The organism is Pseudomonas sp. LB3P58 (genome assembly GCF_054897895.1).
The window spans coordinates 57,672-113,889 of sequence record NZ_JBUBVE010000001.1; the positions used below are offsets into that span (position 1 = coordinate 57,672).

The window sequence follows — 56,218 nt, forward strand, 5'->3', positions numbered from 1 at the left end:
CTCACGCTTTTTGCGCACTGGTTCGATCGAGGGCAGATCGTCGTCGATATCATCGGTCGCCGACAGGCGTTCGTGATGCATCGGTGCGTCCAGCGGGTCGTGCAGGCGCAGCTGTGGCGGCAGAGACTCGTCGTCCAGCTCCACCGGTTCCAGGGACAGCGAAGGTTCGGTGCGCGAGTATTTGCTCGGATCGAGTTCCAGCTCTGGCAAGTCGGCTTCAGTGGTCTGCGCACGATCGGCGGCCGATTCGCTGAACAGGCTGTCGGGCCATGGCGCTTCTTCGTGCTCGACGGTATCCCGGCTGGCGCTCAGGCTGTCTTCGCGGGGCCGGCCGAATTCCGTGGTCGGCTGGATTTCCCGTTGTTCGAGGCGGGCGAGTTCTTCGTCCAGGTCCAGACTGTCCAGATCCAGCTCGGCGGCAGTCCATTGCTTTTGGCTGATGGCTCGCGGCTCCGGCGGTTCGACGATGACCGGGGCAGCCGGCGTGATCGCGTCCTTGCCGGACCGTTGCTCAAGTAGCTGCTTGGCGGCGTTGAACACCTGCAAGCACGAGCCGCAACGAACCACTCCGCGGGCCACGCTCAATTGAGCATGGCTGACGCGGAAGCTGGTTTGGCAATGCGGGCACTGAGTGACGAAGCTGTCGGTCATGCGGTAATCCGGATTATGCAGGCGTTCATTCTAGCGCCGACGGCCAGTAATGCGCACCCAGCCATCGCGATTGGCGATCGGGTCCAGATCGAAGTCCTGAGCGTAGGCTTTGGCGACGTCTTCACCTTGCTCGGCGAGGATGCCCGACAGCGCCAGACGGCCACCGGATTTGACCAGGCTGGACAATTGCGGCGCCAGGGAAACCAGCGGGCCGGCCAGGATGTTGGCGACCAGCACGTCGGCCTGAACTTGCGGCAGATCTTGCGGCAGATACAGCGGGAAGAGTTCTTCGGCAATGTTGTTGCGCCCGGCGTTATCGCGGGAGGCCTCCAGGGCTTGCACGTCAATGTCGGTGCCGACGGCTTCTTTCGCGCCGAGCAGCAGGGCGGCGATCGCCAGAATCCCCGAGCCGCAGCCGAAGTCCAGCACGTTGCAGTCTTTCAGGTCCTGACCGTCGAGCCATTCCAGGCACAGTGCGGTGGTCGGGTGGGTGCCGGTGCCGAACGCCAGGCCTGGATCCAGCAGCAGGTTTACCGCGTCGGGTTCAGGCGCAGCGTGCCAGCTCGGAACGATCCACAGGCGCTGGCCGAAACGCATCGGCTGGAAACCGTCCATCCAGCTGCGTTCCCAGTCCTGGTCTTCGATGACTTCGCTGTGATGTTCAGGCAACGGGCTGCCAGTCAGCAACTCAAGGTGGGCCAGCACGGTGGCGGCTTCGGTGCCACCTTCGAACAGGGCCAGCAGGTGCGTGTGCGACCACAGCGGCGTGGTGTTGAGTTCCGGCTCGAAGATCGGCTGATCTTCGGCGTCCATGAAAGTCACCGATACGGCGCCCACTTCAAGGAAAGCGTCTTCGTAGGTTTCGGCTTGTTCTGGGCTGATGGCGAGACGGACTTGCAGCCAAGGCATGGCGGGCACCTTTGAAAAATATTGATTGCAGCCTAGCGGGCTGCGAGAAGCGCGCAAGTTTACGCGAGCGCGGGGCTTTTGTGGGAGCGGCCTTGCTCGCGTTCACATTATGAAATCTCCAGAAACAACAAAGCCGCTCGAAAGCGGCTTTGTTGGTCTGGATCACAGCTTAATGCTTTTCGGCAGCCAGCTTGTGTTCCAGGTAGTGGATGTTGATTCCACCTTTGCAGAAGCCTTCATCGCGGACCAGGTCGCGGTGCAGCGGGATGTTGGTCTTGATCCCGTCGACAACGATTTCGTCCAGCGCATTGCGCATGCGCGCCAACGCTTCGTCGCGGGTTGCGCCGTAGGTGATCAGCTTGCCGATCAACGAATCGTAGTTCGGCGGAACGGCATAGCCACTGTACAGGTGCGAATCGACGCGAACGCCGTTGCCACCTGGTGCGTGGAAATGCTTGACCGTGCCTGGGCTCGGCATGAAGGTTTTCGGGTCTTCGGCGTTGATTCGGCATTCCAGTGCATGACCGCGGATGACCACGTCTTCCTGGGTGTACGACAGCTTGTTGCCAGCGGCGATGCTGAGCATCTCCTTGACGATGTCGATGCCGGTGACCATTTCCGAAACCGGGTGCTCAACCTGAACGCGGGTGTTCATTTCGATGAAATAGAACGCGCCGTTTTCGTACAGGAACTCGAAAGTGCCCGCGCCACGGTAGTTGATGTCGATGCAAGCCTTGACGCAGCGTGCGAGGACTTCAGCCCGGGCCTTCTCGTCGATGCCCGGTGCCGGCGCTTCTTCGAGAACCTTCTGGTGACGACGTTGCAGCGAGCAATCGCGGTCGCCCAGATGGATGGCGTGGCCCTGGCCGTCGGAAAGTACCTGAACTTCCACGTGGCGTGGGTTGGTCAGGAATTTTTCCAGATAGACCATCGGGTTGCCGAACGCCGCGCCTGCTTCGGTGCGGGTCAGTTTGGCGAAGGAGATCAGGTCTTCTTCTTTATGCACAACGCGCATGCCGCGACCACCACCGCCGCCAGCGGCTTTGATGATCACCGGGTAACCGACTTCGCGACCGATGCGCAGAGCGGTTTCTTCGTCTTCAGGCAGCGGGCCGTCGGAACCCGGAACGGTTGGAACGCCCGCAGCGATCATGGCGTGCTTGGCCGATACCTTGTCGCCCATCAGGCGAATGGTGTCGGCTTTCGGGCCAATGAACGCGAAGCCGGAGTTCTCGACTTGTTCAGCGAAATCAGCGTTTTCCGCAAGGAAACCGTAGCCTGGGTGAATGGCGGTAGCGCCGGTCACTTCAGCCGCAGCGATGATTGCCGGGATGTGCAGATAAGAATGCGCGGCCGAGGCCGGGCCGATGCAGACGGATTCGTCTGCCAGACCCAGGTGCATCAGCTCTTTGTCGGCCTTGGAGTAAACGGCGACAGTCTTGATGCCCATCTCTTTGCAGGCACGCAGGATCCGCAGGGCGATCTCACCGCGGTTGGCGATCAGAACTTTTTCCAACTTCGCAGTCATCAAAGTCTCTCCGCGGTTCAAACGATGGTGAACAGCGGTTGGTCGTACTCAACCGGCTGGCCGTCTTCGACGAGGATAGATTCGATCACACCGCTGGATTCAGCTTCGATGTGGTTCATCATCTTCATGGCTTCGACGATGCACAGGGTGTCGCCTTTCTTCACGGTCTGGCCGACTTCAACGAAGGACGGCGAGGCTGGCGAAGATTTGCGATAGAAGGTACCGACCATAGGCGAACGGGCAACGTTACCGTTCAGAACTGGCGCGGCCGGAGCAGCAGGTGCGGCGGCAGCAACCGGGGCAGGAGCCACAGGCGCAGGCGCCGGAGCATGCATTGGAGCCGGTGCGTAATACTGCTGAGCCGGGGTCTTGCTGTGACGGCTGATGCGTACGGACTCTTCGCCTTCCTTGATCTCGAGCTCGTCGATGCCGGACTCTTCCAGCAGTTCGATCAGTTTCTTAACTTTACGGATATCCATGAATCATCAACTCCCAAGGGTCGGTCAGGGGCGTTACGCTTGTCGTTCAAGCTGTTGCCGGTCTTTCAAGCTGCTCTAGGGCAGCCTCCAGGGCCAGTCGATAACCGCTGGCGCCAAGGCCGCAGATCACTCCCACCGCTACGTCGGAGAAGTAAGAGTGATGGCGGAAAGGTTCGCGTTTGTGCACGTTAGACAAATGCACTTCGATGAATGGGATGCTCACCGCCAGCAGCGCGTCACGTAATGCGACACTTGTGTGTGTAAAAGCTGCTGGGTTGATCAGAATGAAGTCCACACCTTCGCTGCGGGCAGCGTGGATGCGGTCGATCAATTCGTACTCGGCGTTGCTTTGCAGGTGCAGCAAATGGTGGCCGGCTTCACGGGCACGGCGTTCCAGGTCCTGGTTGATCTGCGCCAGTGTCGTAGCGCCGTAGGTGCCCGGTTCACGGGTGCCGAGCATGTTCAGGTTGGGTCCGTGCAGAACCAGTAGCGTCGCCATCTGCTGTTCCTTGTTATCTGTGTGCAATTGTCAGAACCCGGCGACTATGCCGCAAAGCCTTTGTGACTGTCCAGTTCTATGCAATAGCCAGCACGATGGCCGATGTTTGCGCGAAATATGTGACCGGGTTATTAAATCCGGTCATTTGCTTTCGCAACACGTTCGGCGAAGTCAGTGGCGTTGATCTCGCCGATCACTCGCACATCGGCGTGTTCGACGCCGTCCTTGCCAAAAAACATCAGCGCTGGCGGGCCGAACAGTTTGTAGCGGTCGAGCAGGGCGCGTTGCTCGGCGTTGCTGGCGGTGATGTCGAAGCGGATCAGTCGATAGCCTTTGAGGCGTTCGACGACCGTGGCGTCGTTGAGCACTTTATGTTCGATGACTTTGCAACTGATGCACCAGTCGGCGTACCAGTCGAGTAGCAGCGGGGTGCCCGATGATTTGGCTTCGGCGAGGACGCGGTCCAGGTCTGCCGGGGTGCTGACGGTTTGCCAGGCGCTGGTGTTTTGCGGTTGCTCATTGTCGGCAACCGTGCGCGGCTGGCCAATCGGATTGAGCGGGTCGGTCTGGCCGCTGAACGCGCCATACCAACACGCCAGCGCATAAAACAGCAGGAACATTCCCAGCAACTGGCCCAGGCGTTTTCTCGGCGGTTTGTAGACGAACTCCAGCGCACCCATGAATAACCCGACGCCACCGGCCAGCAAGCCGATCAGCAGCAGTGTGATCTGGCCCGGCAGTACTCGACTGAGCAAACCGATCGCCAGCCCCAGCAACAAAACGCCAATCGCGTTTTTCACATAGATCAACCAGGGTCCGCTTTTCGGCAGCCAGGCGGCGCCACCGGTGGCGACCAGCAACAGCGGGGCGCCCATGCCAAGGCCGAGCATGAACAATTTCAGACCGCCGCCCAATGCATCGCCGCTGGCGCTGATGTACAGCAGCGCGCCGGCCAGCGGTGCCGAGACGCAGGGCGACACCAGCAGGCTGGAAACCACGCCCAGCACCGCGGCACCCCACAACGAACCACCCTCGGTGCGACCGGCGATCCGATCCAGCCGACTGCTGATGGCGTGAGGCAGCTTGAGTTCGAAGACGCCAAACATCGCCAGGGCAAACAGCGCAAAAAACGTCGCGAACGGCACCAGCACCCACGCCGATTGCAGCCGCGCCTGAAGATTGAGCTGGGCGCCGAACATCCCCATCAACGCCCCGAGCAGGGCGAAGCAGACGGCCATTGGCAGCACATAAGCGAGGGACAGATTGAAACCACGCAAGCCACCCACCTGACCACGCAACACCACGCCGGACAGGATCGGCAGCATCGGCAGCACACACGGTGTGAACGTCAGGCCCAAGCCTGCGAGGAAGAACAGCGCCAGTTCGCGCCAGCTCCAGGTCGGAGTTGCGCCTGCGCTGCCATCAATACTCAGGCGCTCGGTCTCGGGTGGATAGCACAAGCCTTTGTCGGCGCAACCCTGATACGTAACCACCAGGGTGAAGGCGCGTTGATCGGTGCGCGGCAGTTCGACTTCGAGAATGCCGTGATAGACCTCGACATCGCCAAAATACTCATCGTGCTTCTGTTCGCCCTTGGGCAGTTGCGCGGCGCCCAGACCAACATCGGCGGGTTCGGCGCGAAACTGGAAGCGGTGTCGGTAGAGGTAGTAGCCCTCAGTGGCGACGAAGCGCAGTTTGATCGATTGCGGTGTGCTGTCTACCAGGCTCAGTTGAAAGGCTTCACGCACCGGCAGAAAGTCGGCGCTGTTGTTGATCGAGCCCAACGTCGAACTGGGCCGACTGTCCAGCAAACCGGCGGCGGTGGCCGGCAGGGCGAGCACTAAAAACAGCAGGCAGAGCAAACGGCGCATGACAATCTCGCGTATCGAAAGTGAAGGCATGATAGCGGACAGTCGCGGGGTGTGCAGGGCCGGAGTTTTGTGGTGGTTGTTCTTGCGTCATCGCGAGCAGGCTCGCTCCCACATTGGATCTGTGAGCGACACAAAACCCGGTGGGAGCGAGCCTGCTCGCGATGGCAATCTATCAGACGCGGAAGGCCTGAACGGCTGTATGCAATCGCCCACCCAACACCAGCAAGTTCTCCCCTTGCACGCGTCCCTCGCCGATGCGCAACAAGTTATCCCCACCCAATTGGTGAATCCGCTCACTGTGATCGCGGATCTCGCTGACGGCACCGCTCTGCTGGGCGGTGACATCGGCGATGCGCACGGCGGTGTCGGAAATGGTCTGGATCGCGCCGACGATTTTATCCAGCGCACCGTCGGCGGCCTGGGCCTGATTGGCAGTGGCTTCGGCGTGTTCGACCTGGGCGCGCATGCCTTCCACCGATTGTCGCGCCGCGGTTTGCAAACCGGCGATCAGTGTCTGGATCTCTGCTGTGGCGCCAGCGGTGCGTTGTGCCAGTGAACGAACTTCTTCGGCCACCACCGCAAACCCTCGACCCATTTCCCCGGCACGGGCCGCTTCGATGGCGGCGTTCAGGGCCAGCAGGTTGGTCTGGTCGGCAATCGAGCGGATGACTGTCAGCACGCCGCCAATGGTTGCCGACTCTTCGGCCAGGTGTTCGATCATCTGCGCGTTGCCTTGCACTTCACCGACCAGCGCGTGCAGCCCGGTGAGACTCAAACCGATGACCTTCTGGCCGTGCTCCACCGCCAGCCCGGCATGGCGGCTGGCGTCGGCCGCCTGGCTGGCATCGCCGGCAACCTGTTGAATGGTCGCTTCCAGCTCGCCGAGAGAATCACGGATCAGCGCTGTGTCGCCGGCCTGATGTTCGGCGCCGCTGTGCAGGTCATTGCTCAACTCGGCCAGCGTTCGGCTGCTGCCGGCGACCTGTTCGGCGTTGAGGCGAATGGTCCCGACCAGGTCGACCAGATAGGCGCGCAACCGATTGAGCGAAGCTTGAATGTCGTGCAGTTCACGATTGGTCGCGCCCAGTTCAATGTCCCGGCTGAAGTCGCCCTCGGCCCAGGTCGAAAGGGCCGGGGCGAGGTTGGTCAGCGTCCGGGCCAGTTTCCGTTGCAAGGTGTCGATCAGCAAAGCAATCAGCAGAATCAGGCCAATCATCACCCCTTGCATCAGCCGCACTTCGCCCTGGATCTGGCCGTGCTGGGCGCGAACCACCGGCTCCAGTCCGGCAATGGCCTGCTGCACGGCGGCGATTTTCAGGTGAGTGGCGGCGCTGAGGTCGGTGCGTTTCTGGATCTGGTCACGAGTACGGGAGAGTTCGGCGGGGTAGCGGGTCAGCAGGCCGTTGAGTTCGCGCTTGAGGCCGACGCCCGCATCTTCGGCAACAGCTTTTTCGGTGTTCTCCAAGCCCATCATCGCGGCGAAATCATCGGTGCCGGATTCGCTGCTGCTGGCTACACCGAGCAGCGGCAAGGCGCCCAGCAACTCAGCCTGAGTGCGGATGTTGGTGACTTCACGCTCGACATCGGCGGCCAATTCGCTGCGGCCGCTGCTGACCAGTTTGTCTCGCGCCAAGGATAATTTTCCCAGGTGTTGAGAGGCAGCGAGCAACGGCGTCAGATACGCCGCGTTAGCGCTGGCGTATTGGCTGAGCTGGTCGAGGCTGGCGCCGAGTTCGCGTTCGGCCTGAAGCAGCAGCGCTTGCGGATCGCCCGCGAGTTTGCCGGCCGCCAGCAGATCGGTTTTGCTGAATTCTTCGAGGTTCGACAGGCTCGGGCGCAAGGTGTCGGCCAACGCCGGCGGCAACTCACCGAGCTCCTTTTGCAGGCCGTCGATAGCCTGACTGGCACTGCTCAGGCGCAGGGCATCGCCGCTGGCGAGGTAGTCGTCGATGTTACGCGCGACTTCATTTTGAAATTGCTGGGACAAGCCCAAGTAACGCTCCATCAATAGATAGGGACGCTCCAGGGCCTTTTGCGACCACCACAGTGTGGCGCCAAGGGCCACGCACACGGCGACTAAAAGGAGGGTATTGAGATTGGTCAGCAGCTTCAGGCGCATCGCGGGTCTACCAGCGGCAGAATGGTAAGCGCCTGAATTTATTGCGTTTGTGTTACAGGGTTATGACCGAATGGGTCGATTCCGATGAAAAAGTGGCACTTTGCTTTGACGTCCGCGCGGCCTGCACGCGGTTGCGTCCGGCGTCCTTTGCGCGGTACAGCGCTTCGTCTGCCTGGCTGGCCATCATCAGGCTGTCGGAGTGCTCGCACAGTTCCACCACCCCGGCGCTGAACGTGCACCAGAGGTCCTGCGGTTGAGCCGGGTAGTGAATCTCGGCAAAGCGTCGACGGATTTCGTCGAGCACTTTATGGGCCGATTCGAGATCGGTGTCCGGCATGACGATGGCGAATTCTTCACCGCCGTAACGGCCGATGAAGTCGGTCTTGCGCAAGCGTTGCTTGAGAAACAGCGCCAGGCTCTTGATCACTCGATCGCCCATGGGGTGGCCGTGGCTGTCGTTGACCCGTTTGAAGTGGTCGATGTCGAGCATCGCAAAGCTCAGCGGCTTGCTCTCGCGGCGGGCGCGGAAGCTGCAGTCTTCGAGCAATTGCAGAATGTGCGTGTGGTTGTACAGCCCGGTGAGGCTGTCGCGGACCATCCGCGCTTTCAGATTGCGTGCCCGCGCCGCGCGGTTACGCACGGTGGTGATCAGGTGCCGGGGCTTGATCGGTTTGGTCAGGAAGTCGTCGCCGCCCTCGCTCATGGCGTCGAGCTGCTTGTCCAGATCGTCTTCGGCCGACAAGTAAATGATCGGCACGCTGACATAGCGATCGTTATGACGGATCACCTTGGCCAATTCAGTACCGGTGCAGGCCGGCATGTACATGTCGAGGATGATCAGGTCTGGCTGGAAGTCCGCGAGCTCGGCCATGGCCTGGATCGGCTCGATCAAGGTCCGCGTGACGATCCCGGCGCTATTGAGCAGGCGCTCGGTGTGCAAGGCCTGGGCGCGGGAATCGTCGATGATCAGCACTTTATAAGGTTCGTACTGGGCGACGCAGGTCAGGACTTCGATTTTCTCCAGCAGGCTCGAGGCTTCGAGGGTGCCGGTCAGGAATTCCTGGCCACCGGCACGCACGGCGGCGAGACGGGTCGGGGTGTCGGTTTCGTGCAGGCTGAAGAACAACAGCGGCAATTGATGATCGAGGCCTTCCTGGGCTTCGGCAGCCAGTTTCAGGCCGATGCCGGCGCCACTGAAATCCACGTCCATGACGATTGCCGCAGGCAAGCGCTCGACCATCGAAGAGCGGAACGCCGCAACGCTGTCGAGGGCTTGAGCGCTGAGCCCAAAAAATTCCAGCTGCTTGGCCAGACGCTCGGCGCGGTCGTAGTCCTGCAGCATCACGTAAATCGGCTTGCGCAGCGGCGGCAGAAAGGTCTGGTCCAACTGATCGCCATGGCGCAAACCGGTGCGTGACAGGCGCTGCATCAAACGATTGAGGTCAGTGATCAGTCCGCTGCTCAGGCGTCCGCGATTGGCGTCGACAGCCTCCAGCGACTGACCGATGTGGCGCGCCAGTTGGGTGTGTTCAGGTTGTTCGAAGCGCTCGGCGAAACGCAGCAGGCGCAGGTTGGCCTCGCTCAGTTCCGATAAGTCGGTGGTGGACCACTCGCTGCGTTGCAGGCGCTGCCATATCTCAAGAATTTGACGTGCCTGATGAATTACCCGCTGGGCAAAGTGGTGCTTGAGGCGCTCACGGCTGGGGTCTTCTGGCTCGGTCATATCCTGACTACTAGTTAGGGTGCATGCTGAGATCGACTGGTGGCTCTATGCTAGCACCTCTTTTCCATCGCATGAGTGTCGTACGTCAATTAACTGCAAAGCGACCTGATTCAGTTTCTGACCGACTGGTCGCATAGGATCCAAGCTGTGCTTCATTTATAGTGGCCGTCGATCATGGTCATTGTGCGGGTAGTGTTTGCGCAGGATTTAATGCGCGGCAAACGAGGCACGATGAGATAGGGTTGTGGTCGAACCGATGAACTCAAGTGATTGAAAGGATATCGCCATGCTGGACTGGAAGAACCGCGCGGGCAGCGCGCCTGAACGTGCCGCTGAACCGAAATCGGCCACCCGTAGTTACTTGGGTGGCCTGTTGTTCAGCCGGGCGTTGGCCACTCTGATTGCCATTTACTTGCTGGTGGCTATTGCGCTGGGCTGGTACTGGAGCCAGGAACCTGCGCTGTTCCCGGTTCAGCAGAACGCCCAGATGGCCGCCGAGAAAGAAGGCAAGCAAATGGTCATCGGCTACACCACGGTCGAAACCCTCAAGACCGTCGCCGGTACTTTGCTGACCAAACCGGGTGGCTATATTTCCAACGACCGTTTCCCGCCGGGCCTGTGGATGGATAACACGCCGAGCTGGGAATATGGCGTGCTGGTCCAGGTCCGTGACCTGAGTCGTGCACTGCGTAAAGACTTCGCTCGTTCCCAGTCGCAGTCCACCGAAGACGCGGACCTGGCCAAGGCCGAGCCGCGCTTCAACTTCGACAACAAGAGCTGGGTGCTGCCCTCCAGTGAGTCCGAATACCAGGAAGGCATCAACTCCCTGAGCCGTTATCAGGCACGCCTGTCCGACCCGAGTCAGAAAAGCGCGCTGTTCTATGCCCGCGCCGACAACCTGAACAACTGGCTGGGCGATGTCGGTACCCGTTTGGGTTCGCTGTCACAACGGCTGTCGGCGAGCGTTGGCCGGGTCAAACTCAACACGGCGCTGAAAACCGAAGTCATCGCACCGGGTCAGGTGCCACAGGTTGACGAAGAAATCGTCGAGACCCCGTGGATGCAGATCGACAACGTGTTCTACGAAGCTCGCGGTCAGGCCTGGGCCCTGTCCCATCTGCTGCGCGCCATCGAAGTCGACTTCGCCGATGTGCTGGCCAAGAAGAACGCCACGGTTAGCGTGCGTCAGATCATTCGTGAACTGGAAGCCTCGCAGGAACCGGTCTGGAGTCCTATGATCCTTAATGGCAGCGGCTTCGGGGTGCTGGCTAACCACTCGCTGGTCATGGCCAACTACATCTCCCGGGCCAACGCCGCAGTGATCGATTTGCGTCAATTGCTCAATCAGGGCTAAGTCATGGTCGATAGCGCCAGAGAGGTCGCGCACCGCGCGGCCTCGGATGCCGAACAGATCGCCTGGGTTGACGAGCAGGACAACCTGCTCGGCGCCCTGGTCCGCTCCGACCTGCGTGAACGCGGGCTGATCGGGCGCGGCACTTACATCATGCTGTTCAATTCCGCCGGTGAACTCTGCGTGCATCGACGCACGCTGAGCAAAGCCATTTATCCAGGTTTCTGGGACGTGGCGGCGGGGGGCATGGTGCTAGCGACCGAAACCTACGCCGAATCGGCGGCCCGCGAGCTGGAAGAAGAGCTGGGTGTGAGCGGCGTGGAACTGACCGCCCATGATCATTTTTTCTTCGAAGACACCGGCAATCGGCTCTGGTGTTCGGCGTTTTCGGCGGTGTGGGACGGTCCGTTGATCCTGCAACCCGAAGAAGTCCTTGAAGCGCGCTTTATTCCCGTTGATCAAGTCCTGCTGGAAATCCAGCAAAAGCCTTATTGCCCGGACTCTCTGGCCGCATTGAAGCGCTATCTTCGCGCCCGTGGGTCTGACGTCGCAAAAGAGGCATAAATTGGCGCCGATTGGCTCTTAGCAAGTCGGCTTTTTGCCGTTACACTGCGCGACCTTTTCAAGCTGAACCGGCATTGCCTGTTGTAGGAGCTGCCGCAGGCTGCGATCTTTTGACTTTGCTTTTGAGTCAAAATCAAAAGATCGCAGCCTCGTTGCACTCGTCAGCTCCTACACAGGTTGTACCGTTTCAGTAGCGCTGCCCCTGCCTGAGTGGGGCTTCGCGGTCGATAGCCTTGCCCAAGTGCTGCGACCAGTCTTTGTCCTCCCAAGAGGATTGCCGGTGGCCAAAAAAGCCGCATCCTTCGCCGCCCTTGGTGGCCTGGTATTTTCCACCGACGCAGGTCGTCATTGCCCGGATTGCAGTCAACCGGTGGATGCCTGCATCTGCAAACAGACCGTTATCCCGGCCGGCGACGGCATCGCTCGCGTGCGTCGCGAAAGCAAGGGGCGTGGCGGCAAGACGGTGACCACCATCACCGGCGTGCCGTTGGCCGAAGACGCGCTCAAGGACCTGGCGACCACGTTGAAGAAACGTTGCGGGACCGGTGGTGCGTTGAAAGACGGAATCATTGAAATCCAGGGCGATCATGTCGAGCTACTCTTGGCCGAACTGATCAAGCACGGTTTCAAAGCGAAGAAGTCCGGCGGCTAGCAGCCTCTGTGAAAACCACCCTCGGCTTGATCCAGCCCTGATCCGATTCAGGTCTGGCGTCGTCTACATGGTTTTCACAGAGCCTGTTCTGACCGGTTTCTAAACTCACTGCGGTCAGCGAGGTCTATCCCTTCGTTGACGAACCGTCATTTTCATTCTTTAGACTGCGCCGGCCTGAACCCAGGCGACGCTCTATGACTTCTTTATAGGGGACTTCAATGTCCGTACGACGCACACGCAAAGACGATGGCAGCCAATGGACAGTTGCGGACAGCCGCAGTGTTTACGGGATTCGCCATTGGGGGGCCGGGTACTTCGCGATCAATGACGCCGGTCGCGTCGAAGTTCGTCCGAACGGTCCGACCAGTTCGCCTATCGACCTCTTCGAGCAAGTTGACCAGCTGCGCCAAAGCGGCCTGTCCTTGCCACTGCTGGTGCGTTTCCCTGACATTCTGCAAGACCGCGTGCGTCAGCTGACCGGCGCGTTCGACGCCAACATCGAGCGTCTGGAATACCAGAGTAAGTACACCGCGCTGTACCCGATCAAGGTTAACCAGCAAGAAGCGGTGATCGAGAACATCATTGCCACCCAAGACGTGTCCATTGGTCTTGAAGCCGGCTCCAAGCCTGAGCTGCTGGCCGTGCTGGCCCTGGCGCCGAAGGGCGGCACCATCGTCTGCAACGGCTACAAGGATCGCGAGTTCATTCGTCTGGCGCTGATGGGCCAGAAGCTCGGCCACAACGTGTTCATCGTGATCGAGAAAGAATCCGAAGTCGGGTTGGTGATCGAAGAAGCCGCCTCGCTCAAGGTCAAACCTCAGGTTGGCCTGCGCGTGCGTCTGTCGTCCCTGGCGTCGAGCAAATGGGCCGACACCGGTGGCGAGAAATCCAAGTTCGGTCTGTCGGCGGCGCAACTGCTGTCGGTGGTCGAGCGTTTCCGCGCGGCGGGCCTGGACCAGGGTATTCGCCTGCTGCACTTCCACATGGGCTCGCAGATCGCCAACCTGGCGGACTACCAGCACGGCTTCAAGGAAGCGATTCGTTACTACGGCGAACTGCGCAACCTCGGCCTGCCGGTGGATCACATCGACGTCGGTGGCGGTTTGGGCGTGGACTACGACGGTACGCACTCGCGTAACGCCAGCTCGATCAACTACGACATGGACGATTACGCCGGTGTTGTGGTCGGGATGCTCAAGGAATTCTGCGACGCGCAGAACCTGCCGCACCCGAACATCTTCTCCGAAAGCGGCCGTTCCCTGACCGCTCACCACGCGATGCTGGTGGTGCAAGTGACCGACGTCGAGAAGCACAACGACGACGTGCCGCAGATCGACAACAAGGAAGAACTGCCGGAAACCGTGCAGTGGCTGGTTGACCTGCTGGGCCCGACCGACATCGAGATGGTCACTGAGACTTACTGGCGCGCCACGCACTACATGAGCGACATCGCGACCCAGTACGCCGACGGCAAGCTGACCCTGGCCGAGAAAGCCCTGGCCGAGCAATGCTACTTCGCCGTGTGCCGTCGCCTGCACAACTCGTTGAAGGCTCGTCAGCGTTCGCACCGTCAGGTGCTCGACGAACTCAACGACAAGCTGGCCGACAAGTACATCTGCAACTTCTCGGTATTCCAGAGCCTGCCGGACACTTGGGCCATCGGCCAGGTGTTGCCGATCCTGCCGCTGCACCGTCTCGACGAAGAGCCGCTGCGCCGTGCCGTGCTGCAAGATCTGACCTGCGATTCCGACGGTAAAATCAAGCAATACGTCGACGAGCAGAGCATCGAAACCAGCCTGCCGGTTCACGGTTTGAACGACGGTGAAGACTACCTGCTGGGTATCTTCCTGGTTGGCGCCTACCAGGAAATTCTCGGCGACATGCACAACCTGTTCGGTGACACCGACTCGGTGAACATCTATCAGAACGCTGATGGCAGCGTGTACCACGCGGGTATCGAAACCCACGACACTATCGAAGACATGCTGCGTTACGTGCACTTGTCGCCGGAAGAGTTGATGACCCACTACCGCGACAAATGCGCCAGTGCCCGCATCACCGCCGCCGAGCGTACCCAGTTCCTCGACGCGCTGCGTCTGGGTCTGACCCGTTCCTCTTACCTGTCTTCTTGAGGTAAGGCACCGCTCTCATCAGGTTGTCTGAAAATGTTCCGCACGCTGCGGAAATTTCAGATGGCTTGGTGGGATGCCTCTCTGATTTCAAGCGAAATGACTTACATTCTTGGTCATCCAAGTGATGTGGTCTTCTTTTCGCGTAGGTCATTTCCTAAGTTGTACTTCGGCACTCTACTCGGCCAACTCTCTCGGAGAGAATCCCCGACCGCCCCTCCTGTAGAGAATCGCCGATGTTCGATCCAGTCAACGAGCCGTCATTTCGTCTGGATGTAGAGGGTCTGCCCGACCCCTTTGAGGTCTTGGCGTTTACCGGTAGAGAAGCCATCAGCGAGCCTTTTGTGTTCGAGGTGGATCTGCTGATCGATGACCCGACACTCGACCTTGCAAGCCTGCTGTACCGTTCGGCCTTTTTGCATGTCGGGCCCGCGGGAAACGGCTTTCACGGACAATTGCATGAACTCGTCCAGCATGATCATGACTTGGCCGTCAGGCTCTGCCGCGTACGTCTGGGGCCGAAGCTGGCGTGCCTTTCCCTGCGCTTTAGTCAGCGAATTTTCAGCGCGCGCTCGGTGCCGCAAATCCTCGGTCAGGTGTTAAAGGAACACGGTATTGTCGGCAAGAATCGGCGCTTTGAGTTGGGTCGCGAATACCCGCACCGTGATTTCTGTACGCAGTACCAGGAATCGGATCTGCAATTTATCCAGCGTCTATGTGCTCAGGAACGGCTTCACTACCATTTCGAACACTGCGCGCTCGGGCATTGCGTGGTTTTCGGTGATGGTCAGGGGCACTTTCGTTTCGGTGAGAGCGCGGCCTTCCAGGTCGAGAGCGAGCAATCGGCGGTGCGTCAGTTCAAGGTTCAGGGTTGCGCTGATGCAGCCCGAGAGGGGCAACGAACCGCGCAGATTGCCGAAGGTCGGACGGACCTGACGGCGCTGCGCAGCGGTCAGTTGATGCCGCTGTCCGGTCATCCGATCGCTGACTGGAATCATCTCTGGCTGCTGACCCATATCGAGCATCAGGGCAGCCAGGATTTAACGGCGTCCTACAGCAACCAGATCCGCGCGATTCACTGGCAGGTGCCTTTTGTAGCGCCTCATTGCGCAGTGAAACCCAGGATGCACAGCCTGCAACGGGCCTGGGTGGTCAACATTGATGAGTCATGCCCCGATCCGTCCAGACCGGTTGCCGTGCAATTTGACTGGCTCTATCAGGGCGAGGGCGCGGTGCCCAGCCACAGTTGGTTGCCGGTGGCCGCTGAACTGGGCGACGCGGCAGTCACGCAGTTGAGTGAGGGGGCCGAGGTGGTGGTGAGCTTTATCGAGGGGGATCCGGATCAGCCGCTGATTACCGGGTTTCTTCACGTCCCTTCGTCCGTTGAAGAGACTGAGGAGGTCGGCCCGCCGCGCACGACAGATGATGTCGAGGGCTTGCTGGAGCTTCTGCGATCGAGCGAGCCATTGATGTTGCTATGTCTGCTGCCCGGTGGCGGCAGTTTCAACCATTGCACGCAGGCCCTCTGCACCTGCCGGGCGGCGAAGCGGTTTGGCCAGAGCGGTTCGGCATGATCGTCGCGACCCCGCAATGGCTATTGCTGGATGTGCCGGGTGCGCCACAGGCGGGGGCGATGCTGCAACAGCAATTTGCGCATGCCCGGTGGTTCTGGTTGTTCGAAGGCACTGAGTGGCATGCGTTGCGTGAACACGGCCCGGCCCTGATCGACCTTCGGACATGCCCGGCGCTGGCCGGGTTGTGCCACAGCGAAGTGCCCCTCTGGCGTGGCTTGCTGATGGCCAGCGAGGTGTCGTCGTCGCAGTTGCTGGAGCATTTGCGCCGCATGCTCACGGTCACGTTCGGTGTGCATCACCGAGCCTTGTTGAGTTACTACAACCCGCAAACGGCCAGTTACTTGTTCGATGCCTGCGATGCGCAGGAGCTGAGTCGCTGGCTGGGTCCTATCAGCCATTTGCGCTGGTTCGGCGGGACGTGGGCCGACCATGCGATCGGCAGTCAGGGCTGGCAGCAGTTGGTCAATCCGGGGCTTGCCGTCAGCCCTTTGGCGGTTGAAGAAAACCTCAGTCCTCGTCAGCAGGAAAAACTGCAAACCTGCCTGCTGGAGCAACATGCCTGGCACTGGAGTCGGTCCACCGGGACTGACTACAACACGCTGTGGTCCCACGTGCAGGAAGGGCTGGCGCTGGATTTTACCGAGCGTCCGGTACTCGATGACTGGTTATGGCTACGCTTGCAGTACCCCGGCGCTTTGCCTGGGCAAGCGTTGCCGGGACTCACCCAGCAGGAGCGTCTCGATAGCCTGCGCAACCGGTGGCAGAACGATCAGCCCTGAACACGAGGTTCAACATCGATGGCGAGCACCACACGGCGGTTGTTCAGCCTGATAATCGGCGGCGTAATGCTGGCTGTGATGACGGCGTGCTCGCCGCTGAAGTTGCTCAATGCGCTGACCCCCGACGCAACCTGCGACAAGACCGAGGGCATTGCCTATGGCGCTGATCCGCGGCAAAAACTCGATGTGTATGTGCCGCGTCCTCCCATGAAAAACGCCCCGGTGGTGGTGTTTTTCTACGGCGGTAGCTGGAACAGCGGTTCACGCAGCGATTACGCTTTTGTCGGCGAGGCCTTGGCGTCCCGGGGAATTATTGCGGTGCTGGCGGACTATCGGTTGTATCCGCAGGTGCGTTATCCGCTGTTCCTTGAAGATGGCGCCCGGGCCGTGGCCTGGACCTATGAACACATTCGTCAATATTCCGGGAATCCGCAGCGGTTGTACCTGATGGGCCACAGTTCCGGGGCCTACAACGTCGCGATGCTGGCGCTGGACCCCGGGTTACTGGGGGCGGTGGGTCTGTCGCCGCACAACCTCAGCGGCTGGATCGGCCTGGCCGGGCCTTATGATTTTCTGCCGATCAAGAATCCGCAGGTGCGGCCGGTGTTTTTCTGGCCGGATTCACCACCCCGGTCGCAGCCGATCAATCATGTCAGTCGCGGCGCGCCACCGGCCTTGTTGATCGCGGCGAGCGACGATGAGCTGGTCAACCCGGCCCGCAACACCGGTGGTCTGGCGCGCAAACTGCGCGAGGCGGGCGTGCCGGTGCAGGACCTGTATTTCTCGCGCACCGGCCACGCCACGCTGGTGGCGACGCTGTCCCGGCCCCTGCGCGGTTTGGCTCCGGTGCTGGATGTGGTCACGGCCTTCGTCAAAGCCACGCCGACTCAGTGAGCTTTGCCTGCGAACCAGCCGTCGCTTTTGTGCAGGTACCAGGCAAACGCGCCGAGGGTCAGGCTGCGCAGCAACATGAACAATAGAAAGGTTATCCACAGTCCATGGTTGCCAAAACCTTGCAGCGCCCAGGCGAACGGCAGCAACAAAACCACCGTCAGCAGCATGCCGTTGCGCATTTCCCGGGCACGGGTGGCGCCGATAAACAACCCGTCGAGCAGGTAGCTCCAGACCGCGATCAGCGGCAGCGCGGCGAGGTAGGGCAGGTAGATGAACGCCGTGTCGCGCACGCTCTGAATGTTGGTCTGCATCTCGATAAACAGATGCCCGGCGAACAGGAATAGCACGGCAAAGCCCAGACTCGCCAGCAACGACCAACCGCAGGCCACCACCAATGAGCGGCGCAGGGCCTCTCGATCGCGAGCGCCGATGGCATGCCCGCAAAGGGCTTCCACGGCGTGGGCCAGGCCGTCCAGCGCATGGGCGGTCAGCAGCAAACCATTGAGCAGCAGCGCGTTGGCGGCGACGGTGGCATCACCCAGTCGCGCGCCTTGCACGGTGATCAGGAAAAACACCGATTGCAGCGCCAGGCTGCGGATGAAAATGTCGCGGTTGACCGCCAATAGCGGTCGCCAGCTCTGCCACAGCGCCAACGCGGCCCAGGCGATGTGGCCGGGATAGGCGCGCAGGGCGTTGCGGGTCATCAGCAGGCCGATCAGCGCGCCGGTCCATTCGGCGATCACCGATGCTCGGGCGGCGCCGACCACACCCCATTCCAACCCGAGGACGAACCACAGGTTCAGCGCGATATTCACCAGGTTGGTGCTCAGCAGAATGGCCAGCGGCGCCCGGGCGTTCTGAGTGCCGAGGAACCAGCCGACCAGCGCATAACTGGCCAGTGCTGCCGGCAGACCGAACAGGCGCGTGTGGAAAAACTCGCGGGTCAGCTGATCCAGCTCCGCCGACGGCTGCATGAAATGCAGCGCGACCCCGCTCAACGGCACACCCAGTGCTCCCAGGACAATGGCCAGTCCCATGGCCAGCAACAGACCCTGCAGCAAGATCTGCCGCAATGCCGCGCCGTCCCCACGCCCGGCGGCCTGTGCGGCGAACCCGGTGGTGCCCATGCGCAGAAAACCCATGGCCCAGGCGAGAAAGGTATACAGGCTGGCCCCGACCGCGACGGCGCCCAACTGATGGGCGTGGGGCAAGTGGCCGATGACGGTACTGTCGACCAGCGCCACCAGAGGGACGGAAATGTTCGAGAGAATCATCGGCGCGGCGAGCGCCCAGACTCGACGATGGGTAGGGCGGTCGCGCCAGTCGGCGATCAGGTTGGACATGCAGGCTCCTTGGGGGAGCGGGCATTGTAGCGGTTGATTCGGGATTTGCCGTGAATCAGAAATCGACCCCTCACCCCAGCCCTCTCCCCACGAGGGAGAGGGGGAAAGGGAGCCGATCTTCATGCTTTTCAAAACCTGAGTTCGACGCGGAGTTTCAGGTCGATGTAGCACGAGAGAACAACTCAGTCAGTCCCCTCTCCCTCCGGGAGAGGGTTAGGGTGAGGGCTGGATCTCAAGCCGATCAATGGATTATCCAGCTCAACAACCACAACCCCAGCAGCAACCAGATAATCCCCATGATGATCGACGCATTCATGAACGCCCGAATCGCCGACCACAACAGCATCAACCCCAAAATCAGCGCAACGATGCTGATGATCGACGCGTCCATGCCCAGCGCACGGGACAGCCCTTCGACAAAGTTGCTGCCGGCGTGGCTCAGCAGATTGAACAAGCCGCTGAGGCCGTCAACGATGAAACGGATAACCGAACCGAGTGCCTGGCCGAGCCATTCGAAAAAACTTTCTACCTGCATGTCGTGAGCGTCCTTGATGAAAGTGGTGGCGTGGTTGCCGGACTTGAGCCTTGGGCTATCGAGCAGGGTGCCGAGTTCCCTCCAAGCATAGTGGTTTTGCAGCGCTTGCCGCTTGCCTTCATTCCTTATCCCCCCGAAGCTATACGCCTTCAGGAGAGCCCGATGAACCTTGTTGAACTGACCGAACGCCTGCACGCCATCCGTGACCGCAATGACTGGCGGCAATTTCACAGCCCGAAAAACCTGGCCATGGCCGCGAGCGTGGAAATGTCCGAGCTGGTGGAGATTTTCCAGTGGCTGACCGAAGACCAGTCGCGCCAGTTGCCGGCGGACAAGCTCGCCCATGCCGGGCAGGAAATCGGTGACATCGTGCTCTATCTACTGCTGCTGTGCAGCGAGTTGGGGTTGGACATGAATGAAGTGGTGCGCAGCAAACTCGCGGACAGCGAACGGAGGTTCAGCTGATGAGCGACCGTCATTTCGATCAACTGGCGACCCGCTTCGCCGAAAAAATCTACGGCGGTGCCAAAGGCGCGATCCGTCTGGCGGTGCTTCAGGCCGACCTGGCCGAAACCCTGCCGGACCGACCGTTGCGCGTACTGGATATCGGTGCGGGTCTGGGCCACATGTCGTTGTGGCTGGCCCAGCGTGGCCATGACGTCACGCTGGCCGAGCCCGCCGAGCCGATGCTCGAAGGCGCCCGCCAACGCTTTGCCGACGCCGGGCAAACAGCGACGTTCATTCAGGCGCCGTGGCAGGATCTGCTCGGCCAACTCACCGAGCCCTACGACCTGGTGCTGTGCCACGCCGTGCTGGAATGGCTGGCCGAACCTCACGCGATCCTGCCGGTGCTGCATCAATTGACCAAACCAGATGGCTGGTTGTCCCTGGCCTTCTACAACCGCGATGCGTTGATCTATCGCAACCTGCTCAAAGGCCATTTCCGCAAGATGCGCAAGAACGACATGGCCGGCGAGAAACAGAGCCTGACCCCGCAGCAGCCGCTTGATCCACGGGAACTGGCGGCGCAACTTGAGGGAATGTGGCAGGTCGAAACCCAGAGCGGGGTGCGGGTTTTTCACGACTACATGCCGGTGGAATTCCAGACCCGCGTCGAACTGGTGGATTTGCTGGAAATGGAGCTGGCCCACCGTCGTCACCCAAGCTTTGCCGGGCTTGGGCGCTACTTGCACTGGATCTGTCGGCCGGTCTGATCGGAGCGCGAAATGAACAGTCGTTCGGGGTTATTGGTGATCTGTCTCGGGTTGGCGGCCTGTCAGGGCAGCAACCCTTATGTGGCGTCATCCAACCCCTTGCCACCCGCGCCGCCTCAGGCGGCCAACACCTTTGACCGCAGCGCCTACCCAGCCGCGCCGCGCGACTACGGGCGCTACCGCAGCTGGGCCTGGCTCAACGGGCAGCTGCCGCCGGGCAGCGCCTGGGCGGATTCGGCGCAGGTCGCCGAAGCCGTCAGCAATGCCCTTGATCAACGTGGCTTGCGCCCGCTGCACGATAATCGCCCGGCCGACCTGTTTGTCAGCGCCGACCTGCACCTGGAAACCCGCCTGCGTCAGGTTCGGGACGACTATGGTTACTACGGCGGCGGTTATGGCGGTTACAACCGCTACGGCAGCGGTTATGGCATGTACAACACCGTGCCGATCGTTCGGACTTATCAGGAACAGGTCGTGGTGGTGCGGGTTGATTTGTTTGACGCCCAGAGCGGTCAACCGGTGTGGAGTGCCAGCGCCGAAACCAGCAATCGCGGCAGCCAGAGCGAGCGTGCCGATGCCATACGGGAGGCTGTAGAAAAGGCGATGTCGGCGTATCCTCCTAGTTAGCTTCTGTCGTTAAGAAGCATCGCGCAGGTTCATGTCTTCAACCGGAGAAATATCATGTTCCGCCGTCTCGCTTTACTGGCTGTGGCCGTGCTGCTCACTGCCTGCGCCGGCAGCCAGGTCAATCATGACTTCGATGCCAGCCGCGACTTCGCCGCCTATCGCAGCTGGAGCTGGAAAGAACCCGCCCTGCAATATCGCCCCGATGATCCACGGATCAAGAGTGACCTGACTGAGCAACGCATCCGCCAATCGGTGACCGATCAGCTGGATCAGCGAGGCCTGCGTCCGGCTGCGGGTGGCCAAAAGGGCGATTTGAGCGTGCAGACCTATCTGATCGTCGAGCAGCGCCAGCAACAAGTAACCACCAACTACGGCGGCGCTTGGGGTAATCCATGGAATGGCTACTGGGGTGGGCCGATGTACAACGAAACCCGTAACGTCAGCTACAAAGTGGCAATCATCCAGATCGACCTGCTCGACGGCAAGGACGGAAAACTGGTGTGGCGCGGCAGTGACGAGCAGATCCTCAGCCGCACACCGAACCCGTCGGATCGCAGCACGGCGATACGCGAAACGGTGGGGCGAATTCTCGCCAACTACCCACCCAAATAAACACCACAAAACCCTGTAGGAGCACGGCTTGCCGGCGATGGCGATTTCAAGGACGCCATCGCCGGCAAGCCGTGCTCCTACAGGGTTTTTTGTTGTCGGCGCTGGCATGTTGCCAGCAGTCCCGCCAAGTCTTGTCTACACTGCTGTTCACCCATGGAGGTAGCCCTCAGCTGTGCACCGGCAAAGGAGTGCGCGATGTCTCCCCGTTTGCAGTTTCGCAGCCCGTCCCGGCAACGGGGGGCGATCGGTTTGATGGCGGCGCTGACATTGGGCATGGCCCTGATGTTCTTGCTGGTCGTGGTCGACAGCGGTCGTTTGTACCTGAAAAAACGTGACCTGCAGCGCGTAGCGGACATGGCCGCACTTGAAGCTTCCACCCGAGGGGGTGATTGCTCCGCTGGCAACACCGCCACCGTCTATGCCACCGCCAGCGCAAACCGTAACGGCTTCACCCTTCCTGACCCCAATCACAATCTGCTGGTCGCTTGCGGCGCCTTGACCCTGGATGCCAATAACCTTCGAGTATTTGGCGCCGACCCGAGCAAGAGCGAAGCCATTCGGGTGATCGCCAGCCATTCGGTCCAGCAGAGCCTCGCCGGCGGTATCGGCGCCTTGTTCGGTGGCGCTCCACGCGCGGCAACCATCAACCTGACGGCCAGCGCTGTCGCCGCATTACCGCCACCGCAGGCTTCGCTGACCCTGCGCAGCACGACGTTGAGCGTCGACACCAGCAAATCGGCCACGCTCAACGCGCTGTTCGGTGGTTTGCTCGGGGGCAACCTGAACATCAACGCGGCGGGCTGGAACGGATTGGTGAACACCAACATCAGCCTGCTCGGCTACCTCGATCGATTGAAGGTCGACCTTAACCTCAGCGCTGCCGGGTATAACCAGGTATTGGGCAATACGATTGCCGTCAGCCAGCTGATTCAGACCGCCGTCAATGTACTGGACCCCGGCGGCACACTTGGCGCGACCGCAACCATTGCGAGTCTTCAAGCGCTGAAGGTTGCGGCAGGCGCAACCACCGTCGTACTCGGCAACGTGCTGCACGTCGAGGCTGGCAGCACCGTGACGGCGCTGGGGACCAACCTGAAAGTGTTCGACCTGATTGAAGCGGTCGTGCAACTGGCCAACAAGAAAAACGGCCTGGTGGCAACCTTGCCGATCAACCTCGCGGGGCTGGCGCAAATCACCGCTCGGGTACAGATACTGGAGCCGCCACAGCTCTCGGCCATCGGCAATCCGAAAAGCGCCGCGCTCGCGCCGTTGGGGCCCAACCGGATCTATGTGAAAACCGCTCAGGTGCGTACATTGCTGTCGATCGACTTGCCGGTGCTCGATTCCATCGTGGCGCTAATCAATGCGGCGGCTGATCTGGCAGGCCCGCTGACCAACACACTCAACGCCTTGCTCAATCTCAACCTGGTGGGAGTGCTCAACTCACTGACCTGTGCCTTGCTCGTGCCCTGTCAGACTCCCGACATCATCGTGCTGCCGCCACCGATACGTATCGACGTGGCGCTCGACGTTGCCAGCGCCAACAGCTATGTCACTGCCTACAGTTGCGTCAGTACCACCAACAAAACCCTGACCACCAACACCAGCACTTCGCTGGTAAATCTGAAGATCGGCAAGATCGATCCAGCCACCGCTTTCGGTAGCAACACCACGCCACCGGCGGTAGTGGTGCAGCCGTTGAAGGTGATCGATATCGGGGTGAAAACCTGTCTGAGGATTCTGTTCCTGCCCATCTCCTGCGACCCGCGAATTCCAGGCGTCGGCGGTGGCATCGATATCATGGCCGACACCACCGTGGCGCAGAGCGCCAACATGCCGCACGTTTATTCCGCACCGCCGGCCACCAGCCTGCCGGAGATCAACCAGGCACCGTTCTACTATTCCTATTCCACCAGCAACATCGTCAGCAGCCTTACCGACACGCTGACCAATATCAAGGTCAACATGTACGGACCGACGGGCAGTCTGGTCGGTGGTCTGGGAGCGATCCTCAGCACTGTCACGACATTGCTGGTCAACGCGATCAACAGCGTGCTCAGCCCGTTACTCGACACCTTGATCAACACACTGCTGCTCAGCCTGGGGATCGATCTGAACAAGGTCGATGTCGGTGCCAACCTCAGTTGTCACTCAGGACGAGCGACACTGGTGATCTGATCGTCGGCGGCAATCGGCAGTTCGATACAAAACCGTGCGCCCTCGACCGAGTTTCTGACGCTCAGTTTTCCGCCCATGTTCTCGACGATGCCGTAACTCACCGACAACCCGAGCCCGGTGCCGACACCCACGGGTTTGGTGGTGAAGAACGGCTCGAAAATCCGCTCCAGCAACCGCGGATCGATACCGCCCCCGTTGTCCTCGACCCACAGTCGCACCGAATACTCATCACGTTCGGCGTACACCGAGATCCACGGTTTGAACTCGCGATCGGCCTCGCGTTTGCCGAGCAACGCATCCCGAGCGTTGACCATCAAATTGATCAACACCTGTTCGAGCTGATCGACGTAACCGCGCACTTGCACTTCAAACCCGGTCTCGTTGACCCGCAGGTCGACCCCTTTGCCGCGCATCCCTTCGGCCAGCAGCGACAGCGTGCCTTCGATGGCTTGCGCCGGATTAAACGGATGCTGCTCGATCTCCGAGCGGCGGCCAAACACCCGCATGTGATCCACCACCCGCGCGGCGCGCTGGACCTGTGCATCGATGCGGTTGAGCTTGTCGGTCAGGTAGTCGATCTGCGCATCGCCGTTGCTCAGACGCTTGAGCACGTTGACGATGGCCATGCGCATCACATTCAACGGCTGATTGATTTCATGGGCCAACCCTGTGGCCATTTCACCGAGGGTGGCCATTTTTGCACTTTGGGTGAGCTGCTGCTGGGCGCGGCGGACCTCGGTATTGTCGCGACCCACGGCCTGAATCTCCAGCAAATGGCCGTGTTCATCGAACACCCCGCGATCCGACCACACCCACCAGGCATGTTCCCGTCCCGGCAGTTGCAGGTTGATTTCCGCGGTGCTGACCGGGAATTCCGGGCTGAGTCGGCTGAGCCGCTGGAGAAACGCTTCGCGCTGTTCCTGCGACATCCAGCCGCCCAGATTCACCCCGGGCAGTTGCTCGGGCTGGCATTCCAGGTAAGTCGCCAGCGGGCGGTTGCCGAAGGTCAGGGTCAGGTCCGGGCGGTAGCGGCAGATCATCGCCGGAGAGTCCTCCACCAGGATCCGGTAGCGTTCTTCACTCTGCTTCACCTGTTCGGCGGCCAGGGTAGCTTCGGTGACGTCCAGCCACAGGCCGACGGCTTCCACCGGCAAGCCAAGGTCGTCGCGCAGTAGCTTGGCTTCATCGAGTAGCCAGTGGTATTCGCCGCGACTGTCGCGCAGCCGATAGCGGGCGCGCACCGAACCTTCACGCAGCAAATGTCGGGTACGTTCGAAGTACCGATCGCGGTCATCCGGGTGCACCCTTTCAACCAAGGTCCCCGTCGCGCAATCAGCCAGTGTCCAGCCGAGCAGCGGCAGTAGGCTGTCACTGAAAAACGTCGGTTGCAGCGCACCTTCGACATAGCGCTGCACGTAGATCACCGCTGGCGAGCTGGCGATCAGATTGTCCAGTCGGGCATGGGCCGCCGCGGCGTTTTGCTCCTGGTTTTTGATGTCGCTGATGTCGAGCATGAAGCCCACCAACCGCCGGCTTTTACCGATGCCCAGGACCTGGCCCTGCAGGCGATACCAGTTCGGCGTTTGCGCCAAACGCACGCACAGCAGCAGTGGAACACCGTCGTCTTGCAAGGTTTGCAGACGACTGCTCAGCTCCTCCCGGTCGGCGGGGTGCACCCGATCAAGCCAGTCGTGCAGCGGCAAACGATCGATCGCAAGGTTAAGGTTATTGGCCAGCGATGGCGCCAATTGCACCTCGCGACTGTCGCTGAACACCTCCCACCATCCGGTGCCGAGCAAGGCTTGCAGCGACTCCAGCCGTTCCAGTTGCAGATGGTGCCGGTGCTCGCGCAAGCGCTCAAGCAACGGGCCTGCCAGCGCGGCGGTCAGTTGTAACCAGTCGCGATCATTCAGGTCGGGTGCCTGTTGCTGCACCGGATAAAGGCCACACAGCAACCAGGCGACCACACCCTGAGCATCGTGATAGGGCACCGCGAACCCTTCGGCATTACCGAAGATGCCTTGCAAACGGGGGTGTTCAGCGGGCGTCAGGCATTGCGGCGCAGAGCCGTTCAGGCTGTCGAGCCCGGTGCCCAGGCGCTGAGCGTTTTGCCACAGCTGGGGCGCATCGAAGGCCGCGTATTGCTGGTGTATCTGCCAGCCTTCTTCCTGTTCATCGAGTAACGCCACAGCAATGCATGGCATGTGGAAACGCTGGGCCAGGCCTTGCAGTTGTTCCGCCAACACCTCGGGCAGGCGCGTCAGGTTGCACCGGCGCAACTGTTCGCCGATCTGCGCTGCGAGTAATTGGCATTGCTCGCGGCTACGTGATTGCCGGCGATCGAGCAACAAGTCGCCGATGTCCAGCAACTGCAACAGCCAGGCATCGGCCATTGGCTGGACCCAGCCACGCAGGTGCAGGGGTTGTCCGTTGAGGCTGTAAAAGTCCAGGTCCAGACTCTGTCCCTGCCAGTCGACGGGCGAGCCTTCAACGGCGAGGCCGCTGTGGGGCATGAGGAAATCGAGCAGGTGCGGTGCTTGCGCCGCGGGCGTCTGCTGGGCCAGCGCATGCCGCAGCGGGCCTGTCAGGTGAATCACTCGACCTTCGGCATCCAGGTGCATCTGCAAACCGACACTTTGCACGCTCAGGGTGTCTGGCGTGTCCACTGGCTGAGGCGGATGGCGGTTGAGCAGGCGCCCGAAGAGTTTGTCTGCGGAACTCAAAATTGCAGGCTCGAACTGGCGGTGAGGTTTGCCGGCAGATTCGGCACTTGGCCAATTCCCGGCAAGGTCAGAAACGGGATGACCTGCTGCAGTTTGCTGGTGGGGTAGCTGATGCTGACCTTCAACACCCCGCCCACGTAGGTGGCGCTGGCGTCAGTGGCGACATTGAAATTCAGTGCGGCAGGAATCCAGGCCAGCTGTCGGCTCAGTTCTGTCGTGGCAATGGTTTTTACCGCGGTGTCGTACCCGGGGGTGCTCGGATCCAGCGCCACGCTTCGGCGCACCGCTTCGGCGGTCGACTGGGTGAACGATTGCATCAGCAACAGCGGCAAGCTGTAAGTGACGATTCCATAAAACACGGCGAAAAAGATGAGAAACACTAAAGCGAATTCAATCGCTACAGCGCCTTTTTGCTTACGGGGGAGGCCTATTTTCATGACTGCGTCTACCCTGATATTCACAACGTGATATCAGCATAGAATCATTCAGCCAAAACGGACGTTTTTTACCGGATGCAGAGCTTTGTATTACTGATCTGGCTGACGCTATGCGCAGCACAGGATGCTCGAGAACGGCACATCGCCAATGGCCTGACCCTTGGCGCAGTGGTGTTGGCGCTGGCGTATCTCCTGTGGACGGGCACTACCTGGCTGGGGGCCGAGGCGGTGCAGGGCGGCTGGGCTTTTTTGCTGGCGCTGGCCTTTACCTTGCCCGGTTATGCGCTGAGACGCTTGGGCGCAGGCGATGTGAAACTAATGACCGGCCTGGGCCTGGCGACGGACGGCATGCACCTGCTCGGCGTGTTCATCGGTGCCGGATTGGCCAGTGTGCTGTGGCTGCTGCTGGCGCCAAGAGTCTGGCTTCATATGGGCCAAGGGCTTAGAAATCGTCTTCAATATCTGGGGCCTGGAATGTCAAAGAAACAGCCCTTTGCACCCTTCGTATTGGTGGGCCTGTTGCTCACACTCGCCTGGTTTCACTAGTCGCCTGCTCTATGTACAGAGTCGGAAAGTACGTCTACTTTCAACTCAGAAGTTGTACAGCCTGTGGCTGTCAGTAGAGGAACGGTCAACGTTGACCTTGCAGGGAGTCGCACGTGAACAAGCTTTCTTCGGCAGTAAAAATCCTTGTGGTCGACGACCAGCCGTTGATTGCCGCGCAGCTTTGTGAGTTTCTTGACGGCCGCGGTTACCGTTGCGTTCCTTGCGAGACTGGCGAACAGGCCGTCGAGCGTTTCAATGAAGACGAAGCGATCGGCCTGGTGCTTTGCGATTTGCACATGCCCGGTCTGGACGGGATTCAACTGGTTCAGGAGCTGCAACGGTTATCCGGCAAGCACCGTGTGTTTGAAGCAATCATGCTCACTGGGCGTGCGGACAAGCAGGATGTGATCAAGGCCTTGCGGGCCGGGTTTGCCGATTACTACCAGAAGCCGATTAATCTGGGTGAGTTGCTCGAAGGGATTGCGCGTCAGGCAGTGGTTTTGCAAGAACGGCAGAAGAGTCTGCAGCTAGGGCATCTGGATCAGAAGCTGCAGTATCTTGCCGAGTCGATCGATGATCTGTATCAGGATCTGGATAAGGTTCGGCGTGGGCCGCGGTTATCGGTTTCCACTGATGACGATGTCAGTGCTGTGGATCGGGTTGAGATTCCGGCAATTTTCAGTCAGCTGTCGCCAAGGCAGTTGGAGGTGGCGCGGTTGGTGGGAAAGGGGCAGACGAATTATCAGATTGCCTGTGAGTTGGGAATTACCGAGAACACGGTGAAGCTTTATGTGTCGCAGGTTTTGCGGTTGACGCATATGCATAATCGGACGCAGTTGGCGCTGGCTTTGTTACCCAGTCATTCTGGATTGCGTCAGGGGCTGACTGCGCATTAGGTTTTGTTGGTGTGCAGTCAGCCCTGAAACGCTAGCCCCAAGCGTCCAATTCCCGGATCAAGACTACCCCCCCGTCCCACTGTCCACCTGCCCGCTCTCATACTGATCAAAGTACTCCGGGATCTCATGCTGATAGCTTTTCAACCAACGCTGCATGCTCAGCTCGCGCTCGGTCGCGGTTGAGGTTTGCGGCTTCTGGGACGCCGCTTTGTTGCTTCTTTGCAGTTGCAGCCAGCCTTCGGTTTCCTGTTGTTGGGCCGAGACGGGACCGGGGTCGATGGCGTAAGTGGTGAGGGGCAGGGCCAGCAGGCCGATGCAGCAGAGGATGGTCGGTTTCATCAAAAGCCTCTCCCTATTGAAGCGTCGGTGTGACGACGGCGACCTGGTTTACGGCGGTCGGGCCGGACTTGCTCGGTGTCTTGAGTCTTTGCGCGCGGGCCTGGGCTTCGGTGACTTGGGCGGGACTCAGGCCGAGACGGCTGACGAGTTCGGCCGCGCGGCTCCAGTCGTCCTGGTAGATCAGCAGCGTTACCAGATTCAACGCTGCCAGTTGATCGCTTTGCTTGAGTTCCATGGCCGTCAGGAATTCAAAGCTCGCATCCTCGACGCGTAATTGGTTGAGGTACACCACACCGAGGTCGTTGCGGATTTTCTCGTCGGTCGGCGCCAGCCGTGCGGCCCGTTGCAAGTGGGCTTGTGCCAGGCCGTTGTCGCCCTTGGCGGCGGCAAGTTGGCCGAGGCCGTGTTCGGCTTCGGCGGCCAGGCAACTGCCGAGCAGGCTGCGGTACAACGGCTCGGCTTCGCTGCGGCCCAGCAGTCGATAGACCTTGGCCTTGCGCAGGCGCACGTCGGCCAGGTTGTCGGGCAGGCTTTGCAGGTTGGCGAGGCTGGCGTGCAGTTTGCCGTCATTGGCCATGTCATCGGCTAGGTTCAGCGACAGCTGTTCCTCGGAGGTCAGCTTGGCGCAACTGGCCGTATTGGTCAGGGCGCTCCAGGGCGTCGCACCGTTGCTCGCACAACCGCCTAATAGCAGCAGAGTCAAACCGGCAATTATTGCTTTCATAACGATCCCTCTAAGAACCAAAGGCATGGGACAGGGCGGTGAAGCCCGGGCCGGCCAGTACGATCAATAACGCCGGGAAGAGAAACAGCATCATCACGACGGACATTTTGGCGGACATCTTGGAGATGTATTCCTGCAGGCGCGTCAGGCGCCGGTCATCGAGCAATTGCTTGAGGGACAACAGGGATTTCATCGCACCGCCCCCCTGATGGATCAACTGCTCAAGGATGACGCAGGTGTCGGTGAACTCGTCGACGGCCAGCAATCGGGTGGCTTTGTTCAGTTCTTCGCCCAGTTCCAGGCCGGAATCGACCCGGGCCAATACCAGACGCAATTCATGGGTCAGGGCCGGCAATAATTGTTTGCCTTCATTGCTCAACACGCGCAGCGACTGCTCCACCGCCATGCCCGATTCGAACAGGATGCGCAGTAGCGGGATGAAGGTGGAAATCTCGGTCGCCAGTTGTTTTTGCCGACGCAGCGCGGCAGCGGCCAGCAACCGTTTGGGCAACAGATAGCCGATGCCGGTGGCGAACATCGGGGCCATCCAGTGGTTGTCTGTGTGTGGGAAGAACACGCCCTGGATCAACAAGGTCAGGGCCAGCGCCAGCACCGGGGCGCCTACCTGGAACGCCGCGAACAGTGAACGTCGCCGGGCGCTGCGCCAGCCGAGGCGGTTAAGCAATGCCTGGGTTTCGTTATCCAGGTTGACCGAGCGCTGACCGATCCGGCTGCTGCCCAGCAGCTGTAGCCACTGGTTTACCCGGTTGTCGCTCGCCAGTTTGCCGTCGAGTCGTTGCGCCACCTGGCGAACCCGCCGACGGTGTTCCAGCAAACCGCTGAGCAGCAACAACGTTGCCCCCAGAAACAGCAATGCGCAGATCAGCAAAGGCACTTTCATACGCTGCGCAACATGTGCCAGAGCGCCAGGCTGCCGACCACCTGCAAGCCGAACGCGGACGCGAGCATGATTTGCCCCGAATGGTCGTGCCACATGGCGAGCAAGTAATGAGGGTTGGTCGCGAGGAAATAGCCGGCCAGACAAATCGGCAAACAGCCCAGGACCCACGCGGTCACCCGGGTTTCACCGGTCATGGCCCTGAGCTGGCGCGAAGCCTGCTCGCGCTCCCGGATCATCTTGATCAGGTTTTCCAGCAATTCGCTGGCATTGCCGCCATAGCGGTGATTGACCTTCAAGCCGAGCGCAAACAGGCGAAGTTCGTCTTTCTCATACAGCTCGGCGAGGTCAGCCGCGGCATCCGGCAGGCTGACCCCCAGCTGCACGTTGCGCTGAATCCGCCCCATGGCGTTTTTCAGCGGGTCTTCAGCGGCGTCGATGGCGCCCAGCACCGCATCGGCCAGGGTGCGCCCGGACTTCAGACTGCGCACGGTGTGATCGAGCATGGGTGGCAGTTGTTCGATCATGCGCTGGAGTCGGCGCTGATAACGCCAATTGACATACAGACGCAGCATCAGCGGCGGTAGCAGTAACAGAACCAGCAAGCCGCCCCAGCCACCGGTAGCAAATCCGAGCAAGATGCCAAAGGCCCAGAGCAGCAGCCATACCCCCAGGCGCTTGGAGGGACGCCCAAGGCCGGCCCGCAGAAAAGCCCGATCCAGACCCGCCCAGGAGGTTTTCGTCAGTACCGGCTGCGGTTGCCCCTGGGTCAGGCGTCCCAGTACCCGCTCGGTGCCGGTCTGGCGCAATCCGCGATAAAACAGGCGGATCGACAGTCCGAGCAAGACCAGGCAAGCGAGGATGAGCAGCACCGGTTTGAGCATGCCGTGGCCTTCAGTACGCAGAGGGAGAGAGCGCCAACTCACGGCGCAGTTTGTCGCCGGCGGGGTTGACCGCCTCGCGCATGAATCCGAAACCGCTGCGCCGGTCGAGCCGGAACAACGTGTTGGTGACATACACGTCATCACGCAAGCCGATCACCTCCACCACTTCGCTGACGCAGCGGCGGCCGTCGGGCATGCGCGTCAGCTGGATCACTACATCCAGTGCGGCGCAGATCATTTGCCGCAAGGTACGTTCGGCGATGGTGCGGCCCGTCAGGCCCACCAATGTCTCCAGGCGCAACAGCGCATCCTGGGCGTTGTTGGCGTGCACGGTGCTCATCGAACCGTCGTGGCCGGTGTTCATTGCGGTGAGAACGTCTACCACTTCGACACCACGAATCTCGCCGAGGATGATTCGGTCCGGGCGCATCCGCAGGGCGTTGCGAATCAGGTCACTGGACTTCACTTCGCCGTGGCCTTCGGCATTCGGCGGTCGGGTTTCCAGGCGCACCACGTGAGGGTGCCCCAGGTGCAGTTCGGCGACGTCTTCGATGGTGACGAGTCGCTCGTGAGGGTTGATCAACTGGCTGAGAATGTTCAACAGCGTGGTCTTGCCGGTGCCGGTGCCGCCGCTGATCAGGATGTTGCAGCGCTTGCCCACGGCCTCCTGAAGAAAGTCGAAGATCGCCTGATCGATGGTTTGCATCGCCATCAGGTCCGAGCTTTTGAGCATGTCCTTGCGAAATTTACGTATCGACAGGCAGGGACCATCGAGCGCAATCGGCGGAATGATCGCGTTGACCCGGCTACCGTCGGGCAGTCGTGCGTCGACCATTGGCGACGACTCATCGAGCCGTCGACCGAGGGGCGCGAGGATCCGTTGCATGACCCGTTCGACGTGATGCGCATCGATGAAACGCAGGTCGCTTTGATGCAGTACGCCGTCGCGTTCAATGAACACCCGGTGCGGGCCGTTGACCAGAATCTCCGTCACCGCCGGGTCCCGCAGCAGCACTTCCAAGGGGCCGAAACCAGTGAGTTCGTCGACGATTTCTTCGGCCAGACGCTCCATTTCATAGCGGGAAATCGCCAGGTGCAGCCGGGCGATGTACTCGGCAACCTTGTCGATGACGAACTGCGAGAGCACCTGCCGCGAACCCTCCAGCAGGTTTTTGCCGGACTCCTCGATGGCGTCGATGATGTAGCGGTGCAGCACCAGTTTCAGACCTTCGTGGTCAGTGTTGCCTGTGGTGGTGCGCACAGGGGCACCGAAGAGTTTTTCACCGCTCATTGCGCACCCCTCAACCGGTTGAACCAGCCAGACTTGGGTTTGGCCACGCCCTCGGAGCGCTTGGCCAACAGATCGCCGAGGGCGCGCAGGCTTTGAGTCAAGCCTTCGCGGGGGGCCAGTTCAAACAGCGTCACACCTTGGTTCTTGGCGTTAAGCCGAACTTCCGGGCTGTAGACGAGGGTCGCGATGATCTCCATGCCGAAGCTTTTGCTCAGGGTGTCGGAGTCCGGTGCGACGTTGCGCAGGTAGCGATCCACCAGCAGTCTGGCGTGATCGAGCTTCATGCCTTTTTCACGCCACAGGTTGAGTACCGCCAGGTTGCGACGGCAGTCGAGTACGTTCTGATCGGTGTACCACAGCAACTTGTCGCAATGGGTGACGAAGGTGCGTAGCGCTTCGCTGTCCGGCTGGCCCGTCAGGTTCACCACGATGTGTTGGAAGTGTTGGCGCAGGGCGCTGAGCAGCATGTACAACTCGGCGGTGCTGGTGTGTTCCAGCGGCTCATCGTGGTGGGCGTAGGCGAGGATCCGCAACCCGGCGACGCAGTTGGTGAACGCGCTGTCGATCAGCGTCGCATCGAGGCGCCGCAAGTGCCGGAGTGCATCGCCGAAGTGGAACGAACTCTCCAGCCCGAGCAAGGCCAGGCTGTCACCACGCGGCAGGCCCAGGTCCAGCAACAGCGTTTGCTGGCCGCTCTTCTGCACCACTTGCGCCATGTGCGTGGCGAGCAGCGCGCCGTCGGCGTTGATCTGCACACCGTAAAGCACCGTCAGGCTACCCAGTTGGGTGTTCGAGGCTACGGGCGGCAGACGTTTGCTCAGCCGTCGCACCAACCCCGCGACTTCACTGGAGCGCGAACCATAGGCCACGAAATCCCGTGCGCCGGCGCGCATGGCATTGAGCACGAGTTGGTTGTCCATGCCATCGCCCAGCGCGACGATCGCCAGCATCGGTTTGGCTTCCAGGGCGCCTTCGATCAGTGCGCTTTGGGCCACCACGTGTTCGCGGTCCAGGCCGATGAACACCAGGCTGGCGAAGGTCACGTCCACCAGCGCCAGCAATTCGTCGAGGCTGCCAGCGCCGGCGCTGACCACTTGGCCCAACGGGGCGAGTGCGCCTTGCAGCCACTCAAGGTCGGTGCTGTTGCGCGTGATCGCGAGGAAGGTCTGGCTCAGGTTCTGGCTCTGGCTCATTGCGATAATCCGCTGCGTTTATCGAAGTTGCCGTTTTCGAGGAAGTACAGGCGATACCAGTTCGGGTCATAGTTGCGCAGCTTTTCACCCGGCAACGACGGCAGCTGTGCGTTGGCAGCCAACGGTTGGACCAGGTGCGGCGTGACGATCATCAGCAGCTCACGCTCTTCGCGGTTGACCGATGAGTTGCGAAAAAACGCACCGAGAATCGGGATATCGCCCAGGCCTGGAAACTTGCTGACTTGCGAAATGTTATGCGTACTGATCAAACCGCTGATGACGAAACTCTCGCCATCGGCCAGCGAGATGCTGGTATCGGTGCGGCGAATGGTGAACGCCGGGACGGTGGTGCCGCCGATGGTCACGCCATTGCTGAAGTCGAGCTCGCTGACTTCCGGCGCCACTTTGAGGGTGATGCGGTCGTGGCTGACCACGGTCGGTGTGAGCGTCAGGCGGATACCGAATTCCTTGTATTCGATGGAGTAGCTGTTGCTGTTGGCGCTGGGCACCGGGATCGGAATTTCCCCCCCGGCCAGGAAGCTCGCGCTCTGCCCGCTGAGGGCCACCAGGCTTGGCCGTGCCAGTGTGTAGGCGAAGCCGCTGCCTTCCAGGGCGTTGACGATACCGAGGACTTTGCTGCTGCCACCGCCCCAGACAATGTTGAAACTGTCGTTGAGCAGCGGAATGCTGGGCACCGCGATCCGCGGATCAATGTTGTGCAGCGGCACCACGCCCGGCGTCACGGCCGTATTGGGCACCGTACCGGGTGCGCCGAAGAGGAAGTTGTTCGAGCCCTTGCCGAAAATCGACGTGCCGGCCTCTTTCAGTTTGGTCCGGCTGACTTCGACGAAACGAATGTCGGTCTGTACTTGCGACGGTAGCAGTGGGTCATCAGAGGGTAACCGTGTCGCGGTGGTCATCGCCGCGGTGGCCTTGCCCTGAACGAACACCATGCTCTGGCGCGGAGCACTGGCGCAGGCGGTCCAGACCATCAGGCTGGTAGCGCCAGGGGCTATCCCGGTTAGCAAAAACGCTTGATTACCGTTAACTCGCACGTCGGCGATTTTCGGGTCACCCACCGCCACCCGAGTGATTGCTACCGGCGATTGCACCTCCTGTTGCAGCCCTTCACTGACTTCCAGCACCGCAGGCAACGGACCCAGCGCGGCGCAATTGCCGGCGGCTGCGACCGTTACGCTGAGCGGCACACCGCTCAGTAAAGAGACCCAGAGCAGGCCTTGAAACAGGGGCATGGAACGACTGCGCATTTAGATGCGTCCTTGCTCGATTCAGGGGGTTTGTTGGGTAATTTCGTTGCCACGGATGACTTCCACGCTCGACTTGCGCGGTGCTGTGCCGCCGTGGGTGACGACAGGTTTGGGTGGGGGCGTCATGGCCAGTTGGCTGAACTGGATCAACTCGCGGTTGGCACTGGCAAGGTTGGCCGATGAATCGCTTTCGCCGGCCCAGTAACGAGCCAGACGTTTTTCATCGGCGCTGCGTACGGCCAGGCGCAACACGCCGGCCTGGGCCGCCAACATCAGGCGACTCAATAGTTGTTCGGGGACGGCAAGCAAGACGCTGCGGGCGCTGGTGCGCAATTGTTCCTGCCTGAGTTTTTCTTCGATGCTGCGGACCGGGCTTGCGGGTTGACCGTCGTTGGTCATCCCCATCTGTTCACCCACCCCGAGCACCCGCAGGGCTGGCACCACCAGTTGCGCCGACGGCTGAAGGTTGTTGTTGTCCATGCGCAGGAACAGCAGTACATCGACATAGTCCCCCGGTGTCAGTTGCCCACCGGCATTGATCACTTCATCCACCGCGACGGCAAGGGCGCGTTCATCGGGACGAATCATCCGCGCCAGTCTGCCGCCGGCTTCAAAACTTTCATCATTGAGCCAGGTGCCGGCGCTGAGGGCGCGCCAGGGCGTTCGGCCAATCGCTTGATCGAGGCTGCTCAGGCTGCCGGCCGGGACGGTACGGAGTTTTTCCAGGGTCACGTCGGTTGCACTGATCGGCACGAACGGTGGCACATCATGCAGCAACACCACGACCGGTTGGCGGGTGGTGTCGTCCACGGGGGCAGGCGTCTGGGCGATGGGTGCAGGCGTGACGATCCCGGGTTGCACGACAGGCTCGGGAGCGGGTTGGCGGCTCAGTGTGAGGCCCCAGTAACCGGCAATAATGGCGCCCACCAGAAACAAACCGGCCAGGCCCAGAGTGATACGACTGTTCATGACGGCTCTCCCTTTCCTGCTGCTTGAGACCTCGTCGCATCCAACGAGACAACTTCGCAATCAGGCAGCTATGAACATGGAACTATTTCGCTATTTGACGGTAGCTCAGCTAGAGCAAAAAGCCATTACGGGACTGAAAATAACGAACGAAAGTAAGTAGCTAGGGCGAAAAAGTGACTTTTTTGGCGTCAACGAAGCGACTAATACTTTAGTGATAATTCGTTCTTACAGTTGTGGGTACGGGGAATGCCGACAATGCTGATGCTGGCAAAGGGGAATCATGTTGCGACTGTGCAACACCCGCCGTCTTTCAGGAGAGCTGCCATGTCCTTTACAAAGATTGCTCAGAAGATCAAATCCGAAATCGCTTTTTACAAGGGACTGGCCAAAGATACCGAGGGTGCCTCAGGTATTGAGTACGCGATTGTTGCGGCCATGGTTGCGGTGGTGATTGCCGGACTCAGTGCTGGAATGGGCACTACGATCACGAATATCTTTGGAAAAATCACTACTGCATTGGGCGGTACACCGTAACTTGCTAATGTCCCAAAGGGCTTCTAACGTCAGCGCTTAGTCCATTGCAGGTGTTGCCCATGAACGCTCCCTCACTTCCACGCCAACAGCTTCTTCTGGTCGATGATGAGGAGGATGCGTTGCTGGAGTTGGCGGAGTTGCTGGAGGGCGAGGGCTTCAATTGCTTTACCGCCACCTCGGTCAAGCTCGCGCTGAATCATCTGACGCGCCACCCTGATATTGCGTTGGTGATCACTGATCTGCGGATGCCGGAGGAGAGTGGCATGTCGTTGATCAAACGGTTGCGCGAGCATACGTCCCGCCAGCATTTGCCGGTGATTGTGACGTCGGGGCATGCGGACATGGAGGATGTCAGTGACATGTTGCGGTTGCAGGTGCTCGACCTGTTTCGCAAGCCGATTTATCACGTGCGGTTGTTGGAAACGTTGAATAATTTGTTTCCGCAGCCTCGCATGGATTTAGTGAGTCCGTGAGGACGGCGCTAGCTGATTGATCGTTCCCACGCTCTGCGTCCCAAGAGCCGAACGCAGAGTTCGGAAACGATCGGGTCAGGCAACCGGCCGCCAATGCCCAGCCATATGCTCCAAATCCCCCGCACCCACCAACAGCAAATCCCCGCTCGACCCTGCCGCACTGGCCAGCAACGTCACCTCACTGGGCAACCGCACCGGTTTGCGAAATTGCACCGCAATCTCGACATTCGCCGCCGGCAGATGATCACTTAACGCCGCCAGCGTACGCGCCTTGTTCCACAACCCATGGGCGATGGCGGTAGGAAAACCGAAGAGTTTGGCGCTGATGGCACTCAGGTGAATCGGGTTGTAGTCGCCGGACACTTTGGCGTACTGCCGCCCAATGTCCGACGGCGCTTTCCAGCGGGCGACTTCCGACATCTCCAGCGTCGATGCCAACACGTCCTCGACGGGCTCGCCTGCGAGTTTGACCCCGCGGCACAACATCTGGCTTTCAGCTTCCCACAACGCCCCCAACTGATCGTCGAGCGTGGTCACCAGATCGAACGTCGCGCCCTTTTCATGGGGTTGAAGGTTTTGCACCTGAACGCTGACCCGCACGCGATTCACGCCGCCCATTGGGCGAAAGATGCGAATGCGGTTACTCAGGTGAATCAACCCCAGCAGCGGAAATGGAAACTCCTTGGCCGTCAGCAATTGCATCTGCAAGGCGAACGCGAGGATGTGTGGATAGGTTGGCGGCAACAAACCGTTTTCGGCAAAACCGCAGACTTTGCGATAGTCCGCCAGGCGCTTCGGATCGACATTGATCCAGCAGCGCAGACCCGAATCGGGCAGGGTGGTGCCGGTGATTTTGCGTCGCGTCGCGGCCCGCACGTACAGTCCCGACAAGCTGGGTTCGCGGTTGAGTATGTGCCAATCGATGATCATGCCTAAGCCCCCAAAACACTTTGTCCGCACACTCGCAGCGCTTGCCCGGTGAACGCGCCGGTGCCCGGTTGAGCCAGCCACGCCACCGCTTCGGCAACGTCTTGCGGCAGGCCGCCCTGGCCCAGCGAACTCATGCGCCGCCCGGCCTCACGCACGCCGAACGGCAGGTGCGCGGTCATCTGGGTTTCGATGAAGCCGGGTGCTACCGCATTGATGCTGATGCCGCGCTCATTCAGCAGCGGCGCCCAGGCTTGGGCCAGGCCAATCAGACCGGCCTTGCTCGCTGCGTAATTGGTTTGCCCGCGATTGCCGGCGATGCCGCTGATGGACGCCAGCAGGATCACCCGGCCGTTGTCGTGCAGGGTGCCGCTGTCGAGCAGTGCCTTGGTCAGCACTTGCGGGGCATTGAGGTTGACCGCCAACACCGCGTCCCAGAATTCCGGGGTCATATTGGCCAGGGTTTTATCCCGGGTGATGCCAGCGTTGTGGACCACGATGTCGATGCCGTCGGGCAGTTGCTCGATCAACTGCGCAGCGGCATCTTCGGCGCAAATATCCAGGGTGATGCTGCGCCCGCCGAGGCGTGCGGCGAGGGCTTCGAGATCAGTCTTGGCCGGTGCTACGTCGAGCAGGATCACCTCGGCCCCGTCACGGGCCAGGGTTTCGGCGATGGAGGCACCGATGCCGCGTGCAGCACCCGTGACCAGTGCCGTGCGGCCGGACAACGGGCGAGTCCAGTCCGTCACTTGTGTGTTGCAGGCATTCAAGCGAATCACTTGCCCGGAAACGAATGCACTTTTGGGCGAGAGGAAAAACCTCAGCGGGCCTTCCAGTTGATCCTCCGCCCCTTCGCCGACATAAATCAGCTGCAAGGTGCCACCGCTGCGCAGCTCCTTGGCCAACGAGCGGCTGAAGCCTTCCAGCGCTCGCTGGGCACTGGCGGCGAACGGATCGCTCAAGGTCTCCGGCGCGCGACCCAGAATCACCAGGTGCGCGCTGTGGTCGAGGTTTTTAATCAACGGCTGGAAGAACTCGCGCAGCTGTTTGAGTTGATCGGCCTGCACCAGGTCACTGGCGTCGAACACCACGGCTTTGAGTTTGGGGCCGTGGCCGGGAATCCACGCAGTGGCCAGCGAAGGCTCGGTGCCGTAGCTGTAAATCGCATCGGTCAGGCGGTTGGCGAAGGTGCTGATTTTCTCCGTCAACGGGCCACCGCCTAACAACAGCGCCCCCTCGACAGGCCGCAGCCGGCCTGCTTGCCAGCGCTCCAGCCGAACCGGTGACGGCAGACCCAGGGCCCCGACCAAACGATGGCCGATGGACGAATTGGCGAAGTCGATATAGCGGTCAGACATGGAACGCGCTCCAGCAGCTGGGGTTCAAAGTGTGGACCATGAATGGCAATCAGTCGTTCGATCCACGAGATAAGGCCTACGCTAGAACATTGTAGGAGGGCGGTTCTCAATTTGAATATTTCATCAGGAGCTTTTCATGACTCAACTGCGCCGCGTTGCGATTATTGGTGGTAACCGTATTCCCTTCGCCCGCTCCAACGGGCCGTACACCACCGCCAGTAATCAGGCGATGCTCACCGCCGCGCTCGAAGGCCTGATCGAACGCTACAACCTGCACGGTTTGCGCCTGGGCGAAGTGGCGGCGGGGGCGGTGGCCAAGCACTCCCGGGATATGAGCCTGATCCGCGAATGTGTGCTCGGCTCACGGCTGTCGCCAACCACCCCGGCCTACGACATTCAGCAGGCGTGCGGCACCGGTCTGGAAGCGACGTTGCTGGTGGCGAATAAAATCGCGCGGGGCCAGATCGAATGCGGCATCGCTGGCGGCGTCGACACCACCTCCGACGTGCCGATGGGCGTCAACGAAGGCCTGCGCAAAATCCTCCTGCAAGCCAACCGCGCCAAAACCACCGCCGATAAACTGAAAACCTTCCTGCAACTGCGCCCCCGTCACCTGATCCCGGATCTGCCAACCATCAACGAGCCACGCACTGGCCTGTCGATGGGTGAGCACTGCGAGTTGATGGCCCAGGCCTGGAACATTCCGCGCGACGAACAGGACCAACTGGCCTTGGAAAGTCACCAGAAAATGGCCGCGTCCTACACTGAAGGCTGGCACAACGATTTGATGACGCCGTTCCTCGGCCTGACCCGCGACAACAACCTGCGCCCGGACCTGACCCTGGAAAAACTCGCCTCACTCAAACCGGTGTTCGAGAAAAGCGCCAAGGGCACCCTGACGGCGGGCAACTCGACGCCGCTCACCGATGGCGCATCGCTGGTGCTGCTGGGCAGTGAAGAATGGGCCAAGGAGCGCGGCTTGCCGGTCCTTGCCTATTTGCGCGATGGCGAGGTGGCGGCGGTGGATTTCGTCAACGGTGCGGAAGGATTGTTGATGGCGCCGGTGTATGCAGTGCCGCGTTTGCTGGCGCGCAACGGCCTGACCTTGCAGGACTTCGATTACTACGAAATCCACGAAGCCTTCGCCGCGCAGGTGCTCTGCACGCTGAAGGCCTGGGAGGATCCGGAATATTGCAAAACCCGCCTCGGTCTTGATGCGCCACTGGGCTCCATCGACCGCAGCCGCCTCAACGTCAAAGGCAGTTCACTGGCGGCGGGGCATCCGTTTGCAGCGACTGGCGCACGCATCGTCGCGAGCCTGGCGAAGTTGCTGGATGCGGCGGGGCAGGGTCGAGGGTTGATCTCGATCTGCGCCGCCGGTGGCCAGGGTGTGACAGTGATTATTGAGCGCTGAGGACTGCGGCGCTTTGCTGTTGGGCCAGCTGCCGGTTGCGGTTGGCGTAACTCTCGGCCATGACCGAGCAGACGATCAGCTGCAACGGGTGGTAGATCATGATCGGCAACAGGATCAGCCCAAGCCCCGGGTTGGCGCCGAAGATCAGTGTCGCCATTGGCGCACCGGCGGCCAGTGATTTTTTGCTGGCGCAGAATACCGCGGCGATTTCATCGGCCGGGCTGAATTTCAATGCGCGAGCGGTGCGGGTGGTCATCCACAGGATGATCGCCAGCAGGATCGCACTGCCGATCAGTGCCGTGAGGATTACGCTGTTGCCCTGCTTTTGCCACATTCCCGAGACCATCGAATTGCAGAACGCCGCGTAGACCAGCAACAGAATCACCAGCTTGTCGGCGATGTTGGTGTAGCGCTTGTGGCGGGCGAAGAACTTGCCGAGGAACGGCCGAACCAATTGGCCGAGCACCAGCGGCAACAGCAACATGGCGCAGAGGTCGAGCAGGGTTGCGCCCAGATCGATGCCGCCGGCGCCGCTGCCGACCACGAAACTCACCAGCAACGGCGTCAAGAAAATCCCTAGCACGCTGGACAGGCTCGCGTTGAGAATCGCCGCCGGTACGTTGCCGCCCGCGCTGCCGGTCAGGGCCACGGACGAGGAAATGGTCGAGGGCAGGGCGCAGAGGTACAGGAAGCCCAGCATCAGCAGCGACGGAATGTGCGAACCCAACAGCGTGTCGCTCAGCAGCCAGATCAGCGGAAACACCGCGAAGGTGAACCCCTGGACCATCACGTGCAGCTTCCAGTTTTTCAGACCGTGAGTGATCTGCTCGCTGGACAGGTTGACCCCGTGCAGGAAGAACACCAGGAACACGCCGATGTTGATCACGTATTCAGCGTGCATTCCGCCGCCGGTGGCACCAAAGGTCGGGAAGAAATACGCCAGCAGCGTGGCGATCAACATGCCGCACAAGAACCAGTCGGTGACCACGCGTTTGAGGTGTTTGAAGGCATGCATAACAGGCACCGAATACATTTGTAAGAATTGGTGACTTAGCCTAACGTCGGCTCCATCAGCCGTCTTGCGACATAAGGCCAATCAATGCCGACTAACGGACAACTTTCCCTCGAGCGGACGATTCCGACGCTGACGGCGCTGCCGCGTCCGCTGTATGCCCGTGCGGAAAGTCTCAACGCCGGTTCATGGACGCCGCCGCATCGACACGATTGGGTGCAGTTCTCTTACGCGATCAGCGGCGTTCTCGGCGTGCACACCGCCGAAGGCAGTTTCTTTGCGCCGCCGCAGTGGGGCATCTGGATTCCGGCCGATCTCGAGCACCAGGTGGTGACTTCGATGCGCGCCGAGATGCGCAGTCTCTATGTGCGCCGCGAGGATTGTGAATGGGCGGACGGGCGTTGCCGGGTGCTGGAAGTGACGCCGTTGGCCCGGGAGTTGATCAAGAGTTTTTGTTTGCTGCCGGTTGAATATCCACAGGGCGACAGCCAGGAAGCGCGGCTGGTGAGTGTGCTGCTGGATCAGTTGGCGCATCTGCCGGAGGTTGGCTTTTCGCTGCCGTTGCCGCGCCATGAACGGTTGCTGGGGTTGTGCAACGAACTGATTGAAAGCCCTGAGCGCAATGTGACCTTGCAGGCGTGGGCCGAGCGGTTGGGCACCTCGGAGAAAACCTTGATGCGGCTCTTTCAGCGTGAAACCGGGTTGAGCTTTCGAGGGTGGCGACAGCGGATGCGGTTGCTGTCGTCGTTGAGTTTGCTGGAGGAGGGGGACAGCGTGACCAATGCCGCGCTGTCTTGCGGGTATGACTCGACTTCGGCGTTTATTGCGGCGTTCAAAAGCCTGTTCGGGTTTACCCCAGGAGAATTGTTCAAGCAGTGACGGCCCAATCGCGAGCAGGCTCGCTCCCACAGGGTTTTGCAGTGTCCTTGTGGGAGCGAGCCGGCTCCGGGCGGCGTTCCGACGATTGGCCGCGTAGCGGCCACCGGGGTTTTGGATCAGGTTCTGAAGCGGCGCACCAACCCATCCAGCTCATTCGACAACCCTGCCAGACTCTGCGAATCCAGCCGCGCCGAGTTCGCCAGTTCCGCCACCAACTGCGCATCACCATGAATCTGGCTGATGTGCCGATTGATGTCTTCAGCCACCTGATGCTGTTCTTCTGCCGCGGTAGCGATCTGGGTGTTCATGTCACGGATCACGTCCACCGACTCCCGAATCAGCCCGAAGCTGCTGCGTGCTTCACCGATCCGCGTTACCGATTGCTGAGACACTTCCAGGCTGGCGTGCATTTGCTGAGTCACTTGACTGGTGCGCTTGGCGAGGTTGCCCAGCAAACCGTCGATTTCCGCCGTGGAATCCGCCGTGCGCTTGGCCAGCGCCCGAACTTCATCGGCCACCACCGCAAACCCACGACCCTGTTCACCAGCCCGTGCCGCTTCGATAGCGGCGTTCAGCGCCAGAAGGTTGGTCTGTTCGGCAATCGAGCGAATGGTCCCGAGGATTGACTGAATGTCGTTGCTGTCGCGCTCAAGCTGCTGCATCGACTGGGCCGACTGTTCGATTTCCTGGCTTAAGCGATCAACGCTGGTCACGGCTGCATCAATCTGTTGCTGACCTTCACGCGCCTGACGCTGGCCGCTGTCGGCCGATTCCGCCGCCTGGCTGCAAGAACGCGCGACTTCGTTGGCGGTGGCGACCATTTCGTGGAACGCCGTGGAGACCATGTCGACCGCTTCACGCTGACGCCCGGCGGCTTCGGCCATGTCGCTGGAGACCTGGGTCGAACTCTTGGAGGTGGCGAGGATCTTGGTCGCGGCGCCGCCAATGCTCTGGATCAGGTTGCGGATCGCCGCCAAGAACTGGTTGAACCAGTTGGCCAGTTGCGCGGTTTCGTCGCTGCCACGGATTTGCAGGTTCTTGGTCAGGTCGCCTTCACCTTGGGCGATGCCTTCCAGACCGCTGGCCACGCTGCGGATCGGTCGCACGATGAGGCTGGCGAAACTGGCGCCGACGATGGCGAAGAACACGGCCAGCACGGCGGCGATGATCGCGATCAGCCAGGTCAGCTGGGTGGCCGAACTCATCACATCGGTCTGCTTGATCAGGCCGATAAAGGTCCAGCCCAGCTGCTCAGACGGCCAGACGTTGGCCATGTAGCGTTCGCCGTTCAGCTCGACTTCCACCAGCCCTTTGCCGGCCTTGGCCAGTTGCGCGTAGCCCTCGCCGAGGCTGCTCAAGGCTTTGAAGTTGTGTTCCGGTTGCTTCGGATCGACCAGCACGGTGCCGGTGTTTTCCAGCAGCATCAGGTAGCCGGTTTCACCGAGCTTGATCTGCTTGACGATTTCAGTGAGCTGCTTGAGCGTCACGTCGATGCTGACCACACCGCCATTGGTGCCCAACTTGTTGTCGATGGTGCGCACGGTACTGACGTACGTCGCGTCGTCCTGGGCCCAGTAATAGGCCTCGGTGCGGAACGGCTTGCCCGGTTTGGCCTGGGCAGCCTTGTACCAGGGGCGCTGGCGCGGGTCGTAGTTGCTCAGCTTGGCATCGTCCGGCCAGGACACATAACCGCCCGCCGCGGTGCCGAGGATGGCATAGGCGTAGGACGGGTGACTGTTACCCAGGTCCTGAAGGAGGCCGAAGACCTTCTTGTCCATCTCGCCTTGAGGAATGCTTTCGGCGTTGGCGCTCATGTACGTCTTGAGGCTGTCGTCGGAATTCTTGATCAGCGGTTGGGTCGCCAGGTAATCCACGTTCTGGCTGATGCCGTCAAAGAACAGTTGCATGGCGTTGCTGACCTGACGAATCTCGCGACCACTGCCGTCAACGAAACTGTCCTTGGCATCACTGCGCAAGTTCAGCACAACCAGGGTAGCGACCAGCACCACCGGCAAGCAGGCGATGATTGCAAACGCCCAGGTCAACTTCTGTTTGATGTTCATCCGCGCTCCAGATTTTTCTTGTAGGCCCACGCAGTGCAGATGACTCGCGGATTATTGGCAGAACGATTGTCGGACAAATCACTTTGTCATTGATAACTTCGGCTGATGGCTGGGGAAATTTAGGCCTATTAAGAAAAATCCTACGAAGGGTATGAATCGAGATGTCAGCTTCTGTCGCAAATACCCGCTTAGCCCTTCAGCAACAAGTGACGCAGGGTCAGCTATGATCTGTGGCGGCCGATGACGACCGGCGGTTGCTGACTGATTAAACCGGCACATTGTGTGCTTCTTGACGGTCACAGGAACGTTCATAGGTCGGCAACCCCTCCCCCGAATGAGTGGATTGCCGTATAACGAATGACTTTCGCGTGTTTGGTAATAAAGGACCCCCAATAAAAGCTGATGAAGACTCCAAAACGCATTGAACCCCTGATCGAGGACGGTCTGGTCGACGAGGTGCTGCGCCCACTCATGAGTGGTAAAGAAGCAGCTGTTTATGTGGTGCGCTGCGGCAACGAGTTACGTTGCGCGAAGGTCTACAAGGAGGCGAATAAACGCAGTTTCCGTCAGGCGGCCGAGTATCAGGAAGGCCGCAAGGTGCGCAACAGCCGTCAGGCTCGTGCGATGGCCAAGGGCTCCAAGTTCGGCAAGAAAGAAACCGAAGACGCCTGGCAGAACGCCGAAGTGGCGGCATTGTTCCGTCTGGCCGGTGCTGGCGTGCGGGTTCCTCAGCCTTACGACTTCCTTGAAGGCGTGCTGTTGATGGAGCTGGTGGCCGATGAGTACGGTGATGCCGCGCCGCGTCTGAACGACGTGGTGCTGGAGCCGGATCAGGCGCGCGAGTATCACGCGTTCCTGATTTCGCAGATCGTGCTGATGTTGTGTACCGGTTTGGTGCACGGTGACCTGTCGGAGTTCAACGTACTGCTGACCCCGACCGGCCCGGTGATCATCGACCTGCCGCAAGCGGTCGACGCGGCGGGCAACAACCACGCGTTCAGCATGCTGGAGCGGGATGTTGGCAACATGGCGTCCTACTTCGGGCGGTTTGCGCCGGAGTTGAAAAAGACCAAGTACGCCAAGGAAATGTGGGCCCTGTTCGAAGCCGGCACCTTGCACCCGGCCAGCGTCTTGACCGGCGAGTTCGATGAGCCGGAAGAGTTGGCTGACGTTGGCGGGATCATGCGTGAAATCGAGGCGGCACGCCTTGATGAAGAGCGCAAGCAAGCGATCCGCGCTGCTGACGACGCGCCACCGAGCAAAGCCGAAGAACCGCCTCCGCCCTGGATGCAGTGATCGGTTAACGAAAAACCCGGCTGTTGGCCGGGTTTTTTTATGGGCAATAGGGGTTGTCGTGTGGTGTCAGGTAGATCTACCCCCTCACCCCAGCCCTCTCCCCCACGGGGGAGAGGGGAAAGGGAGCAGATATCCATTGCTTTCAAATCCTGAGTTCGACACGAGCTCTCAGGTCGCAGATTTTCTTGAGATATCCCCAATCAGTCCCCTCGCCCCTTTGGGGAGAGGGTTAGGGTGAGGGGTGGCTTTCAGATCTACACAAAATCGCGTCTACTGCCATCGGCCCAAAACCACACTCAAGGATTGAATGTGAACACCCTATCCACCCGCAATGCCCAACTGATCATCACCGCCCGTCTGGTCTCGGACTTCGGCGCCTTCCTCAACATGGTCGCCCTGGCCACCTACGTCTACCTGCTCAGCAACAGCGCCATGAGCGTCGGCATCTTCCTCGCCAGCCGCGTGGCCGGTGGAATATTCGCCAGCCTAATCGGTACGACGTTTTATCGCCGTTGGGCCGGGCGCCTGCCGCTGGTTGCCTTCGACCTGTTGCGCGCCGGGCTGCTGGGGCTGCTGCTGGTGCTGCCGGTCACCCAGCAGATGCTGCTGTTACCGGTGATCGCTTTCGGTCTGGGATTCGGCAACTCGATGTTCGCCATCGGCCTCAACAGCCAGTTACCGCACTTGATCGAGGCTGAGCAGTTGCTCAAGACCAACGCCTGGATCACCTCGGCGTCGTCGGCCGCCATGGTCGGCGGAAGTCTGGTGTCAGGGCTATTGGTGGCAGCATTCGGCTTTGAAACGGTGTTTGCATTGAACGTGGTCACTTATCTGCTGGCCGCGTTGTTCATCTTGCCGCTGCGTTTTTCAAAACCTGTGCCCAGTGACGAACCCAGCCACGAGCGTGGTGAATGGGTGGCCCTGCTCCAGGGACTGCGCAGCACACCGGTGGTGGCGGCGATGCTCGCGGTGGCCATGGCTGACACCCTTGGCAGTGCCGCGCACAACGTGGGTTTTCCGATTATTTCCAGACTGCTGACGCCCGAGTCGGCCAGCACCACGCTGGGCCTGATGTTGGCGGTCTGGGCCTGCGGAAAACTCATCGGTGCGCGCATCGCCAGCCGGCTGAAAGGCTCGGACAACGTGAACCTGGAACGACGATTTTTCTTTGGTGTGTTGCTGATGTCCTGCGGCTTCATCCTGATGTTTCAGCAACAGACCCTTTACGGGCTGCTGTTGTTTTCGCTGCCGGCGGGCCTCGGCGACGGCTTCTCGGAAGTCGGCTTGATGTCACGGCTGCAACGTGAACCGGACAGCCTGCGCCTGCCGATTTTCAGCTTCCTGACGCTGTTGCAAATGACCGGGTTCGGCGTCGGCATGCTGATCGCCGCGCCGTTCTATTCATGGTGGACGCCGGGTGCCGTGGTGCTGTTGTTCCACGGGATTCCCCTCACCACCTTGTTGGTGGTGAAGGGGCTGGCAATCAGGGGCGAGCGGGTTGGGCGCAACAGCCCGACTCCAGGTTCTTGAGGATCGGGCAGTCGGGACGGTGATCGCCGTGGCAGTGTTCGACCAGGTCCTGCAGGGTGTCGCGCAGTTGGCCGAGTTCGCGGATTTTCTGGTTCAGCTCGTCGATGTGCTGACGGGCCAGGGCCTTCACATCGGCGCTGGCCCTTTGGCGGTCCTGCCAGAGGGTCAGCAGTTTGCCGACCTCTTCCAGTGAGAACCCCAGGTCCCGGGAACGCTTGATGAACGCCAGGGTGTGCAGGTCGTCGTCGCCGTAAACCCGGTAACCGCTGTCGGTACGATGGGCGGCCTTGAGCAAGCCGATGGATTCGTAATAACGGATCATCTTCGCGCTCAGGCCGCTTTGGCGGGCCGCTTGGCCGATGTTCATCGGTTGTCCTCCAGATCCTTGGGTTTCCAGGTTTTCAACAGTAGCGCATTGCTCACCACGCTGACGCTCGACAACGCCATGGCCGCACCGGCCAGCACCGGGTTGAGGAAGCCGAACGCTGCCAGCGGAATGCCGATCAGGTTGTAGACGAAGGCCCAGAACAGGTTCTGACGAATCTTCGCGTAGGTCTTGCGGCTGATCTCCAGCGCCGCCGGTACCAGTCGTGGGTCGCCGCGCATCAGGGTGATCCCGGCCGCGTGCATCGCAACGTCGGTGCCACCGCCCATGGCGATGCCGATGTCGGCGGCGGCCAAGGCGGGTGCGTCGTTGATGCCGTCGCCGACCATGGCCACGACGCCGGTTTTTTTCAGTTCGGCGACGGTGGCGGCTTTGTCCGCCGGCAGTACTTCGGCGTGAACATCCTTGATGCCCAGCGCCTCGGCAACCACTTTGGCACTGCCGCGATTATCGCCGGTCAGCAGATGGCTGCTGATGTTGCGTGCGTTGAGTTGTTGCACAGCTTGCAGCGCGCCGGGTTTGAGGGTGTCGCCGAAAGCGAAGAGGCCCAGCACACGAAGTTCGGGACTTTGCTCGATCAGCCAGGACAGGGTCCGGCCTTCGGTTTCCCACGCGGTGGCGGAGTCCGCCCATTCACCAGCGCTCAAGCCGCTCTCTTCCAGGAGACGACGATTGCCCAACGCCAATCGACAACCGTCGAGAGTGCCCGCGATGCCACGGCCGGTCAGCGATTGACTGTCGCTGACATCGGCCACGGTCAAGCCGCGTTCGGCGCAAGCGTCCAGCACCGCCTTGGCCAGCGGATGTTCGCTGCCGCGTTGCAGGGCGCCGGCCATTTGCAGCAGGGCCGCTTCGTCATGGTTGATGGCGCTCAAATGAGCGATGCGTGGGGCACCCGAAGTCAGCGTGCCAGTCTTGTCGAACACCACCGCACTGACTTCATGGGCACGCTCCAGCGCTTCGGCGTCCTTGATCAGAATCCCATAGCGTGCCGCCACCCCGGTCCCTGCCATGATTGCCGTTGGCGTGGCCAACCCCAGGGCGCACGGGCAAGCGATCACCAATACCGCCACGGCATTGATCAGCGCCGTTTCCATCGGCGCGCCGTACAACCACCAACCGATCAAGGTTGCCAACGCAATCAGCAAGACCGCAGGGACAAACACCTGACTGACTTTATCCACCAGTTTCTGGATCGGCGCCTTCGCCGCTTGAGCGTCTTCCACCAGGCGGATGATGCGGGCGAGCACGGTTTCCGCGCCCAGGGCCAGGGTGCGAACGAGCAACCGGCCTTCGCCATTGATCGCGCCGCCGGTGACCTTGTCGCCGGGTTGTTTGGGCACCGGCAGGCTTTCGCCGCTGATCAGCGCTTCGTCGGCGTGGCTCTGGCCTTCGACCACTTCACCGTCCACCGGGAAGCGTTCGCCGGGTTTGACCATGACCAGATCATTCAGACGCAAGGCGCTGATGGCGACGTCCTGCTCGCGGCCGTCGATCACCTGAATCGCCCGCTCCGGGCGCAAGGCTTCGAGGGCGCGAATGGCACTGGCAGTCTGGCGCTTGGCGCGGCTTTCCAGATACTTGCCCAGCAGCACCAGCGCGATCACCACCGCCGAGGCTTCGAAATACAGATGCGGCATGCGCCCGGCGGCGGTGGCCCATTCATAGAGACTCAAGCCATAACCGGCGCTGGTGCCCAACGCGACCAGCAAATCCATGTTGCCCGCACCGGCGCGCACGGCTTTCCAGGCAGCGACGTAAAAGCGCGCACCGAAGATGAATTGCACCGGCGTGGCCAACGCGAATTGCACCCAGGCCGGGAGCATCCAGTGCACGCCGAACGGTTGCAGCAACATCGGCAGCACCAACGGCGAGGCGAGGACAATCGCCATGATCAAGGCCCAACGCTCGCGGTGCAGGCGTTGTTGTTGATGATCGGTTTGCGGGTGTTCGACTTCCCAGACACTGGCGCTATAGCCCGCCTTGGTCACGGCAGCGATCAAGGTTTGCGGATCGATCTGGCCGAGCAGCTCAAGGTGGGCGCGTTCGTTGGCCAGGTTAACGCTGACGCTCTTGACCCCCGGCACCTTGGCCAGCGCTCGTTCGACCCGGCCGACGCAAGAGGCGCAGGTCATGCCATCGATGCTCAATTCCAGACTTTGCTGCGGCACGCTGTAACCCGCCTGCTGCACGGCGTCCATCAAGGCCGGCAGGCTGTCGCTGGGCGCTTGAACCCGGGCCTGTTCGGTGGCCAGGTTGACGCTGACGGCAGAGGCGCCGATGACTTTGCTCAAGGCACGCTCGACACGTCCGGCGCAACTGGCGCAGGTCATGCCGGCAATCGGCAAATCGAAAGTGGTGGATTCGGACATCGGTCACGCTCCCTGTAGAAGATACCTACAGGATCAACCTTGCCATGCTGGCAAGGTCAAGCGCCATGTCTCAGATCAACGATCGGTGTGGCGATCAGTAGTCCAGGGCCGCAGGCTTGAGGTACATCCCTTCCTGCGTCATCGCAATCCGGAACTTCAACACGTCACCGGCCTTGAGCGTAATGTTCTGTGAACCCGGTGCGAGCATGCCCGGGTTGCAACCCGGCGCCTGGCCCGGCAGCAGCTTCAGGCGCAAGGAGACATTGCCCGGCGGCAGGTTGAACGAGGTGCTTTGTTCTTGGAACAACCGCGCCGACAGCTGATCGTGAATGTACACGCCGATCTCGCAGGAGGTCGCGACTTCCAGGCGCTCGCGGGAAATGATCAGTACGCCATAGTCCTCCCCGGCGGCTTGAACTGAAGGTGTCGCGGCAAATAGGCTGAGAAAGCCAAACAGGCTGAGAGCTGGCCAGCGCATGGCTGAATCTCCTGATGTCGAGTCATTGATGGACGCAGCTTGGCCGAGCGCGACGCTGATTGCCAGCCCGGCAGTTCACTTCAGAACTTGACCTTGCCACGGTGGCAAGCTCAAGACTGCACGCAACCTTACTCAAGGAGTCATCCCATGCAAGTGTTCAACGTTCAAGGCATGTCCTGCGGTCACTGCGTCAAAGCCATCACTCAGGCGCTGCAAGCCAAGGATCCTGCGGCCAGCGTGCGTATCGATCTGGCCGCGAAAGAAGTCGGCGTCGAGAGTGCTTTGTCGGCGGATCAGGTGATCGCCGTGATCACCGAAGAAGGCTACGAGGTAAAGGTTGCCTGAGTCCAAACACAATTCCTGTGGGAGCGAGCCTGCTCGCGAAGGCAGAGTGTCATTCAGCATCGATGTCGACTGACGCTCCGCCTTCGCGAGCAGGCTCGCTCCCACATGGAATTGTATTCATCCAGGGGTTTTTAATAGTTAGCGACCTAACGGAATGTTCAAGGCGTCCATGCGCGGCTAGACTGTGGGGCTGCCGACCCTGTCCAACTGGATGCCTGATGAATTTCCGTACCATTTTGATTCTTGGCGCCTTGAGCGCCTTCGGTCCGCTGGCGATCGATTTCTATCTGCCGGCCTTCCCGGCGATGGCGCTCGCCTTCGCCACCGATGAAAAACACGTTCAGCTGACCCTGGCGGCGTACTTCCTTGGCTTGTCCATCGGTCAACTGGCTTACGGTCCGGTGGCGGATCGCTTCGGGCGCCGCATTCCCTTGCTGACCGGCGTCGGCCTGTTCACCGCGGCCTCCCTGGCCTGCGCCTATGCGCCGAGCCTCGAATGGTTGATCGGCGCACGCTTCGTTCAGGCATTGGGTGGGTGCGCGGGGATGGTGATCGCGCGGGCAATTGTCAGCGATAAATGCGATGCGGTGGGGTCGGCGAAGGTCTTTTCGCAGCTGATGCTGGTGATGGGCCTGGCGCCGATTCTTGCGCCGATGCTGGGCGGGCTGTTGGTCAACACCACGGGCTGGCAGTCGATCTTTCTCGTGTTGACCGGTTTCAGTGCACTGGCGGGTTTGGCCGTGGCGCTGGGGCTGCCGGAAAGTCTGCCGGCCCATGTGCCGCGTCAACCATTGTCGGGGGCGTTGCGTCAGTACGGTCGACTGTTGTCGGATCCGGTCTATCTCGGCCACGCCTTGACCGGTGGCATCGCCATCGCCGGGATGTTTGCCTACATCGCCGGTTCACCGTTCGTCTTCATCAAGCTGTATGGCGTGCCGCCCGAGCATTTCGGTTGGCTGTTTGGTACCAACGCGGCGGGTTTCATCCTGGTGGCGCAGCTCAATGCACGATTGCTGGCCAAGCGAGGCCCGGCGTTCTTGCTGGCGCGCACCGTGTGGATCTACGTCGGCGCGGGTCTGGCGCTGCTGGCCGTCAGTTCGCTGCACACCGCGCAGCTATGGCCATTGCTGATTCCGCTGTTTGTCTGCATCGCCAGCCTCGGTTGCATCCTCCCCAACGCCTCGGCCTGCGCCATGAACGGGCAGGGCGCTCGCGCCGGCAGTGCGTCGGCGATGCTCGGTTGCCTGCAATTCAGCGTCGCCGCCGGAGCAGCAGCACTGGTGGGTGTTTTACACGACGGCAGCGCCATGCCGATGGCCATGGTCATCAGCCTGTGCGGAATTCTGGTGGTGAGCGTGGCGATGCTCACCCGGCGTTTGCAAAATACCCGGGCGCTGGCGCAAGCCCAGGTCTGAGGACGGACTCAGCCAGCGGCACGCTGCTGGCGGTCAATAATTTGATGAGGTGCTTGTAGTCGCGCTTCAAGGGTACGGGTGAAGGCGCGGGCTTCGGCTTCACTGCGGAACGTCACGGCATGTTGGTCCAGACGGACTTGCCACTGGGATTTTGCCAATTCTTTTATCAGGATCTTCATTGCTGATCTCTCCTCTCGTAAAAGATGTTACGTAAAAGACTGTGCCGCAGAGTCTCGATTGTAGACCTCAATACGATCGCAATTGTGACAAGGGTCAACTCTCGGACTGACGGTGTCGCCCATCTGGGCGACAACTGTGTCAGTTTGTTTCAGAACCCTTCGAGCACAATCTTGCCCTTGGACTTGCCGCTTTCCAGCAGCTCATGGGCGCGACGCAGGTTCGCCGCGTTGATGGTCCCGAAATGCTCGCCGACCGTGGTCTTCAGCGTCCCGGCGTCGATCAGCTCAGCCACGCGGTTAAGCAATGTGTGCTGCTCGATCATGTCTGCGGTTTCGAACAGCGAGCGGGTGTACATGAACTCCCAGTGCAGCGACAGGCTCTTGCGCTTGAGCTTGGTCACGTCCAGCGCCTTCGGATCATCGATCAGGGCCAGTTTGCCTTGCGGTGCCAAAGCCTCGACCAACTGATCCAGGTGGTGATCGGTCTGGGTCAGGCTGGCGACGTGAGTCACCTGATCGACACCCGCGCGTTTGAGTTCTTCGCTCAACGGCTGGCTGTGATCGATCACCAGATCGGCGCCCAGCTCACGAACCCAGCTCTGGGTTTGCGGGCGGGAAGCCGTGCCGATGACGTTCAGCCCGGTGAGCTGGCTGGCCAGTTGCGTGAGGATCGACCCCACACCGCCAGCGGCACCAACGATCAAAAGGCTCTGGCCTTCATCGGTTTTGCCTTCACGCACTTGCAGACGCTCGAAAAGCAATTCCCACGCGGTGATTGCGGTCAGCGGCAGCGCGGCGGCTTCGGCGAAGCCGAGGGTTTTCGGCATATGGCCGACGATCCGCTCGTCTACCACGTGCAGTTCGCTGTTACCGCCAGCGCGGGCGATGGAGCCGGCGTAGAACACTTTGTCGCCGGCCTTGAACAGCGTCACTTCACTGCCGACGGCCTTGACCACACCGGCCACATCCCAGCCCAGCACTTTCGGCGTGCCCGCTTCAGGCTGGACGTTCTGGCGGACCTTGGTGTCCACCGGGTTGACCGAGATGGCTTTGACTTCCACCAACAGGTCACGCGGGCCGGCAACCGGTTCTGGCAGTTCGATGTCTTGCAGAGCGTTTGAGTCGCTGATTGGCAAGGAGGCGTAGTAGGCAATGGCTTTCATTGGAGCTCCTGAAAAGTAATAAAGAAGGAAGAAATCAGACGATGGAGCGCAGGCGCTTGAGGTCGAAGTGTTCGAGAAAGTCGCCAGCCTTGGCGCGGAAGTTCTGGATATGCGCGCTGGCGTCATGGGCTTGCAGGGCTTCGTCGCTGCTCCATTTTTCGATCATGTAGAAGGCGTGAGGATTGGCGAGGTCCTGGTGCAAGTCGTATTGACCGCAACCGGCCTCGGCGCGGGTCGGTTCCAGCAGCGCACGCAGGTGCTGTTCGAGGGCATCTTGCTGGCCGGCTTTGGCGATGAGGGTGGCGATAGCGGTAAAAGGCTGGGACATGTTCGGCTCCGGGAACGGGATGAATTCGATGGGACGGATGATTGGCTATTTCTCTTCAAGATAAAACCCGCTAAAAGAGCAGTCTCTTTCAATATTTTTTTGATAATCGAGGCTGAACAATGCTGCGTTTCGATGACTTGCAGTTGTTTGTCCGGGCGGCGGACCTGGGCAGTCTGTCAGCAGCGGCGCGGGGGATGGACATGTCGGCTGCGGTGGCCAGTGCGGCGTTGAAGCGCATCGAACAGCAGCTCGGTGCCCGGTTGCTCGCCCGTTCTACCCGTAGCCTGCGGCTGACCGCTGAAGGCGAGGGATTTCTCGAATACGCTCGGGCCGCCTTGAGCAATCTCGATGAGGGCCGTCGTTTATTGGCCCGCGGTCAGGACCAGGTCAGCGGTATTTTGCAGCTGTCGGCACCTTCGGACTTTGGCCGCAATCTGCTGCTGCCCTGGCTGGACGAGTTTCAGCGTGAGCATCCGAAACTCACGGTGCGTTTGCTGTTGGGCGACCGCATCGCCGACCTGTTCCGCCAACCGGTGGACATCGCCCTGCGGTACGGCGAGCCGGAAGACTCAAGCCTGGTGGCGCTGCCCATTGCTCCGCAGAACCGCCGCGTCCTCTGTGCCGCCCCGAGTTACCTGGCGCGGCATGGCGAGCCACGGCAGCTGGAGCAACTGGCTCAGCACAACTGCCTGCTGTTCATGCTCGGTAGCCGGGTCCACGACCATTGGAGTTTTCACGACGGCAAACGCGAGGTCAGCCTGACCGTCAGCGGCGATCGTTTCAGCGATGATGCCGATGTCGTCCGTCTGTGGGCCGTGGCAGGTGCCGGGGTCGCCTACAAATCCTGGCTCGATGTCGCGGCCGATGTGCTGGCCGGTCGATTGAAAGTGCTCATGCCGGAACTGCTCTGTGAGCGCGCACCGCTGAATTTGCTGTGCGCCCATCGCGCACAATTGAGTAAGCCGGTGAACCTTTTGCGGGAAATGCTCGCCAGCCGATGCGCCCGGTTGAGTAGCCAATTTCCGACGTTATCGGGTACCGATCATTAGTCGCAGGCAAATAGCGAAATTTCACTCAGGAACTATCACCACCAATGGTTTCCCAAGGGCAGGAACCGGCGGTTAACCCGCATATACTAGCGCTCGCCTCATGTACGCACCGTCGATCTCGCCATAGCGAGTCCACGTCCGAGTCAGCCAGGCCCATGGTCAATCGCCGCGGCTTTGCGAAACCTGCGAAGCAATGGCCTGTGCGATTGACCGGCTTTGCCCGGGTTATGGCGGTTTCCACGCCTTGGCCGACGACACATTACTGGTCAAGATGTCTCTGAGCAGTAGACGAAACGATTCAACAGGGAGTGAATACATGGAACATGCACCTTGCATCAGCCAGATCGCCACGTTGCTGGCTGACCCAAAGCGCAGCGCAATGATGTGGGCCTTGATGGACGGCTCGGCGCGGCAAACCGAAGAGCTGGCCTTGTTGGCCGGCCTGTCACCGTCTTCGGCCAGTGCGCATCTGGGGCGTTTGTCCGCCGGAGGTCTGTTGAAAGTCGAGTTCCGCGGCCGCAAGCGGTTCTTCCGTCTTGCCGCCCCTGAAGTGGGTGCGGCGATAGAGGCACTGGCCAGCGCCACCCTGGCCAGCACGCCTCGGGAAGTCCCGGACGTT

Annotated in this window: 53 protein-coding genes and 2 pseudogenes (2 of these 55 only partly in view); 24 read left to right on the top strand and 31 right to left on the bottom strand. The window is 60.7% G+C overall.

What is annotated here, in order from left to right; all coding sequences use genetic code 11:
- From ACYZTZ_RS00230 to gcbA, 8 genes and pseudogenes are all read right to left on the bottom strand, one after another.
- Window positions 1–651: the 5' portion of a DUF3426 domain-containing protein gene (locus ACYZTZ_RS00230; RefSeq protein ID WP_461996863.1), read on the bottom strand. It extends 558 nt beyond the left edge of the window; only the first 651 of its 1,209 coding nucleotides appear in the window; its start codon is at window positions 649–651; its stop codon lies beyond the left edge, outside the window.
- Between the two features lie 30 nt (window positions 652–681).
- On the bottom strand, window positions 682–1,560 hold the full coding sequence (gene prmA, locus ACYZTZ_RS00235) for a 50S ribosomal protein L11 methyltransferase (protein ID WP_056746224.1): 879 nt from the start codon (window positions 1,558–1,560) through the stop codon (window positions 682–684).
- Between the two features lie 169 nt (window positions 1,561–1,729).
- Window positions 1,730–3,088 carry an acetyl-CoA carboxylase biotin carboxylase subunit gene (gene accC / locus ACYZTZ_RS00240; RefSeq protein ID WP_461996864.1) on the bottom strand — a complete coding sequence of 453 codons (1,359 nt, stop codon included), beginning with the start codon at window positions 3,086–3,088 and terminating at the stop codon, window positions 1,730–1,732.
- Between the two features lie 17 nt (window positions 3,089–3,105).
- Window positions 3,106–3,567 (bottom strand): acetyl-CoA carboxylase biotin carboxyl carrier protein, encoded by a 462-nt coding sequence (gene accB / locus ACYZTZ_RS00245; protein ID WP_461996865.1) that lies wholly within the window; start codon window positions 3,565–3,567, stop codon window positions 3,106–3,108.
- 46 nt (window positions 3,568–3,613) lie between these two features.
- Complete coding sequence (gene aroQ / locus ACYZTZ_RS00250; RefSeq protein ID WP_033059577.1) at window positions 3,614–4,066, bottom strand: type II 3-dehydroquinate dehydratase; 453 nt, start codon at window positions 4,064–4,066, stop codon at window positions 3,614–3,616.
- Window positions 4,067–4,197: 131 nt separating this feature from the next.
- Window positions 4,198–5,937 carry a protein-disulfide reductase DsbD gene (locus tag ACYZTZ_RS00255; protein ID WP_461996866.1) on the bottom strand — a complete coding sequence of 580 codons (1,740 nt, stop codon included), beginning with the start codon at window positions 5,935–5,937 and terminating at the stop codon, window positions 4,198–4,200.
- A 172-nt stretch (window positions 5,938–6,109) separates the two neighbouring features.
- Window positions 6,110–6,616: pseudogene (locus ACYZTZ_RS00260) on the bottom strand (methyl-accepting chemotaxis protein); the annotation flags it as partial.
- 1,492 nt (window positions 6,617–8,108) lie between these two features.
- Window positions 8,109–9,779, bottom strand: a complete 1,671-nt coding sequence (gcbA, locus tag ACYZTZ_RS00265) for a diguanylate cyclase GcbA (protein WP_461996867.1) — start codon at window positions 9,777–9,779, stop codon at window positions 8,109–8,111.
- A gap of 286 nt (window positions 9,780–10,065) precedes the next feature.
- Between gcbA and ACYZTZ_RS00270 the strand changes: the two genes are divergently transcribed.
- The 7 genes from ACYZTZ_RS00270 (at window position 10,066) to ACYZTZ_RS00300 (ending at window position 17,722) form a co-directional block, all read left to right on the top strand.
- Entirely contained in the window at window positions 10,066–11,133 is a 1,068-nt protein-coding gene (locus ACYZTZ_RS00270) for a DUF2333 family protein (RefSeq protein WP_140894737.1), read from the top strand.
- Between the two features lie 3 nt (window positions 11,134–11,136).
- Window positions 11,137–11,694 (top strand): NUDIX hydrolase, encoded by a 558-nt coding sequence (locus ACYZTZ_RS00275; protein WP_008153742.1) that lies wholly within the window; start codon window positions 11,137–11,139, stop codon window positions 11,692–11,694.
- 280 nt (window positions 11,695–11,974) lie between these two features.
- On the top strand, window positions 11,975–12,346 hold the full coding sequence (locus tag ACYZTZ_RS00280; protein WP_007907444.1) for a translation initiation factor Sui1: 372 nt from the start codon (window positions 11,975–11,977) through the stop codon (window positions 12,344–12,346).
- A gap of 218 nt (window positions 12,347–12,564) precedes the next feature.
- Entirely contained in the window at window positions 12,565–14,478 is a 1,914-nt protein-coding gene (speA, locus tag ACYZTZ_RS00285; RefSeq protein ID WP_123367570.1) for an arginine decarboxylase, read from the top strand.
- A gap of 233 nt (window positions 14,479–14,711) precedes the next feature.
- Window positions 14,712–16,049 carry a contractile injection system protein, VgrG/Pvc8 family gene (locus ACYZTZ_RS00290; protein ID WP_461996868.1) on the top strand — a complete coding sequence of 446 codons (1,338 nt, stop codon included), beginning with the start codon at window positions 14,712–14,714 and terminating at the stop codon, window positions 16,047–16,049.
- Window positions 16,046–16,828 (top strand): DUF4123 domain-containing protein, encoded by a 783-nt coding sequence (locus ACYZTZ_RS00295; RefSeq protein ID WP_461996869.1) that lies wholly within the window; start codon window positions 16,046–16,048, stop codon window positions 16,826–16,828. Before ACYZTZ_RS00290 ends, ACYZTZ_RS00295 begins: the two co-directional genes overlap by 4 nt.
- An 18-nt stretch (window positions 16,829–16,846) precedes the next feature.
- Entirely contained in the window at window positions 16,847–17,722 is an 876-nt protein-coding gene (locus ACYZTZ_RS00300; protein ID WP_461996870.1) for an alpha/beta hydrolase, read from the top strand.
- Here the strand turns inward: ACYZTZ_RS00300 and ACYZTZ_RS00305 are convergent.
- Both ACYZTZ_RS00305 and ACYZTZ_RS00310 read right to left on the bottom strand, forming a co-directional pair.
- The gene (locus ACYZTZ_RS00305) at window positions 17,716–19,065 is read right to left on the bottom strand and encodes an MATE family efflux transporter (protein ID WP_056746203.1); all 1,350 of its coding nucleotides are present in this window, start codon (window positions 19,063–19,065) and stop codon (window positions 17,716–17,718) included. The genes ACYZTZ_RS00300 and ACYZTZ_RS00305 overlap by 7 nt on opposite strands.
- 241 nt (window positions 19,066–19,306) lie before the next feature.
- Window positions 19,307–19,600: a hypothetical protein gene (locus ACYZTZ_RS00310; RefSeq protein ID WP_046054513.1), complete on the bottom strand. Its 294-nt coding sequence runs from the start codon at window positions 19,598–19,600 to the stop codon at window positions 19,307–19,309.
- Between the two features lie 162 nt (window positions 19,601–19,762).
- Between ACYZTZ_RS00310 and ACYZTZ_RS00315 the strand changes: the two genes are divergently transcribed.
- From ACYZTZ_RS00315 to ACYZTZ_RS00335, 5 genes are all read left to right on the top strand, one after another.
- Window positions 19,763–20,065: a MazG-like family protein gene (locus tag ACYZTZ_RS00315; RefSeq protein WP_008011269.1), complete on the top strand. Its 303-nt coding sequence runs from the start codon at window positions 19,763–19,765 to the stop codon at window positions 20,063–20,065.
- Entirely contained in the window at window positions 20,065–20,814 is a 750-nt protein-coding gene (locus tag ACYZTZ_RS00320; protein ID WP_461996871.1) for a methyltransferase domain-containing protein, read from the top strand. Before ACYZTZ_RS00315 ends, ACYZTZ_RS00320 begins: the two co-directional genes overlap by 1 nt.
- 12 nt (window positions 20,815–20,826) lie before the next feature.
- Window positions 20,827–21,441, top strand: a complete 615-nt coding sequence (locus ACYZTZ_RS00325; protein ID WP_223432844.1) for a DUF4136 domain-containing protein — start codon at window positions 20,827–20,829, stop codon at window positions 21,439–21,441.
- A gap of 54 nt (window positions 21,442–21,495) precedes the next feature.
- Window positions 21,496–22,053, top strand: a complete 558-nt coding sequence (locus ACYZTZ_RS00330) for a DUF4136 domain-containing protein (protein WP_461996872.1) — start codon at window positions 21,496–21,498, stop codon at window positions 22,051–22,053.
- Window positions 22,054–22,248: 195 nt separating this feature from the next.
- The gene (locus ACYZTZ_RS00335; protein ID WP_461996873.1) at window positions 22,249–24,231 is read left to right on the top strand and encodes a pilus assembly protein TadG-related protein; all 1,983 of its coding nucleotides are present in this window, start codon (window positions 22,249–22,251) and stop codon (window positions 24,229–24,231) included.
- Here the strand turns inward: ACYZTZ_RS00335 and ACYZTZ_RS00340 are convergent.
- Window positions 24,201–26,954 carry an ATP-binding protein gene (locus ACYZTZ_RS00340; RefSeq protein ID WP_461996874.1) on the bottom strand — a complete coding sequence of 918 codons (2,754 nt, stop codon included), beginning with the start codon at window positions 26,952–26,954 and terminating at the stop codon, window positions 24,201–24,203. The genes ACYZTZ_RS00335 and ACYZTZ_RS00340 overlap by 31 nt on opposite strands.
- Entirely contained in the window at window positions 26,951–27,391 is a 441-nt protein-coding gene (locus tag ACYZTZ_RS00345) for a TadE/TadG family type IV pilus assembly protein (protein WP_461996875.1), read from the bottom strand. The genes ACYZTZ_RS00340 and ACYZTZ_RS00345 overlap by 4 nt, the downstream gene beginning before the upstream one ends.
- 75 nt (window positions 27,392–27,466) lie before the next feature.
- Here ACYZTZ_RS00345 and ACYZTZ_RS00350 point away from each other — a divergent pair, with 75 nt between their 5' ends.
- Together ACYZTZ_RS00350 and ACYZTZ_RS00355 are read left to right on the top strand one after the other, a co-directional pair.
- The gene (locus ACYZTZ_RS00350; RefSeq protein ID WP_461996876.1) at window positions 27,467–27,937 is read left to right on the top strand and encodes a prepilin peptidase; all 471 of its coding nucleotides are present in this window, start codon (window positions 27,467–27,469) and stop codon (window positions 27,935–27,937) included.
- A 113-nt stretch (window positions 27,938–28,050) separates the two neighbouring features.
- Window positions 28,051–28,833: a response regulator gene (locus tag ACYZTZ_RS00355; protein WP_461996877.1), complete on the top strand. Its 783-nt coding sequence runs from the start codon at window positions 28,051–28,053 to the stop codon at window positions 28,831–28,833.
- 63 nt (window positions 28,834–28,896) lie between these two features.
- Here the strand turns inward: ACYZTZ_RS00355 and ACYZTZ_RS00360 are convergent, their stop codons facing one another.
- The 8 genes from ACYZTZ_RS00360 to cpaB are packed head-to-tail and all read right to left on the bottom strand — an operon-like array spanning window position 28,897 to window position 36,399.
- Window positions 28,897–29,172 (bottom strand): DUF3613 domain-containing protein, encoded by a 276-nt coding sequence (locus ACYZTZ_RS00360; RefSeq protein ID WP_461996878.1) that lies wholly within the window; start codon window positions 29,170–29,172, stop codon window positions 28,897–28,899.
- Between the two features lie 13 nt (window positions 29,173–29,185).
- On the bottom strand, window positions 29,186–29,896 hold the full coding sequence (locus ACYZTZ_RS00365) for a hypothetical protein (protein WP_461996879.1): 711 nt from the start codon (window positions 29,894–29,896) through the stop codon (window positions 29,186–29,188).
- A 10-nt stretch (window positions 29,897–29,906) separates the two neighbouring features.
- Complete coding sequence (locus tag ACYZTZ_RS00370; RefSeq protein WP_461996880.1) at window positions 29,907–30,797, bottom strand: type II secretion system F family protein; 891 nt, start codon at window positions 30,795–30,797, stop codon at window positions 29,907–29,909.
- Complete coding sequence (locus tag ACYZTZ_RS00375; protein WP_462000628.1) at window positions 30,794–31,678, bottom strand: type II secretion system F family protein; 885 nt, start codon at window positions 31,676–31,678, stop codon at window positions 30,794–30,796. The genes ACYZTZ_RS00370 and ACYZTZ_RS00375 overlap by 4 nt, the downstream gene beginning before the upstream one ends.
- A 10-nt stretch (window positions 31,679–31,688) precedes the next feature.
- A complete protein-coding gene (locus ACYZTZ_RS00380; RefSeq protein WP_056746180.1) occupies window positions 31,689–32,969 on the bottom strand; it encodes a CpaF family protein in 1,281 nt (426 codons plus the stop codon).
- Window positions 32,966–34,162 carry an AAA family ATPase gene (locus ACYZTZ_RS00385; RefSeq protein WP_461996881.1) on the bottom strand — a complete coding sequence of 399 codons (1,197 nt, stop codon included), beginning with the start codon at window positions 34,160–34,162 and terminating at the stop codon, window positions 32,966–32,968. The genes ACYZTZ_RS00380 and ACYZTZ_RS00385 overlap by 4 nt, the downstream gene beginning before the upstream one ends.
- Window positions 34,159–35,430, bottom strand: coding sequence for a type II and III secretion system protein family protein (locus ACYZTZ_RS00390; protein WP_461996882.1), 1,272 nt, complete (start codon window positions 35,428–35,430; stop codon window positions 34,159–34,161). Before ACYZTZ_RS00390 ends, ACYZTZ_RS00385 begins: the two co-directional genes overlap by 4 nt.
- A 21-nt stretch (window positions 35,431–35,451) precedes the next feature.
- Window positions 35,452–36,399 (bottom strand): Flp pilus assembly protein CpaB, encoded by a 948-nt coding sequence (cpaB, locus tag ACYZTZ_RS00395; RefSeq protein WP_461996883.1) that lies wholly within the window; start codon window positions 36,397–36,399, stop codon window positions 35,452–35,454.
- Between the two features lie 324 nt (window positions 36,400–36,723).
- Between cpaB and ACYZTZ_RS00400 the strand changes: the two genes are divergently transcribed.
- Entirely contained in the window at window positions 36,724–36,933 is a 210-nt protein-coding gene (locus ACYZTZ_RS00400; protein WP_347802889.1) for a Flp family type IVb pilin, read from the top strand.
- 59 nt (window positions 36,934–36,992) lie between these two features.
- A complete protein-coding gene (locus ACYZTZ_RS00405; protein ID WP_046044730.1) occupies window positions 36,993–37,406 on the top strand; it encodes a response regulator in 414 nt (137 codons plus the stop codon).
- A gap of 75 nt (window positions 37,407–37,481) precedes the next feature.
- On the opposite strand, the gene ACYZTZ_RS00410 is transcribed toward ACYZTZ_RS00405, so the two are convergent.
- On the bottom strand, window positions 37,482–38,336 hold the full coding sequence (locus tag ACYZTZ_RS00410; protein WP_461996884.1) for a MaoC family dehydratase: 855 nt from the start codon (window positions 38,334–38,336) through the stop codon (window positions 37,482–37,484).
- Between the two features lie 2 nt (window positions 38,337–38,338).
- Complete coding sequence (locus ACYZTZ_RS00415; protein ID WP_461996885.1) at window positions 38,339–39,691, bottom strand: 3-oxoacyl-ACP reductase; 1,353 nt, start codon at window positions 39,689–39,691, stop codon at window positions 38,339–38,341.
- A gap of 136 nt (window positions 39,692–39,827) precedes the next feature.
- On the opposite strand from ACYZTZ_RS00415, the gene ACYZTZ_RS00420 reads away from it, so the two are divergent.
- Complete coding sequence (locus ACYZTZ_RS00420) at window positions 39,828–41,105, top strand: acetyl-CoA C-acetyltransferase (protein ID WP_461996886.1); 1,278 nt, start codon at window positions 39,828–39,830, stop codon at window positions 41,103–41,105.
- On the opposite strand, the gene ACYZTZ_RS00425 is transcribed toward ACYZTZ_RS00420, so the two are convergent.
- Entirely contained in the window at window positions 41,092–42,120 is a 1,029-nt protein-coding gene (locus tag ACYZTZ_RS00425) for a bile acid:sodium symporter family protein (protein WP_461996887.1), read from the bottom strand. The two genes, ACYZTZ_RS00420 and ACYZTZ_RS00425, sit on opposite strands and share 14 nt — an antisense overlap.
- 84 nt (window positions 42,121–42,204) lie before the next feature.
- On the opposite strand from ACYZTZ_RS00425, the gene ACYZTZ_RS00430 reads away from it, so the two are divergent.
- Complete coding sequence (locus ACYZTZ_RS00430) at window positions 42,205–42,996, top strand: AraC family transcriptional regulator (protein WP_461996888.1); 792 nt, start codon at window positions 42,205–42,207, stop codon at window positions 42,994–42,996.
- A 116-nt stretch (window positions 42,997–43,112) separates the two neighbouring features.
- Here the strand turns inward: ACYZTZ_RS00430 and ACYZTZ_RS00435 are convergent, their stop codons facing one another.
- Window positions 43,113–43,880, bottom strand: coding sequence for a methyl-accepting chemotaxis protein (locus tag ACYZTZ_RS00435; RefSeq protein WP_371916927.1), 768 nt, complete (start codon window positions 43,878–43,880; stop codon window positions 43,113–43,115).
- 90 nt (window positions 43,881–43,970) lie between these two features.
- Window positions 43,971–45,059, bottom strand: a pseudogene (locus ACYZTZ_RS00440) (cache domain-containing protein); the annotation flags it as partial.
- Window positions 45,060–45,461: 402 nt separating this feature from the next.
- Here ACYZTZ_RS00440 and ACYZTZ_RS00445 point away from each other — a divergent pair.
- Both ACYZTZ_RS00445 and ACYZTZ_RS00450 read left to right on the top strand, forming a co-directional pair.
- Entirely contained in the window at window positions 45,462–46,355 is an 894-nt protein-coding gene (locus ACYZTZ_RS00445; RefSeq protein WP_056746159.1) for a PA4780 family RIO1-like protein kinase, read from the top strand.
- Window positions 46,356–46,664: 309 nt separating this feature from the next.
- On the top strand, window positions 46,665–47,885 hold the full coding sequence (locus tag ACYZTZ_RS00450) for an MFS transporter (protein ID WP_461996889.1): 1,221 nt from the start codon (window positions 46,665–46,667) through the stop codon (window positions 47,883–47,885).
- On the opposite strand, the gene cueR is transcribed toward ACYZTZ_RS00450, so the two are convergent.
- The 3 genes from cueR to ACYZTZ_RS00465 form a co-directional block, all read right to left on the bottom strand.
- Window positions 47,839–48,252: a Cu(I)-responsive transcriptional regulator gene (cueR, locus tag ACYZTZ_RS00455; RefSeq protein WP_008156539.1), complete on the bottom strand. Its 414-nt coding sequence runs from the start codon at window positions 48,250–48,252 to the stop codon at window positions 47,839–47,841. The two genes, ACYZTZ_RS00450 and cueR, sit on opposite strands and share 47 nt — an antisense overlap.
- A complete protein-coding gene (locus ACYZTZ_RS00460; protein ID WP_461996890.1) occupies window positions 48,249–50,642 on the bottom strand; it encodes a heavy metal translocating P-type ATPase in 2,394 nt (797 codons plus the stop codon). The genes cueR and ACYZTZ_RS00460 overlap by 4 nt, the downstream gene beginning before the upstream one ends.
- A 94-nt stretch (window positions 50,643–50,736) precedes the next feature.
- Window positions 50,737–51,120, bottom strand: a complete 384-nt coding sequence (locus tag ACYZTZ_RS00465) for a hypothetical protein (protein ID WP_461996891.1) — start codon at window positions 51,118–51,120, stop codon at window positions 50,737–50,739.
- A gap of 147 nt (window positions 51,121–51,267) precedes the next feature.
- Here ACYZTZ_RS00465 and ACYZTZ_RS00470 point away from each other — a divergent pair, with 147 nt between their 5' ends.
- Window positions 51,268–51,465 (top strand): heavy-metal-associated domain-containing protein, encoded by a 198-nt coding sequence (locus tag ACYZTZ_RS00470; protein WP_461996892.1) that lies wholly within the window; start codon window positions 51,268–51,270, stop codon window positions 51,463–51,465.
- Window positions 51,466–51,683: 218 nt separating this feature from the next.
- A complete protein-coding gene (locus tag ACYZTZ_RS00475; RefSeq protein WP_461996893.1) occupies window positions 51,684–52,880 on the top strand; it encodes a multidrug effflux MFS transporter in 1,197 nt (398 codons plus the stop codon).
- An 8-nt stretch (window positions 52,881–52,888) separates the two neighbouring features.
- On the opposite strand, the gene ACYZTZ_RS00480 is transcribed toward ACYZTZ_RS00475, so the two are convergent.
- The 3 genes from ACYZTZ_RS00480 to ACYZTZ_RS00490 all read right to left on the bottom strand — a co-directional run bounded on the left by ACYZTZ_RS00480 (window position 52,889) and on the right by ACYZTZ_RS00490 (window position 54,550).
- Window positions 52,889–53,059 carry a hypothetical protein gene (locus tag ACYZTZ_RS00480; protein ID WP_165353242.1) on the bottom strand — a complete coding sequence of 57 codons (171 nt, stop codon included), beginning with the start codon at window positions 53,057–53,059 and terminating at the stop codon, window positions 52,889–52,891.
- 149 nt (window positions 53,060–53,208) lie between these two features.
- On the bottom strand, window positions 53,209–54,222 hold the full coding sequence (locus tag ACYZTZ_RS00485; protein ID WP_461996894.1) for a zinc-binding alcohol dehydrogenase family protein: 1,014 nt from the start codon (window positions 54,220–54,222) through the stop codon (window positions 53,209–53,211).
- Between the two features lie 34 nt (window positions 54,223–54,256).
- Window positions 54,257–54,550, bottom strand: coding sequence for a putative quinol monooxygenase (locus ACYZTZ_RS00490; RefSeq protein WP_134421269.1), 294 nt, complete (start codon window positions 54,548–54,550; stop codon window positions 54,257–54,259).
- Between the two features lie 119 nt (window positions 54,551–54,669).
- Between ACYZTZ_RS00490 and ACYZTZ_RS00495 the strand changes: the two genes are divergently transcribed.
- Both ACYZTZ_RS00495 and ACYZTZ_RS00500 read left to right on the top strand, forming a co-directional pair.
- A complete protein-coding gene (locus ACYZTZ_RS00495) occupies window positions 54,670–55,599 on the top strand; it encodes a LysR family transcriptional regulator (RefSeq protein WP_461996895.1) in 930 nt (309 codons plus the stop codon).
- A gap of 316 nt (window positions 55,600–55,915) precedes the next feature.
- Window positions 55,916–56,218, top strand: partial view of an ArsR/SmtB family transcription factor gene (locus tag ACYZTZ_RS00500; RefSeq protein WP_056746146.1) — the 5' portion only. 432 nt of this gene lie beyond the right edge of the window; 303 of the gene's 735 nt are visible here — the first part of the coding sequence; the start codon lies at window positions 55,916–55,918; its stop codon lies beyond the right edge, outside the window.

Coding starts and splice junctions, on each gene's coding strand:
- accB (WP_461996865.1), bottom strand. CDS start 3,567: ATGGATATCCGTAAAGTTAAGAAACTGATCGAACTGCTGGAAGAGTCC.
- ACYZTZ_RS00345 (WP_461996875.1), bottom strand. CDS start 27,391: ATGAAAATAGGCCTCCCCCGTAAGCAAAAAGGCGCTGTAGCGATTGAA.
- accC (WP_461996864.1), bottom strand. CDS start 3,088: ATGACTGCGAAGTTGGAAAAAGTTCTGATCGCCAACCGCGGTGAGATC.
- ACYZTZ_RS00320 (WP_461996871.1), top strand. CDS start 20,065: ATGAGCGACCGTCATTTCGATCAACTGGCGACCCGCTTCGCCGAAAAA.
- ACYZTZ_RS00335 (WP_461996873.1), top strand. CDS start 22,249: ATGTCTCCCCGTTTGCAGTTTCGCAGCCCGTCCCGGCAACGGGGGGCG.
- ACYZTZ_RS00370 (WP_461996880.1), bottom strand. CDS start 30,797: ATGAAAGTGCCTTTGCTGATCTGCGCATTGCTGTTTCTGGGGGCAACG.
- ACYZTZ_RS00430 (WP_461996888.1), top strand. CDS start 42,205: ATGCCGACTAACGGACAACTTTCCCTCGAGCGGACGATTCCGACGCTG.
- ACYZTZ_RS00290 (WP_461996868.1), top strand. CDS start 14,712: ATGTTCGATCCAGTCAACGAGCCGTCATTTCGTCTGGATGTAGAGGGT.
- ACYZTZ_RS00325 (WP_223432844.1), top strand. CDS start 20,827: ATGAACAGTCGTTCGGGGTTATTGGTGATCTGTCTCGGGTTGGCGGCC.
- ACYZTZ_RS00415 (WP_461996885.1), bottom strand. CDS start 39,691: ATGTCTGACCGCTATATCGACTTCGCCAATTCGTCCATCGGCCATCGT.
- ACYZTZ_RS00405 (WP_046044730.1), top strand. CDS start 36,993: ATGAACGCTCCCTCACTTCCACGCCAACAGCTTCTTCTGGTCGATGAT.
- ACYZTZ_RS00380 (WP_056746180.1), bottom strand. CDS start 32,969: ATGAGCGGTGAAAAACTCTTCGGTGCCCCTGTGCGCACCACCACAGGC.
- ACYZTZ_RS00390 (WP_461996882.1), bottom strand. CDS start 35,430: ATGCGCAGTCGTTCCATGCCCCTGTTTCAAGGCCTGCTCTGGGTCTCT.
- ACYZTZ_RS00270 (WP_140894737.1), top strand. CDS start 10,066: ATGCTGGACTGGAAGAACCGCGCGGGCAGCGCGCCTGAACGTGCCGCT.
- ACYZTZ_RS00495 (WP_461996895.1), top strand. CDS start 54,670: ATGCTGCGTTTCGATGACTTGCAGTTGTTTGTCCGGGCGGCGGACCTG.
- ACYZTZ_RS00310 (WP_046054513.1), bottom strand. CDS start 19,600: ATGCAGGTAGAAAGTTTTTTCGAATGGCTCGGCCAGGCACTCGGTTCG.
- ACYZTZ_RS00400 (WP_347802889.1), top strand. CDS start 36,724: ATGTCCTTTACAAAGATTGCTCAGAAGATCAAATCCGAAATCGCTTTT.
- ACYZTZ_RS00470 (WP_461996892.1), top strand. CDS start 51,268: ATGCAAGTGTTCAACGTTCAAGGCATGTCCTGCGGTCACTGCGTCAAA.
- aroQ (WP_033059577.1), bottom strand. CDS start 4,066: ATGGCGACGCTACTGGTTCTGCACGGACCCAACCTGAACATGCTCGGC.
- ACYZTZ_RS00485 (WP_461996894.1), bottom strand. CDS start 54,222: ATGAAAGCCATTGCCTACTACGCCTCCTTGCCAATCAGCGACTCAAAC.
- ACYZTZ_RS00475 (WP_461996893.1), top strand. CDS start 51,684: ATGAATTTCCGTACCATTTTGATTCTTGGCGCCTTGAGCGCCTTCGGT.
- ACYZTZ_RS00350 (WP_461996876.1), top strand. CDS start 27,467: ATGCAGAGCTTTGTATTACTGATCTGGCTGACGCTATGCGCAGCACAG.
- ACYZTZ_RS00385 (WP_461996881.1), bottom strand. CDS start 34,162: ATGAGCCAGAGCCAGAACCTGAGCCAGACCTTCCTCGCGATCACGCGC.
- ACYZTZ_RS00255 (WP_461996866.1), bottom strand. CDS start 5,937: ATGCGCCGTTTGCTCTGCCTGCTGTTTTTAGTGCTCGCCCTGCCGGCC.
- ACYZTZ_RS00480 (WP_165353242.1), bottom strand. CDS start 53,059: ATGAAGATCCTGATAAAAGAATTGGCAAAATCCCAGTGGCAAGTCCGT.
- ACYZTZ_RS00375 (WP_462000628.1), bottom strand. CDS start 31,678: ATGCTCAAACCGGTGCTGCTCATCCTCGCTTGCCTGGTCTTGCTCGGA.
- cpaB (WP_461996883.1), bottom strand. CDS start 36,399: ATGAACAGTCGTATCACTCTGGGCCTGGCCGGTTTGTTTCTGGTGGGC.
- ACYZTZ_RS00410 (WP_461996884.1), bottom strand. CDS start 38,336: ATGATCATCGATTGGCACATACTCAACCGCGAACCCAGCTTGTCGGGA.
- ACYZTZ_RS00420 (WP_461996886.1), top strand. CDS start 39,828: ATGACTCAACTGCGCCGCGTTGCGATTATTGGTGGTAACCGTATTCCC.
- speA (WP_123367570.1), top strand. CDS start 12,565: ATGTCCGTACGACGCACACGCAAAGACGATGGCAGCCAATGGACAGTT.
- ACYZTZ_RS00295 (WP_461996869.1), top strand. CDS start 16,046: ATGATCGTCGCGACCCCGCAATGGCTATTGCTGGATGTGCCGGGTGCG.
- ACYZTZ_RS00305 (WP_056746203.1), bottom strand. CDS start 19,065: ATGTCCAACCTGATCGCCGACTGGCGCGACCGCCCTACCCATCGTCGA.
- ACYZTZ_RS00445 (WP_056746159.1), top strand. CDS start 45,462: ATGAAGACTCCAAAACGCATTGAACCCCTGATCGAGGACGGTCTGGTC.
- ACYZTZ_RS00300 (WP_461996870.1), top strand. CDS start 16,847: ATGGCGAGCACCACACGGCGGTTGTTCAGCCTGATAATCGGCGGCGTA.
- ACYZTZ_RS00435 (WP_371916927.1), bottom strand. CDS start 43,880: ATGGCCGAAGCCGCCGGGCGTCAGCGTGAAGCGGTCGACATGGTCTCC.
- ACYZTZ_RS00315 (WP_008011269.1), top strand. CDS start 19,763: ATGAACCTTGTTGAACTGACCGAACGCCTGCACGCCATCCGTGACCGC.
- prmA (WP_056746224.1), bottom strand. CDS start 1,560: ATGCCTTGGCTGCAAGTCCGTCTCGCCATCAGCCCAGAACAAGCCGAA.
- ACYZTZ_RS00465 (WP_461996891.1), bottom strand. CDS start 51,120: ATGCGCTGGCCAGCTCTCAGCCTGTTTGGCTTTCTCAGCCTATTTGCC.
- ACYZTZ_RS00275 (WP_008153742.1), top strand. CDS start 11,137: ATGGTCGATAGCGCCAGAGAGGTCGCGCACCGCGCGGCCTCGGATGCC.
- ACYZTZ_RS00330 (WP_461996872.1), top strand. CDS start 21,496: ATGTTCCGCCGTCTCGCTTTACTGGCTGTGGCCGTGCTGCTCACTGCC.
- ACYZTZ_RS00460 (WP_461996890.1), bottom strand. CDS start 50,642: ATGTCCGAATCCACCACTTTCGATTTGCCGATTGCCGGCATGACCTGC.
- ACYZTZ_RS00360 (WP_461996878.1), bottom strand. CDS start 29,172: ATGAAACCGACCATCCTCTGCTGCATCGGCCTGCTGGCCCTGCCCCTC.
- ACYZTZ_RS00365 (WP_461996879.1), bottom strand. CDS start 29,896: ATGAAAGCAATAATTGCCGGTTTGACTCTGCTGCTATTAGGCGGTTGT.
- ACYZTZ_RS00425 (WP_461996887.1), bottom strand. CDS start 42,120: ATGCATGCCTTCAAACACCTCAAACGCGTGGTCACCGACTGGTTCTTG.
- gcbA (WP_461996867.1), bottom strand. CDS start 9,779: ATGACCGAGCCAGAAGACCCCAGCCGTGAGCGCCTCAAGCACCACTTT.
- ACYZTZ_RS00490 (WP_134421269.1), bottom strand. CDS start 54,550: ATGTCCCAGCCTTTTACCGCTATCGCCACCCTCATCGCCAAAGCCGGC.
- cueR (WP_008156539.1), bottom strand. CDS start 48,252: ATGAACATCGGCCAAGCGGCCCGCCAAAGCGGCCTGAGCGCGAAGATG.